The sequence below is a fragment of the Pseudomonas sp. genome (assembly GCF_050739935.1).
Classification (GTDB): Bacteria; Pseudomonadota; Gammaproteobacteria; order Pseudomonadales; family Pseudomonadaceae; genus Aquipseudomonas.
On sequence record NZ_JBOICF010000110.1, the window covers coordinates 1 to 57,671 of the forward strand.

Here is a 57,671-nt window from a genome sequence, read left to right on the forward strand (position 1 = left end):
GTATCGTCCACTGCCAATGCGCCTGACACGACGCCGTTCGCCAGCAAGCCGGCTCCTACAGTCTGGTGGCAGGCGCGATTACGTCATCGCCCATAGAAATTTCAATCCTGCGCCAGAACCCGACAAAACCAACAAGGACCCACGATTCACATGCCGACTTCGACGCCGCAACTGGACGCCACGACCCTGCGCTGGATGCCTTGGGTCATTGCCATCGCCTTTTTCATGCAGAGTCTGGACGGCACGATCCTCAACACCGCGCTACCTTCCATGGCCGGCTCGTTGTCGGAAGATCCACTGCGCATGCAGTCGGTGATCATCGCCTACATGCTGACCATCGCCTTGCTGATTCCGGCGTCGGGCTGGATTTCGGACCGCTTCGGCATCAAGCGAATCTTCTTCAGCGCCATCCTGCTGTTCAGCTTCGGCTCATTGCTCTGTGCGGCCGCCAACACCCTCGGCATGCTGGTCGCGGCCCGCGTGATTCAAGGCCTGGGCGGCGCGCTGATGATGCCGGTAGGCAGGTTGATCGTACTGCGGGCGTATCCGCGAACCGAGTTGGTGCGCATCCTGAGCTTCATTACCATGCCTGCCCTTCTCGGTCCGTTGTTGGGCCCGACGGTCGGCGGCTGGTTGGTGGAATACCTGAGCTGGCACTGGATCTTCCTGATCAACATACCGGTCGGCATTCTCGGCTGCTTCGCGGTGCGCAAGTTCATCCCCGACCTGCAAGGTGGCGGACGCACGCGCTTTGATCTGGTCGGTTTTGCGCTATTTGGCGCTTCGATGGTGCTGATCACCATCGCGCTGGAAGGCCTGGGAGAACTGCATCTGCCACACCTGCGCGTGGTAATGCTGTTGTTCGGCGGCATGGCCTGTCTGGCCGCGTACTGGTTGCGCGCCGGGCATGTGGAAGCGCCGCTGTTCTCCGCATCGCTGTTTCGCACCCGCAGTTTCGCGGTCGGGATCATGGGCAACCTGTTCGCCCGCTTGGGTAGCGGTGCCTTGCCGTTTCTGGTGCCCTTGATGCTGCAAGTGGCGCTGGGTTATTCGCCGTCCCACGCCGGCATGAGCATGATTCCGCTGGCGTTGGCGGCAATGTGCGCCAAGCCGCTGGCGACCAAGGCCATTGAACGGCTGGGTTACCGCATCGTTTTGACCGGCAATACGCTGCTACTCGGCATTCTGCTCGCCAGCATGGCGCTGGTGGACGCCGACACGCCTTACTGGCTTCTACTGACCCAGCTGGCATTCCTCGGCGGGGTTAACTCCCTGCAATTTTCGGCAATGAACGCTGTGACATTGATCGACCTGGACGATGCCAGCGCGGCCAGCGGCAACAGTTTGCTGTCGGTAGTCGCGCAGTTGTCCCTGAGCCTTGGGGTTGCCTGTGCCGCTGCGCTGCTGGGTGGTTTTACCGATGATGTAACGAGCGGCGAAGTCAGCAACGTGCTGGGTGCATTCCAGCTGACGTTTCTGTGCGTCGGCGTACTGGCGATGCTCGCGGCGTCGATCTTCCTGCAATTGTCGCCCCGCATGCCACCAGAGAACCCACCGCGCAAACCGCAGACGGAGCCAGAGATCGAGGCATGATTTAAGGGCCGGTCGGATTTTCATCCCGGATCTCAAGGCCAGACGCGACCCACTGTGGGAGCGAATTCATTCGCGAAAAATCGTATGGCCAATAGAGAGGTATCAGCTGTACCCATCCCCACAGGTAGACCATCGTTTCATCCGATATCTGTGAACGCCTCTCGCCATTTATCGCCCTCACCCCCAAGGCAGGGGCCGCGACCTGATACACTGCGCGACATTTTGTTTTGCAGGCCCGTCCCGTGACCAACACCGCTTTTAACTCACTGCCCCTTTCCGCCGCCATGCTGGCTAACCTGGAGTCCCTTGGTTATGCCGAGATGACGCCGATTCAGGCGCAGAGCCTGCCGGTGATGCTCAAGGGCATGGACCTGATCGCACAGGCCAAGACCGGCTCGGGCAAGACCGCCGCGTTCGGCGTCGGCCTGCTCAATCCGATCAACCCGCGCTACTTCGGTTGCCAGGCGCTGGTGCTGTGCCCGACGCGCGAGCTGGCTGACCAGGTGGCGAAGGAAATCCGCCGTCTGGCCCGCGCCGAAGACAACATCAAGGTGTTGACCCTGTGCGGCGGCGTTTCTTTCGGCCCGCAGATCGGCTCGCTGGAGCATGGCGCGCACATCATCGTCGGCACGCCGGGGCGCATTCAGCAACACCTGCGCAAGGGCTCGCTGGTCCTCGATGGCCTGAACACGCTGGTCCTCGACGAAGCCGACCGTATGCTCGACATGGGTTTCTACGACGCCATTGCCGACATCATCGAGCAAACTCCGCAGCGCCGTCAGACGCTGCTGTTCTCGGCCACATACCCGGTCGGCATCAAGCAGCTGGCGTCCAAGTTCATGCGCGACCCCCAGACCGTGAAGGTCGAAGCGCTGCACGCCGACAGCCAGATCGAGCAGATCTTCTATGAAATCGCCCCCGAGCAGCGCCTGGAAGCGGTGGTGAAAGTTCTCGACCATTTCCGTCCGCAGTCCTGCGTGGCGTTCTGCTTCACCAAGCAACAGGTGCAGGAAGTGGTCGATCACCTGACCGCCAAAGGCATGTCTGCCGTCGGCCTGCACGGCGATCTGGAACAGCGTGATCGCGATCAGGTACTGGCGATGTTCGCCAACCGCAGTACCTCGGTACTGGTCGCGACCGACGTTGCCGCCCGCGGCCTGGACATCGATGCGCTGGACATGGTGATCAACGTCGAACTGGCGCGGGATTCAGAAATTCACATTCACCGCGTCGGCCGTACTGGCCGCGCAGGCGAAACCGGCATCGCAGTCAGCCTCGTTGCACCCTCGGAAAGCCAGCGCGCCCGAGCCATCGAGGAACTGCAGAAAGCGCCGCTGAACTGGCAACAATACGACCAACTGACACGCAAGGAAGGCGGCAAACTGCTGCCGCCGATGACCACCCTGTGTATCGGTTCGGGGCGCAAGGACAAACTGCGTCCGGGCGACATCCTGGGCGCGCTGACCGGTGAAGCGGGCGTTCCTGGCACTCAAGTCGGCAAGATCGCGATCTTCGACTTTCAGGCTTACGTGGCCGTGGAGCGCAGCATCGCCAAGCAGGCGCTGGAGCGTCTGAACAACGGCAAAATCAAGGGCAAGTCGTTGCGGGTGCGGATCTTGTAAGCGTCCGAAACACAGCATCGCCCCTATCGCGAATAAATTCGCTCCCACAGCAGATCGCGGTCATCTGTGGGAGCGAATTCATTCGCGAGACGTATTCACAAACACCGCAAAATCTTCTGATACACCGCAGAACACCCGAGGACACCGCTTTGCCCGTTACTGACGTTGTGATCATCGGCGCCGGCGCCGCAGGTTTAATGTGTGCATTCACCGCCGCCAACCGGGGGCGCAAGGTGATGTTGATCGATCACGCGAACAAGCCGGGCAAGAAAATCCTCATGTCGGGCGGCGGGCGCTGCAACTTCACCAACATGTACACGGAGCCCGCCAACTTCCTCTCGCAGAACCCGCACTTCTGCAAGTCCGCGCTGGCCCGCTACACCCAGTGGGACTTCATTGCGCTGGTGGGCAAGCATGGCGTGCCGTACCACGAGAAGAAACTCGGGCAGTTGTTCTGCGACAACAAGTCCAGCGACATTCTCGGCCTGCTGCTCAGCGAATGCGATGACGCCGGTGTCAGTCTGCATATGGACACCTCCGTGCAGACCATCGAGAAAACCGAAAGCGGCTACGCGCTGCAAACCACACTGGGCAATATCAGCTGTCATTCGTTGGTGATCGCTACCGGCGGTCTGTCGATTCCGACGCTGGGCGCTACCGGTTTCGGCTATCAGGTCGGCAAGCAGTTCGGCCACACCTTGCTGCCTACCCGCGCGGGTCTTGTGCCGTTTACCATTACCGACCAACTCAAGGACCTGTGCACGGAGCTATCCGGGACGTCGGTGGATTGCCTGGTCAGCTGCAACGACACCAGCTTTCGCGAGAACATCTTGTTCACTCATCGCGGGCTGAGTGGCCCGGCGATCCTGCAGATTTCCTCGTTCTGGCAACCTGGCGACCCGATCGAAATCAACCTGCTGCCCGATCACGATGCGCACAGCTGGCTGACCGAGCTACAGGCCGAACGTCCCAACAGCGAACTCAAGACCCTGTTGGGCGAAATCTTCACCAAGAAGATGGCCAACCTGATCGCCGAGCAGTGGTTCGTCTCCAAACCGATGAAGCAATACACCCACGCGGAATTGGCGGACATTGCGGCAAAACTGGCGAGCTGGCAGATAATTCCCGCGGGGACTGAAGGCTATCGCACGGCAGAGGTGACGCTGGGTGGAATCGATACGCGAGAAGTGTCATCGAAGACCATGGAGTCCCTGAAGTCGCCTGGGCTGTATTTCGTGGGCGAGGTGCTGGACGTCAGCGGGCATCTGGGCGGGTTCAACTTCCAGTGGGCTTGGGCCTCGGCGTATGCGGCGGCGCAGTACGTTTGACCTGCACTTTCACTGACGATGACGACTCTGTGGGAGCGAATTCATTCGCGAAGGTCCGCACATTCGCTACACATTTTTCACCTGTGGCGACGTATCGCGAATGAATTCGCTTCCACAGGGGTCACGTCGACCATATCGGGAATAAATTTTGCCAAGCGGATGTACAGCGCGCATCCGGCGCTGTACATATCCTTCAGCAGAATTAATCGCGAACAAGGCCGTCAGCGTTCATGGCATCGAAATCGTTGCGCAACACCTTCCGCCGCCTGTGGGCGCTGGACAAGTTTTCCTACAGCATGCGGGTATTCATCGCGCTGACTGGCAGCATGGCTCTGTGCTGGTATCAAAACGAAATGTCGCAGCTGATCCCGCTGTTTCTGGGGATTATCGCCAGCGCCCTCTCCGAAACCGACGACAGCTGGCAGGGCCGCCTCAATGCGCTGGCCGTAACGCTGGTGTGTTTCAGCATTGCGGCACTGTCCGTGGAGCTGCTGTTCCCCTACCCCATTCTGTTCATCTGCGCGTTCGCCCTGGCCGCGTTTTGCCTGACGATGCTAGGGGCCTTGGGTGAGCGCTATGGCGCGATTGCCTACGCCACGCTGATTCTGTCGGTCTACACCATGATCGGTGTAGACCAGCGCGGCGGCGAGGTCATCGATTTCTGGCATGAACCGATGCTGCTGGTTGCCGGCGCGGCGTGGTATGGGTTGCTCTCGGTGCTCTGGCAGATGCTGTTTTCCAACCAGCCGGTGCAACAGGCGTTGGCGCGGCTGTTTCGCGAACTGGGTCTGTACCTGAAACTCAAATCCGAGCTGTTCGAGCCAATCCGCACGCTGGACGTCGAAACCCGGCGTCTGGAACTGGCGAAACAGAACGGCAAAGTGGTCGCCGCGCTCAACGTCACCAAGGAAATCATCCTCAACCGTGTAGGCAGCGGTCGCCCCGGTTCGAAGGTCAGCCGCTACCTCAAGCTGTACTTCCTGGCGCAGGACATTCACGAGCGCGCCAGTTCATCGCACTATCCGTACAACTCGCTGGCCGAAGCGTTTTTCCACAGCGACGTGCTGTTCCGCTGCCAGCGCCTGTTGCGCCAGCAGGGCAATGCCTGTCGCGATCTGTCGGTGTCGATCCAGCTGCGTCAGCCGTTCATTTACGACGACAGCTTCGCCCACGCGTTGGACGATCTGCGCGCCTCGCTCGAACACTTGCGCATCCAGAGCAATCCGGCCTGGCGTGGCCTGCTGCGTTCCTTGCGTGCGCTGGCCAACAACCTCGCCACCCTCGACCGTCTGCTCAGCGACGCCAGCAACCCCGACGCCCTGGCTGACGCCTCCGACAGCAGCCTGCTGGACCGTTCGCCGCGCAATCTCAAGGACGTCTGGACTCGCTTGCGTCTGCAACTGACGCCGACTTCGCTGCTGTTTCGCCATGCCCTGCGCCTGCCACTGGCGCTGGTGATTGGCTATCTCATGGTTCACCTGATCCATCCGTCGCAAGGCTACTGGATCATCCTGACCACGGTTTTCGTTTGCCAGCCAAGCTACGGCGCGACACGACGCAAGCTGGGGCAGCGGATCATCGGTACGGCGATTGGCCTGACGGCGGGCTGGATTCTGTTCGACCTGATCACCACACCGGTGCTGCAATCGATGTGCGCGGTGCTGGCCGGGGTGGTGTTCTTCGTTAACCGCACCACGCGCTACACGCTGTCCACGGCGGCGATCACAGTGATGATCCTGTTCTGCTTCAATCAGGTGGGCAATGGCTACGGGTTGTTCCTGCCGCGCCTGATGGACACCCTGTTGGGCAGCCTGATCGCAGGCCTTGCGGTGTTCCTGTTCCTGCCGGACTGGCAAGGCCGTCGCCTGAACAAGGTGCTGGCCAACACGCTGTCCTGCAACAGCATCTATCTGCGCCAGATCATGCAGCAATACGCGCAAGGCAAGAGCGACGACCTCGCTTACCGCCTGGCCCGTCGCAATGCCCACAACGCCGATGCCGCGCTGTCGACCACGCTGGCCAACATGCTCATGGAACCAGGGCACTTCCGCAAAGAGGCCGATGTGGGTTTCCGTTTCCTGGTGCTGTCACACACGCTGCTGAGCTACCTGTCAGGCCTGGGCGCGCATCGGGAAACCCCGCTGCCGAGCGAGGTCCGCGAGCATCTGATTGAAGGTGCAGGCGCCAGCCTGTCGTCGAGCATCGATGAAATCGCCCAGAGCCTGGCCAGCCGTCAGCCGGTTGCCGTGCAAAGCGATGCAGAGGAAGCGCTGGCGGCGGAGCTTGAGCAGATGCCGGAAGAAATCGATGAGGGGCAGCGTCTGGTGCAGACGCAACTGGCGCTGATCTGTCGTCAACTCGGACCATTGCGTACGCTGGCGGCGCACCTGATCAAGGAGCCGTCCACGGAAGCCGAGGTTACAGGTCGTGCAACTTGAATAGCTTGTCGTAGCTGCCATCGGCCTTCATGGCAGCGATGGCGTTGTCGAAATCAGCCACGATTTTGTCGTGGTCGGGATTTTTCAGGCTGACCAGTATGTGCAGGCCGTTTTCACTCAGCGATTTGGGCACGAACACAATATTGTCACGCACCTCGTCAGGCTCGCGGCTGAGGGCGAAACGCGCGGCGTACTCATCCTCAACCGCCAGGTCGACCCTCCCCGCCGCGAGCATACGCACAGCGGTCGAGAAGCTCGCCACCGGGACCTTTTTCAAATCCACATCGTTATCAAACGCTGGCGCATACGCATAACTGCGCACTACGGCAATTGAATAGGGGTGCAGCTGCGCAAGATTCCGGTACTCGATATCCGTCGATTTACGCTTGAGAAAGCGCAGTTTATTGAGCAGGTATTCACCGGAAAACTGGCCGATGCGCGTCCGCTCCTCGCTATACCAGGCGTTGATCAATACGTCGTAACGCCCTTCGCTTAGGCCATGAATCGCGCGTGCCCAAGGGACCTGCTCATATTCGGTGGTGTAGCCGGCGCGGCTTAATGCGGTGCGGACCAAATCGGTGGAGAGCCCGCCGTTGAGCAAGGACACATCGGAATACGGCGCCCATGCATCACCAGCGATGCGCAGCTTCTGCGCCGAAACGCCTTGCGCTACTAACAGCACTCCCAGCAAAGCCATGGCTCGAAGCAAATGCGGCATGCTCAAGATCCTTAAGCAGGTGGATAGCCTGCAATTTTTCCGCGGCAATTCAGGCGACAGTGCGACATCCCTGGTCGAGCGGTGCGGCGTTGAGTCTGGACGAGCTGGAGAACGCTCCCATCCCTTGCAGGAGCCGGCTTGCTGGCGAACGCGTTGGTTCAATGACATCAATGTGTCTGGCTAGACGCATTCGCCAGCAAGCTGCCCCCTACAGGTTCAATCGCGCATGGCTGTATCACGAAGACTCCCACCGCTACATAGGCAGCTCTGGGAGAGGCAACGTTTGACGATAGCAACTGGCCTTCATTGAAGACCGAATATAGGTTTTCCACAACTCTTAAGCGGCTGATGTTTGTGTCGCAGTTCAAGAAATCGCACGATGTCCTGATCGTCGTCACAACTGTCATCACTTACCGACTTTGGACTGACGGCAATATGCGTTTAGTATCCGGGATCGACTTTCTTCGCGAGCCGGCTTCATGTCTATCAACTGGATTTGCAAACACCATACCGCCCTGAGCAAAGAGCAGTTGTACGCCATTTTGCAACTGCGCGCGCAAGTGTTCGTGGTGGAACAGAAATGCTGGTATCAGGACGTCGATGGCCTGGATTTGCTGGGCGACACGCGCCATTTGATGGCCTGGCAAGAGAGCGAACTGGTTGCCTACCTGCGACTGCTGGACCCCATCCAGCAAGATGGCGATGTGACCATTGGACGCGTGGTCACCGCCCCATCGATGCGCAACAAGGGAATGGGCCATGAATTGATGGTGCAAGCCCTGGAGCATGCCGAACGCAACTGGCCGGATCAGCCGATCTACCTGTCAGCGCAGGCGCATTTGCAGAGCTATTACAGCCGCTACGGGTTCAATCCGGTGGGTGATATCTACGTCGAGGATGGCATTCCGCACATCGGGATGCGTCGGGATCTGGATTGACGCTGAGGGCTCTCGATGCCTGACCTTGCCGATCTGTAATACACGGCTTGCTGGCGGGTGGCGGCCTTGAGCTCTCTGCCGCGGCAAGCCGGATTGCTACATAGATTCACGACGCGACGAAGATCAGTCGAGCCAGGCGGCATATTGAACAGGTGATAATCGTCGGCGACCCAGGTTTCACGGATACCCCAACACCGCCTTGATCTGCGGCAGATGCTCGACGATCCACTGCCGGTCGATCGCTCCCCAGTCGCGGATCCGGTAACCGCCCGCGTGGTTGCGCGCGCCATCCAATTGCTCGAACTCACAGACGATATCCAGATCGGTCAGCGCCGCGATGGTGTCCTGTGCCGTTCTCCGCGGCATGCCAGTGACGTCGGTCAGCGCCGGGACGCTGCTGGCGAGTTCGCTGTCGATCAGATACGCCACGTACAGACGGCGGTAAAAACTGCTCTTGGTTTTGCTGACGTCCATCGCCAAGTCCTTGTGGGTAAATCGGAACGGTCTGAGGCCTGATGACGCTTAGCTCAGGCAGGTTTGAGCACGCGCCCTCTGTGGCAGTCTTCAGGGCCTAGCAGCTTGCCGCTGGCCGCTCGAACTTCAAGCGTCGTCACGGGCTGATCGTGCTCATTGTCCAGCAATATCGAGTGGGTTTCTCCGTCTTTAAACAAATGCTGCTCACCCCACTGACGCATCGCAACGACCACGGGGAAAACTGAACGACCTCTCTGAGTGAGGACGTATTCCTTGTAGGCGCTGCCATCCGAAGCGGACCTGATATTGAAAATCCCTAGTTCGACCAGAGCCTTCAGGCGGGACGAGAGGATGTTCTTGGCCACCCCAAGACTTTTCTGGAATTCGCTGAAACGACGGATATCGTCGAACGCGTCGCGAATGATCAGCAAAGACCAGCGGTCACCAACGGCCTCAAGGGTTCTTGCGACTGGACATTCGCTGGTTCCCAAAGATGTTTGCTTAGCCATGGGAGGTCCCCATTGGTAGACGCATCATTGCGCAGAGCATAAGGAATGAAAAAACTGGTTGCACATTAAAACCTCGCTTGTTAGAAATCAATCAACTGGTTTTAGAACGAAACCAGATTTTTTTCGTCGGTGAAAGGTGTATGACTACGAAGAACGAAGCAGCAATCGATGTCAGCCCCCCCGCCCTGATAGGCGTGACTGGAATCGAGCCGCCCCGCCCGGAAACCGTTCTTCGTTTGTCTCGTGCACTCACCCTTCTTTTTTCAGTGACCTGCGCACTTGCAGTGGCGAACGTTTACTTCGCTCAACCGTTGCTGGATTCCATTGCGCAGAGCCTCAATGTCGACCCCGGCCTGATCGGCGGCGTCGTGACCGCGACACAAATCGGTTACGCCATAGGCCTGTTTTTCATCGTGCCGCTTGGTGACCTGGTTAACCGCAAAACCCTGATCCTTACTCAAATGCTGCTATCGGCCATCGCCTTGAGCGTCGTCGGCTACGCAGAGCATTGGTCAGTCCTGCTGGGCGCGATGACACTGGTGGGTTTGATGGCTGTCGTCGTCCAAGTCGTGGTGGCGTATGCCGCCGCGCTGGCGACACCGTCACAGCGAGGTCAGGCGGTGGGGACTGTAACCAGCGGCGTAGTGTTAGGCATTTTAATGGCCCGTTTTACATCGGGAGTCATCGCGGACGTGGCCGGATGGCGTGCGGTGTACTTCGTTTCCGCAGGATTAATGCTCGTGATGGCAGCGGTGTTGTACAAAGCCATTCCCGTAACCGGCCTCCCGCGCATAAAAAGCTCCTACACGGCGCTGATACTTTCGGTTTTCAACTTGTTCAGAACTGAACGGACCTTGCTCGTCAGAGGCGTCTTTGCCCTGCTCATTTTTGCCGCATTCAGCGTGCTGTGGACATCTATGGTATTGCCGCTGAGCGCACCGCCGCTGTCGCTTTCGCATACGCAGATCGGTTTGTTCGGGCTTGCCGGAATCGCCGGTGCTTTGGCCGCATCCAGAGCCGGCCGATGGGCTGACCGGGGTCTGGAACGGCGGGTCACCGGGATCTCTCTGGCACTGCTGGCGCTGTCCTGGTTGCCCACCGCATTTGCCGAAACCTCCCTGCTTGCGCTGATCATAGGTGTCGTCATCCTCGACTTCGCCGTGCAAGCAGTCCACGTCACTAACCAAAGCCTCATATTTGCCGCAAGGCCCGACGCGCAGAGTCGGCTCGTTGGCGCCTACATGTGCTTTTACTCGATAGGCAGCGCGCTGGGCGCGGCTGCTGCCACCCTGGTCTATGCGCGATGGGGCTGGCATGCGGTGTGCCTGTTGGGCGCCTCGATCAGCGTCGCCGCGTGGTTGTTCTGGCTATGGTCTCGGACTGCAATCGCACCTCGTTCTTGAATGCTGCCGGATCGGTTGCCCGCGCGCGCTCTAATCTGATCGACTGACTACAAGAGTTCGGAACATGGCTATCGCACGTCGAAATGTCGGCAGGTAGAAATCACCGCGTGCGAGGCGGGTGGCTACAAGATGAACCGCAACTATTCAGCCCTGCATATCCCGCCACGTCAGATAGACGCGCAAGTCGAACTCTAACTGGTGATAGCCCGGCTGCATGTGCTCGCACAGCTTGTAGAAGGCCTTGTTGTGCTCGGTCTCCTTGAAATGCGCCAGCTCGTGCACAACGATCATCTTGAGAAACTCCGGCGCAGCGTCCTTGAACAGGGAAGCAACCCGAATTTCCTTCTTGGCTTTCAGTTTTCCGCCCTGCACCCGAGAAACGGAGGTGTGCAGCCCCAGCGCACGGTGCGTGAGGTCCAGACGATTGTCGAAAAGCACCTTGTCGATGTTCGGTGCGTTGCGCAGGTGCTCCTGTTTGAGCGCCAACGCGTAGGCGTACAGCGCCTTGTCGCTCTGCACGTCATGACGCCCCGGATAGCGCTGTTCCAAGTAAGCGCCCAACTTTTCCTGAGCGATCAATTGCCGTACCTGATCCTGCAACGAAGGCGGATAGGCCTGCAGGTACTTGAGCGGGCTAATGGCAGTGGAGGTCATGTCAGATCAAGTGGCTCGAAAGGCGCCAGTCTACCCTGTCAATCCTGTTCGAGCAGTGGGTCAGTGGTCGGCAGGGTGATCGGCGCGACGAAATTCAACGCCTCGTCCGGCGTCAGCGGATGTGCCAGCAGAAACCCTTGAATGACCTCGCAGCCATTGGCAGCCAGCCATTGGTACTGTTCCAGCGTTTCGACGCCTTCGGCGATCACCTCGATATTCAGCAGCCGGCACAGATCGATGATGCTGCGCGCTACGGCCAGATCCCGAGGCGAACTCATCATGCCGCCGATGAAGTGCCGATCGAGCTTGAGCGTATCCAGATCAAGATTTCGCAGGTGCGCCAAAGAGCTGTCGCCCGCACCGAAATCGTCCAGCGATACTCGAACGCCGATCTCATGCAGGCTCTGCAGTTGCTTGCGACTGTGAACGAGGTTGTGCACCAGCGAAGGCTCGGTGATTTCAACCTCTAACTGCCGGGGTTTGAGGCCGTGAATCTGGATTGCCCGCTGCAGTTCCGCGGCAAGGTTAGGCATGCTGAACTGTGCAGGACTGACGCAGACGCTGACCACCAGCTCATCCGGAAACACGCCGTCCCAACGCTGACGCTGAGCCGCGCCCTGCTCGTAGATCCAGCCCCCGAGCTTGTTGATCAGACGCGTCTCTTCTAGCAACGGAATGAACAGACTCGACGGCACATCACCGGCGTCCGGATGATTCCAGCGCAGCAACGCTTCGAAACCCCGGGTGCGCCCCGTCAACACATTGATCTGCGGCTGGTAGACGATCGAAAAATCCTTGCCCTCGACGGCCGTGCGTACGCTTTCTTCAAGCATCAGGCGAGAACGCGCGCGGCCGTTCATGTATTGATCGTAGAAACGATACTGCTGGCGGCCCGCGCGCTTGGCTTCGTACATGGCAATGTCAGCGGCGCGCAACAAACCGTCCAGGTTGGTCCCGCAGTCCGGGTAAATCGCGATGCCGATACTGACGCCCAAAGTCGCCTCGATGCCGTCGATATGACGCCGGACCGAAACCCGATCGATGAGTTTCTCCGCGACTTTGGCGGCGTGTTCGGGGAAGTCCAGCCCGTCGATAACCACGACGAACTCGTCTCCGCCCATCCGCGCCAGTACGTCATAGGGCCGCAGACAATCCTTCAACTGGTCGGCGACCCAGATCAGCACTTGATCGCCGGCGTCGTGGCCCAGCGAGTCGTTGACGTGCTTGAAGCCGTCCAGATCCAGATAAAGCACCACCAGGTATTTCCCGGCGTGTTCATTGCGCAACAGCATGCTTTCGACGGTCTGGTAAAAGCCGCGCCGATTAAGCAGCCCCGTCAGCGAGTCAGTGACAGCCTGATGCTCGAGTTGGCGATAGAGATCACGTACCACCGACATGTCGAGCACGCTCAACACCATCGCCTTCTGCTCTTCGGGCAGAGGCGCACAGGATAATGCGACAGGCACTTGCCGCCCCTCGGGGCTGCGCAGGATGGCGTCATGAACGCGATAGGTGTCGGCGCGACGATAGTGATGATAGAAGCCTGAATCGGTCCACTCACTGACTGCCGGTTCCTGCAGATAGCAACTCAGCTCAGTGCCGCGCAACTCGCCGTCGGTCATGCCCAGCAGCCGGCAGATGGCCGGGTTAGCGAAGCTGATGATGCCGTCCTCGTTGACGACCAGAATGCCCTCGGCCACATTGGCCAGCACCGACGCATTGAAGGCCCGCGCCGATTCGAGTTCACGGCTGAGTTTCTGCAAGGCGCGGCGATTGTGCTGTTGCTCCAGCAGTGCCTGCACCTTGGGCTTGAGAATATTGGGATCGAAGGGCTTGAACAGATAGTCGACCGCCCCGCTGGCATAGCCTTTATGCACAGCGTCGCGAGACTGCTCGTTGGCCGTCAGAAAGATGATCGGCGTCAGACGCGTTCGCTGACTGCCACGCATCAGGCGTGCGACTTCGAAGCCGTCCATTTCCGGCATTTGCACGTCCAGCAAAACGATATCGATATCAACGTCCAGAAGCAGACCCAACGCTTCCATACCTGAACTGGCCGTGACAATTTCCCAGTCCTGCCGTTGCAGGACCGCACGCATAGTGACGAGGTTTTCAGGATAGTCATCGACTACCAGCAGAACCGACTTGCCATTAGGTGGCTGGGGTTGCACGCATTCCATGCTGCTACTCATCACTTCACTGCCCGGTGAAAGGGCTCCGCCCATGATCCGAATGGCCCTTACTTTAGTCCTGAATGAGGAAAAAAGAAGGGGGCCATCGTTGTGCCATCTCAAAAGATCAACGAACCCGACTAACGGTCGCCACTCTGAGGGCCAACTGTACGCTGTCCTGCTGAAAAAATGCAGGCACATTGATGGCAGCCATTCGACGGATACTCGTTAACAAGCAAACGCCTGAAACGTATAAGGAGCCCCCCCTCAAACCCTTGGGCCAGACGCGTTTGCTGGCAATGAGACATATCGGACAAGAAAACAGATGATTGATTTAGGATCGTGGAATCTGAGCATTCCCGTGGGCTCGCCCCCCGCAACTATAGAAACGCAGCAACTGCTTCAGGGATACGACGGCAAGTATTTCACCTCCAGCGCCTCCAACGTCACTTTCTGGGCCCCGGTGACTGGCACCAAGACTGCGAACGCTAAATATCCTCGCACTGAGCTGCGTGAAACCTGGTCCAACGGCACGCTGCATAACTGGTCCTACCCCGACGCTGACAATTTCCTGAGCGCCAAGCTCAAGGTCATTCAGGTCCCCTCCTCCGGGCGGGTCGTCATCGGCCAGATTCACGTCTACGAAAGCACGCAACCGCTGCTCAAGGTCGAGTACCAATACAAGGACGCCACCAAGGACGGCACCATCGTTGCCAAGGTCCGTTTCCACCCCGACGACAAGGAAGCCCGCATCTTCACCGTCGCCGAGGGCATACGGCTCAACGAGACATTCAAGTACGTGATTCACCTGAACAAGGCTGGGCTACTCAGCGTTCAGGCCAACAACATGTTCTGGAACGACCGCATCAGCGCCACCTGGAGCAAACAACAGCTGTATTTCAAAGCCGGGGTCTACACCCAGGACAATACCGGCTATACCAGCGAAGGTGGCAAGGTGATGTTTTTTAATCTGGATGCCGATCACAACAAGGGTTGATGGCGCTGGGCAGATTCGACTGCAGGAGCCGGCTTGCTGGCGAAGGCGGTGTTTCAGGCGCAGCTGTGGCGCCTGTCGGACCGCATTCGCCAGCAAGCCGGCTCCTACAAAGGATGCTACGGTAAATCAGGCCATTCGCGGCGCCTGTAACTGTCCTCAGGCTGCTTTGTACGCTTTTTCAGCCGCCTCGAATCGCGCCAGCATGCCAGGGGTCGGGCCTTTGCCCTGCAAGCTGAACAGCACGATCGCAGCGCTGGCAAAAATGAACCCCGGAATGATTTCGTACAGTCCCAGCAGTTCGAAATGCTTCCACACCACCACGGTAACAGCGCCGACCAGAATACCGGCCAACGCGCCGTTACGGGTCATGCCTTTCCAGATCACGGAAATCAGCACCACTGGACCGAATGCGGCGCCAAAACCTGCCCATGCATAACTCACCAGGCCCAACACGCGGTTTTCAGGGTTAGCCGCCATGGCAATGGCAATCAATGCCACCAGCAGAACCATCGCACGACCGACCCAAACCAACTCACGCTGCGAAGCACGCTTGCGCAGGAAGGCCTTGTAGAAGTCTTCTGTCAGCGCACTGGAGCACACCAGCAACTGGCAGCTCAGGGTGCTCATGACCGCTGCGAGGATCGCTGACAGCAGCACACCGGCGATCCACGGGTTAAACAGGATCTTCGCCAGTTCGATGAACACTCGCTCATGGTTCTCGCTCACAGGGCCGGCAACTTCAGGGTGCGCCGAGAAGTAGGCGATCCCGAAGAAGCCCACCGCCACCGTGCCACCCAGGCACAGAATCATCCAGGTCATGGAAATACGGCGCGCCTTGGCGATGGACTTCACCGAATCCGCCGCCATGAAACGCGCCAGGATATGCGGCTGACCGAAGTAACCCAGCCCCCAGCCCATCAAGGAAATGATGCCGATGAAGGTGGTGTTCTTGAGCATGTCGAAATTGGCAGGATCCTTCGCTTCAATGGCCAGGAAAGTGGTATCGACGCCGCCGGTCGCCAACAGGACAATGATCGGCGTGAGAATCAGCGCGAAGATCATCAGCGTGGCTTGCACGGTATCGGTCCAGCTCACGGCCAGGAAGCCGCCGATGAAGGTATAGGCGATGGTCGCTGCTGCACCCGCCCACAACGCGGTTTCGTACGACATGCCAAAAGTACTTTCGAACAGGCGGGCGCCCGCGACGATGCCCGAGGCGCAATAGATGGTGAAGAATACGAGAATCACGATTGCGGAAATTACCCGCAGCAGACCGCTGGTGTCTTCGAATCGGCTGGAGAAATAATCGGGTAGCGTCAGGGCGTCGCCGTTGTGCTCGGTCTGGACCCGCAGGCGACCCGCCACGAACAGCCAGTTCAGATAGGCGCCAACGATCAGGCCGATGGCGATCCAACTTTCAGATAGACCGGACATGTAGATAGCACCGGGAAGCCCCATGAGCAGCCAGCCGCTCATGTCCGAGGCGCCAGCGGACAATGCAGTCACGACACTGCCCAGACTGCGACCACCCAGAATGTAATCTGACAGGTTATTGGTGGAGCGATAGGCCATGAGCCCGATCAGGACCATTGCACCGATGTAGATCACGAAAGTGATCAGAGTGGGGTTACTGACGCTCATTCTCTATCCACGCTTTTCTTATGGCGGCGCAACGGGATGCACCAAAGGGGCGCATCCTAAGGAACACGTCGGCGTAGGCGCAACCCTTACGCGTCAGAAAGTTGCACCTTTTCTTGATCCAAATGTAACCATCTGGTTTTAACGCTCTTTTTTTCTAAACATCCGTTTGACTCTTTTTATTTGGTGCAATCTCGCTCGGCATTTGAGGGTATGGAAGCGTCGAACGGCAATTTTGAAATATCCGAAAAAAACGGGTTGCACCCGGTTGCACCCAACCTTGTGCGCAGCTAATCTTGGCGACAGCTATAGCCACACTCAGCGTGGCTCTTATGAGGACAAGACATGGCGACCACCACCCTCGGTGTCAAACTCGACGACCCGACCCGCGAGCGATTGAAAGCAGCAGCGCAGTCCATTGACCGGACCCCGCACTGGCTGATCAAACAGGCAATTTTCAATTACCTGGAAAAGCTCGAGGGTGGTGCAACCCTTAATGATCTGAACGGCCTTGGCACCAAGGACGCCGACGATCAGGGCGAGCCGCCAGTGGAGACCGTTCACCAAGCGTTCCTCGAGTTCGCTGAAAGCATTCTGCCGCAGTCGGTGTTGCGCGCCGCGATCACCTCGGCGTATCGCCGCCCAGAACCTGAAGTCGTGCCGATGCTGCTGGAACAGGCTCGTTTGCCTGCGCCTATGGCCGAAGCCACACACAAACTGGCTGCCTCAATTGCTGAAAAATTGCGTAATCAGAAGAGCGCTGGCGGTCGTGCGGGCATCGTGCAGGGTTTGTTGCAGGAGTTTTCGCTGTCATCGCAGGAAGGCGTAGCGCTGATGTGTCTGGCCGAAGCCCTGCTGCGCATCCCGGACAAAGGCACTCGTGACGCATTGATCCGCGACAAGATCAGTACCGGTAACTGGCAGCCGCACCTGGGGAACAGCCCTTCACTGTTCGTCAACGCCGCGACCTGGGGATTGCTGCTGACTGGCAAACTGGTCAGCACTCACAATGAAGCAGGCCTGAACTCCTCCCTGAGCCGCATCATCAGCAAGTCCGGCGAGCCGATGATCCGCAAGGGTGTCGACATGGCGATGCGCCTGATGGGCGAGCAGTTCGTCACCGGCGAAACCATTGCCGAAGCCCTGGCTAATGCCAGCCGTTTCGAATCCAAAGGCTTCCGCTACTCGTATGACATGCTCGGTGAAGCCGCCCTGACTGAGCACGACGCGCAGAAATATCTGGCCTCGTATGAACAGGCGATTCACTCCATCGGCAAGGCGTCCCACGGGCGCGGCATTTATGAAGGCCCGGGCATTTCCATCAAGCTTTCCGCTCTGCACCCGCGCTACAGCCGAGCGCAATACGAGCGCGTGATGGAAGAACTGTATCCACGCCTGCTGTCGCTGACCCTGTTGGCCAAGCAATACGATATCGGTCTGAACATCGACGCCGAAGAGGCGGACCGTCTGGAGCTGTCGCTGGATTTGCTCGAACGCCTGTGCTTCGAACCACAGCTGACTGGCTGGAACGGCATCGGCTTCGTGATTCAGGCGTATCAGAAGCGTTGCCCTTATGTGATCGACTATGTGATCGATCTGGCCCGCCGCAGCCGTCATCGCCTGATGATCCGCCTGGTGAAAGGCGCCTATTGGGACAGCGAGATCAAGCGCGCTCAAGTCGAAGGGCTGGAAGGCTATCCGGTCTACACGCGCAAGGTGTACACCGACGTTTCCTACATCGCATGTGCCCGCAAACTGCTGTCGGTGCCAGAAGTCATCTACCCGCAATTCGCGACTCACAACGCCCATACACTGTCGGCGATTTACCACATTGCCGGTCAGAATTATTACCCCGGCCAGTATGAATTCCAGTGCCTCCATGGCATGGGTGAGCCTCTGTACGAGCAGGTCGTCGGCAAAGTCTCCGACGGCAAGCTGAACCGACCGTGCCGCGTGTACGCCCCAGTCGGCACTCACGAAACCCTGCTGGCTTATCTGGTTCGTCGCTTGCTTGAAAACGGCGCCAACACCTCCTTCGTCAACCGTATTGCCGACCAGGCGATTTCGATTCAGGAACTGGTCGCCGATCCGGTTTCAAGCATCGAGCGCATGGCCACTCAGGAAGGTGGTTTCGGATTGCCGCACCCGCGAATCCCGCTGCCGCGTGACCTTTATGGCAGCGAGCGCGCCAACTCGGCGGGTATCGACATGGCCAACGAACATCGTCTGGGCTCGCTGTCCTCGGCACTGCTGGCCACCGCGCACAACGACTGGAAAGCGGCCCCCATGCTGGGCAGCCCGGTCAGCGCAGGTCCTGCAACGCCGGTGCTGAATCCGTCCGACCTGCGTGATGTGGTTGGCCACGTTCACGAAGCCAGCCTGGAAGATGTCGACAACGCGCTGCTCAGCGCCCTTAGCGCAGGCCCGATCTGGCAGGCGACTCCCCCCGCCGAACGGGCCGCGATTCTTGAGCGCGCCGCCGACCTGATGGAAGCCGAAATCCAGCCACTGATGGGGCTGCTGGCTCGCGAAGCTGGCAAGACCTATGCCAACGCCATTGCCGAAGTGCGTGAAGCGGTGGACTTCCTGCGCTATTACGCCGTGCAGGCGCGCAACGATTTCAGCAACGACGCCCATCGCCCGCTCGGTCCTGTGGTGTGTATCAGCCCGTGGAACTTCCCGTTGGCGATTTTTAGTGGTCAGGTCGCCGCCGCGTTGGCTGCGGGGAACCCTGTGCTGGCCAAACCTGCCGAACAAACCCCGCTGGTCGCTGCTCAGGCCGTGCGCATCCTGCTGGAAGCCGGCATTCCTGAAGGCGTGGTGCAACTGCTGCCGGGCCGCGGTGAAACCGTGGGTGCGCGTCTGGTCGGCGACGATCGTGTCAAAGGCGTGATGTTCACAGGATCTACCGAAGTCGCCCGTCTGCTGCAGCGCAATATTGCCGGCCGCCTTGACGCTCAGGGCCGCCCGATCCCGCTCATTGCCGAAACCGGCGGGCAGAACGCGATGATCGTCGACTCCTCCGCACTGACCGAACAAGTGGTCATCGACGTGGTGTCCTCGGCGTTCGACAGTGCTGGTCAACGTTGCTCGGCGCTGCGCGTGTTGTGCCTGCAGGAAGATTCCGCCGACCGTGTCATCGAAATGCTCAAGGGTGCCATGGCGGAGAATCGTCTGGGCAACCCGGAGCGTCTGTCGGTTGATATCGGCCCGGTGATCGACGCCGAAGCCAAGGCTGGTATTGAGAAACATATCCAGGCCATGCGCGACAAAGGCCGCAACGTCTATCAGGTAGCCATCGCCGACAGCGAAGAAATCAAGCGCGGCACCTATGTGATGCCAACCCTGATCGAGCTGGAAAGCTTCGACGAGCTGCAACGCGAAATCTTCGGTCCGGTCCTGCACGTGGTGCGCTACAAGCGCAAGGAACTGGATCAACTGATCGGCCAGATCAACGCATCGGGCTATGGCCTGACCTTGGGCGTGCATACACGCATCGACGAAACCATCGCCAAGGTGATCGACTCGGTCAACGCTGGCAACATGTACGTCAACCGCAACATCGTGGGTGCCGTGGTCGGGGTTCAGCCGTTCGGTGGTGAAGGCTTGTCGGGGACCGGTCCGAAAGCCGGTGGCCCGCTGTATTTGTATCGCCTGCTGTCGACTCGTCCGGCCGACGCGGTACAGAAGTCTTTCGCCCAGCGTGATGGCGGCACTGCGCCGGATACTCGCCTGCGCGACAACCTGATCAAGCCGCTGACGGCTCTGAAAGCCTGGGCTTCGAGCCAGCAACAAACTGAACTCGAAGCAGTGTGCGCGCAGTTCGCCGAGCAATCGCAAAGCGGGATCACTCGCCTGTTGGCCGGCCCGACCGGTGAGCGCAACAGCTACAGCATCCTGCCCCGTGAGCATGTGCTGTGTCTGGCCGAGGACGAAGCCGATTTGCTGACGCAACTAGCTGCTGTGCTGGCTGTTGGCAGCACAGCGATCGTGCCGGAAAACGAGCTGAGCAAGGCGCTCTACAAACGTCTGCCGAAAGAGGTCCAGGCGCGGATCAAGCTGGTTGCTGACTGGAGCAAAGACGACATCGGGATCGACGCCGTCCTGCACCACGGCGACTCCGACCAGTTGCGCGCAATCTGTGAGCAGGTCGCACAACGCAGCGGCGCCATTGTCGGCGTTCATGGTCTCTCCAAAGGCGAAACCAACATCGCGCTAGAACGTTTGGTGATTGAGCGCGCATTGAGCGTGAACACCGCTGCGGCAGGTGGTAACGCGAGCTTGATGACGATCGGGTAGTTTACTGCCAAGTCGCCGCTCCCCTGTGGGAGTGAGCTCGCTCACGAAGACTGACTTTACACACGCCAGAGTCGCTGTGGATGTACAGATCTCTTCATGAGCAAGCTCACTCCCACAACTTTTTCATCTGCCGAAAATTCTCGTTCGGCTCATCATGCCTCGCCTAAAAACCGCCATTTCCTGCAACAAAATGCCCCATTTGTAGCCTCTTTCTTACAGCCCTCTCTCTTTCTTGCGAAGGACATTTCCTAGAAACTCTTACCCGCTTGTGCCTTGGCAATTCGATCATTAGGCTGCGTCGGTCGCTGAATATCAGCGTCCGGGTTTAGCAGCCTGAAATCGTCATTACTGGCCAGCAGAACCCTTTATGGCGGCTTTGCGCGGGGCACGTCCGCGTGCGCTGGTTTTTGGCCTTTAGGACCAGTCTGCTAACCCGTGTCAAAGCTGCCACCCTCGTTCGTTTAGCAGCGAAGCTTCGGTGGCCTCACTAACCTAAAGGTCTACGAAATGCTGAAAATCACCCCCGATCCACCCGACAAGTCCCTCGGAGAATCCCTGGCCCATGCATCGGGCCTACTGCGATGCGCCATGGCGACAGCCTGTGAAAGCGCCGAAAACCTCACTGGCGTGAAACGCGATCTGGCTTTCTCCGTCTTCCATCTGATTGACATGGCCAAAGCCGCGGTCGATCGATCGCTGGATCAGGTCGAAATTCGCTGAGCTGCCGGGCCGCCCCAAACACTGTAGGAGCGCGCCTGCCCGCGATGCGTCGTATCTGCGACAAGAGATTCGTCTGACCTGACGTCATCGCGGGCAAGCGCGCCCCCATAATTTGCAGCGCCGTATCCATCCCCTGTTCTACCCCCATCACCCACATCAATCTTCCTGTTCGCCCCCTCCCCGCTCGCCTAGACTCGACGGCAATCCAATAAAAGGTAATGCCGCCATGTCCGAGATGCTGCTCAGTTCGCGCAATCTGGCTTTCGAATTGTATGAAGTGCTGGACGCCGAAGCGTTGACGCGGCGTGAGCGTTTCGCCGAGCACAATCGGGAGACGTTCGATGCGGCGATCACCACGGCGCGGACCATTGCCGAGAAATTCTTCGCCCCGCACAACCGCAAGAACGACGAAAACGAACCGCGCTACGAGAACGGCGAGGCGGTGCTGATCCCAGAAGTTAAACCGGCTGTGGACGCGTTTCTGGAGGCGGGCTTTCTGAATGCGGCGCGCAACTTCGAAGCAGGCGGCATGCAACTGCCGACGCTGCTGTCGCAGGCCTGTTTTGCGCACTTTCAGTCGGCCAATGCGGCGTCGACGTCGTACCCGTTCCTGACTATGGGTGCGGCAAATCTGATCGAGAATTTCGGCAGCGAAGAACAGAAGCAGCGCTTTCTGCAGCCCATGATCGAGGGGCGCTTTTTCGGCACCATGGCATTGACCGAACCTCACGCGGGCTCGTCCCTGTCGGATATCCGGACGCGCGCAGAACCTGCGCCAGATGGCAGCTATCGCCTGCGCGGCAACAAGATTTTCATCTCTGGCGGCGACCATTCGCTGTCGGAAAACATCATCCATCTGGTGCTGGCAAAACTGCCTGAAGCGCCGCCCGGCGTGAAAGGTATTTCGCTGTTCATCGTGCCCAAGTTTCTGGTCAATGAGGACGGCAGTCTGGGCCCGCGCAACGATGTGCTGCTTGCGGGGCTGTTTCACAAGATGGGCTGGCGCGGCACCACGTCCACCGCGCTGAATTTCGGCGATAAAGATAACTGCGTCGGTTACCTGATCGGCAAGCCGCATCAGGGCCTGAGCTATATGTTTCAGATGATGAACGAGGCGCGGATCGGCGTCGGCATGGGCGCGGTGATGCTGGGTTACGCCGGTTACTTGTACTCGCTGGATTATGCCTGCGAGCGCCCGCAGGGCCGCCTGCCCGACAGCAAGAATCCCGAAAGCGCCCCGGTTTCGATCATTCAACACGCTGACGTCAAACGCATGCTGCTGACCCAGAAGGCCTACGTCGAAGGCTCGTTCGATCTGGGGCTGTACGCTGCCCGGCTGTTTGACGACACGCAAACCGGGGAAACCGAAGAGCAACGCAAGCTGGCCCATGAACTGCTGGATCTGTTGACGCCCATCGTCAAATCGTGGCCTTCGGAGTTTTGCCTGAAGGCCAACGAGCTGGCGATCCAGGTTCTCGGTGGTCACGGGTATACCCGCGAATACCCGGTCGAGCAGTATTACCGCGACAACCGCCTGAATCCGATTCACGAAGGCACACACGGTATTCAGTCGCTGGATTTGCTGGGACGCAAGCTGGCGCAAAATGGTGGCGCAGGCCTCAAACATTTGGTGCGGTTGATTGCCGATACCTGCCAGCGCGCCCAGGAGCACGCGTCATTGAGCACACTCCGTCAGCCACTCGAACATCTTGTGGCGGGCGTACAGGCCGTCACCCTGGAACTGCTGACGGATCTGGCCCAAGGCAAGGTTACTGCCACGCTTGCCAACTCGGCGCTGTATCTCAAGGCGTTCGGGCACACGGTCATTGGCTGGCGTTGGCTGGAACAGGCCATTCGCGCTGAAGAGGGATTGCACAGGGGCAATAGCGCCGATGTCGATTTCTACAAGGGCAAATTACAGGCGGCGCGGTACTTCCTGACGTGGGAAGTACCCGCCTGTCATCACGAACTGGCGATTCTGCAAGCGCGCGATGATGTCTGTTTATCAATGCAGGAGAGTTGGTTCTGAGGGTGCGGATCAGCAAATGCTTCACCGCATGTAAGAACCGGCGCCAGAGGATGCCAACGTTACTCAACGCTGCCAGATCATCGAGGCGGCGCGATCCAGGAATTCTCCCGACCTGCGAGGATTTTCAGCCGGTCGGCAAATGGCGCATAGAAGTCATGGGCATCTTTAAGCTGCTGAGCATAATGCAGAGAACTGATGCCCGACCTCGGTTTGATCTGCCCGTCCAGCAGATCCGCATAGTCAGGACGAGTACTGCGGATCGTGTCCATGAAAAGCCGAGGTCCGGTAACGTGGGATATGGTCGTCATATATGGATTGATGCCGTTCTCCTCCCCTGACTTGTTGCTCGACAGAATGTCGAGCGTCTCGCGTTCGCGTATGAAGCGTGAATAGAGTTCCTGCTGCATCTCCCTCAAAACCGGGTTGCCGGGCAGGCTCGCGAAATGACTGTTGCCTGGGCCGTAATAGGACATTCTGGAGGTGGTTGCTGGCTCTCCCACCAATAGATCGCCCGGCCCGGACAGCAGCTCCTTTCCCGCGAACGAGCAATGAAGAACGTCATCGCAGTCCATGTAAATCCCGCCATATTCTCGAATCAATCGATACCTCAGTACATCAGACGCGGCCGCGAAATTGTCGCCCCTGCCACTTCTGAAGTACTCGTACGGCTCGGCTGTTTCGGGCTCGTTGAGAAACCCGTCGTAGAACGGCTCATCGTGAAGATTTGAAATTGTCATGTTCGGGTAGTCAGTGAATTTGCGCTGCAACTGCTCTACGAGCGTTAAATCGCTGAGGACGTCGTTGTCCTGAATATCAACGTGGAGCGTGAACTTGAGGTCCGGACTGGTGTTCATGTTTTCTTTGATGGTGTCGATCAGCGTCTCACGGGGAAGCCTGCTGCCCAGCCATATCTGGTGAACGGTTCGGTCCACGGCCGATGTATGCAAGGGGAGGCCGGGTATGCGCGGAAACTTGTAGACCTCGGTGGTGATCCAGCCCTCATACCTGTCCCTGAGCTTGAGGTATCTGGCCTCGGTACCGGAAACCCAGCGGCCCCTTTTATTCCGCCAAAGCACCTTTTGCGCATTCTTGCGCCAAACCGCGATGTCCGCGTCGAAGGTGACACGCCTGCCGTTGGCGTAAAACTCTTGTACCGTTTCGCCCGCACTGTTGATCACGACCCTCTTTTCGATCCCGTCCATCGGTATCTCGACCTGTACGGAAGGTTGCGCGCGGGGGAACTTGATAGCGGCCAGCGGCACCTCCGGCATCGGATCTGGCATCACGTCCATGTAGCTATCGCCGCCACGAAGCCCAGGCTTCAGGTCAATATCGGAGTAATAACCTTTGGTCCGCTTTAGGTAAGGCCCTTTCAGAGCTCGATTTTCAGACGAGAAGATTCGATATTGCTTTGCTCCTTCAACGCGCTCGACCCGGTAGATTTTCGAATGCACCCGCGCGAAATGTCGGATTTGGCCGGTGTCAGCGTCAAAGACCCGGTAGACAGCACCGAAATTGTCCGTAACCCACGCACCAGACGGATCTAGCGGCAGGTCGTACTCGAATCCAGCCAGAGTCTTGCGCAGTTCAGGTGTCAGCGAGCGAAGCCCCTCCGGCTCCACGCCAAACCCTTTCACGCTGTCGAACGTCGCTTCATGGTGGGTTTTCAGAGCCTGCCGGTCTTGCTCCTCCTGACCCAGTCGAGTCTGTCGCTCAGTCGGCGATTCACTCGCGCGCTGCCGGCCTTCTTCAGCGGCTTGCGCTTGCGTTCGCTGCTCCTCTGCACGGTTAGCCGCTCGCTCCTCCTGGCTTTGGTCCGCGATCATTTGCCCGACCTCGTCCGCGGCGCCAGGAACGACTTCCTCTCCCGCGCGTGCCGCAATGCCTGCAAATCGGACTGCCGCGGCAGCGCCTTCATTCAGTACAGGCGCGGCATTAAGCACGCCAAAAGCGATGCGTCCGACGCCCTCTTGTTTCTCTTCGAGCGTCCTGCCCTGTAGCACCTCGTCCACACCCAAACCGATCAGCGCCACGGACATTGCAGCCAGGGGAATCCAGAGAGCCGGCACCACCATGGCGATCGCGCCCGTCGCGACAATCGCGTTAGTGAGCGCCAGCGCCGCTATCGCCTTGTCGGCATCGGCCCGGTTCCGAATCAGCTGCTGCCCATCAGACGCCAGACGGCTCTGCAGACTCCGCCTGAAGTGGGTAAAAGGCCATGGCGACAGCGCCGGGCCTAGATTGATGACGTCGTCCGGATACCAGTGGCCAGTCGCGTCGTTGAGACGATGGGGGTGCGCTGCCAGCCCCGCGAGGGTCGTCTGCAATCCGCTGAGCCAGAGCCCATCGGGTTCATCTTCGACCTTGAAGTGAATCTCCAACGCCTTTCTGCGGCGTGAATCCTTGCACTGCAAAACAACCCAGGCACGCAATGCCTGAATATCCTTGAATCCATGAAGCGGTGAGGAGTTACCGGGGATGTACATCACCAGCCTGTCCGTGGATTCCTCCCGGATGACGATGATGTCACTGGCGACATAGCGGTACAGAACCAGCTCGCGAAACGTGATACGAGGTGACATCGACGCGTCACGGAAAGCTTCGAATTCCAGGGTTTCCCACAGTTGGTCTGAGCGTAGGCCAACGGACCACAGGACAAGCGATCTGTCTTGCTCGCTCAGAGACCCTTCAGCATGTTGCACGAAGGCCGCCTTGATCAGCGCCGCCTTGATCAGCAAGTTGTAGTCGGCGGCGTGGATGTCCCAGAAACGGGTCAATGATTCCTGATAGTGGGCTTGCAGATCAGCCTTCCAGACGAAGCGTTTAAAGTCTTTCGGATCTGTCGGTATATGGGTCGACCGGTCAAAGCGTTGGGGACTGGTCTTGCGGTAGATCCCTTCATAGGCGAAGCAATCGGCGAGCTGTAACGGTTCCGCAGATATCTGCACTGGATAACCACCATCCCGGTACTCACGCGGATGACCCAGGTGATCAAAAAACTCGCCATTGCCGGCTTGCTGCCAGTTGCGCAACAGCGCGTCGGTCAATGTCATGGCGTAAGCCACATTCGCTCGACTTGGCTCTGCGTCCAGCTGGTTGATGTAGAGGGTGGCAAGCAAAAGCTCATCGGGGTCGATGTCTTCTCCCAGATGCTGGACAACGAATTGCCGGGCCTTGGTCCGCCCGTACTCGTGGGGAGGGTCGTAACGCACCTGCCTGGCCGCGACGAACTCCTCCAGGAGCAACGGCTTCGAGGACGTGACGGTTTCTCCGTACTCGTTGACGTAAACAACGCCCTCAGGCCCCAGACCGATCATGGTGCCGTCTGGGTAACGATTGATTAAAGCGCCGCTCTCCGTGCATTCCGCGTCCTGCGCCAGGCCAACGCGTGGCGTCTGACCTAGCGCGGCCGTTTCATCGTATCCGCTGTTCCATTCCTCATTCATCGTCGACATCCTGTCAGTGATCGGGGACTCAAGGATGAACGCCCACGAGCCCCTGCATGCGATAAATATGTATTTTTTCGCGGTTAGCAGGTGCCCGACGCTGACTTCGCTGTGGCGGACGGCTTATCGCACAATTCAGACAACTGCCGAGCATTAGGCTTTGACAGTTAACCAATTCAACGGGTTAAATCCGTTGGCACGCGGGCTGCATGGTCAGCTTGCAGATGTTTGATCTTTCTTTGTCTGGAGTACCGCCCTTGGATGCCACGACCATCAACAGCCTGTTCCTGATCGGCGCGTTGCTGGTGGGCGCAAGTATTCTGGTCAGCTCGCTGTCGTCCCGTCTCGGTATCCCAATTCTGGTGATCATCCTGGCAGTCGGCATGGCAGCCGGTGTCGACGGCGGCGGCATCATCTTCGATAACTACCCAACGGCCTACCTGGTCGGCAACCTGGCACTGGCGGTTATCCTGCTCGACGGCGGTCTGCGAACGCGGGTGGCAAGTTTCCGCGTGGCGCTCTGGCCCGCGTTGTCGCTGGCAACGGTTGGCGTCCTGATCACCACCGGTCTGACGGGCATGGTCGCTGCCTGGCTGTTCGACCTGAACATCATTCAGGGTTTGCTGATCGGCGCCATCGTCGGCTCCACGGACGCTGCAGCGGTGTTCTCGTTGCTGGGCGGCAAGGGCCTGAACGAGCGGGTGACGGCCAGCCTGGAAATCGAATCCGGCAGTAACGATCCGATGGCGGTGTTTCTCACCGTGACTTTGATCGACATGCTCTCCAGCGGCCAGACCGGCCTGCACTGGAGCCTGCTGGGGCATCTGATTCAGGAGTTTGGCATCGGCGCCATCGTCGGTCTCGGCGGCGGCTGGCTGATGCTGCAACTGGTCAACCGTATCAATCTGGCCAACGGCCTTTATCCGATTCTAGTGATCGCGGGCGGTCTGGCGGTGTTTGCCCTGACCAACGCCATTCACGGCAGCGGCTTCCTCGCGGTCTACCTGTGTGGCCTGGTGCTGGGCAACAAGCCGATTCGCAGCCGCCACGGCATTCTGCACATGCTCGACGGCATGGCCTGGCTGGCACAGATCGGCATGTTCCTGGTGCTGGGCCTTCTGGTTACACCCCATGACCTGCTGCCGATCGCGCTGCCTGCACTGGGTCTGGCGCTGTGGATGATTCTGGTGGCGCGCCCGCTTTCGGTTCTGGCTGGTCTGTTGCCTTTCCGGGTGTTTCACGGTCGCGAAAAAGCCTTTATCGCCTGGGTCGGCCTGCGCGGCGCGGTTCCGATCATTCTGGCGGTGTTCCCGCTGATGGCTGGCCTGCCTCAAGCTCAACTGTTCTTCAATCTCGCATTCTTCATCGTGCTGGTCTCGCTGCTGGTTCAAGGCACGAGCCTGCCATGGATGGCCAAATGGCTGAAGGTGACGGTTCCGCCTGATCCCGCGCCGATCTCCCGTGCGGCACTGGAAGTTCACGTGACCAGCGAGTGGGAGTTGTTTGTTTATCGGCTTGGCGCGGAGAAATGGTGCATCGGTGCCGCCCTGCGTGAGCTGAAAATGCCTGAAGGCACGCGTATTGCCGCCTTGTTTCGCGGTCAGCAACTGCTCCATCCGTCGGGTAGTACGGTTCTGGAGACCGGCGATCTGCTCTGCGTGATCGGTCATGAGCACGACCTTCCAGCCCTCGGCAAGCTGTTCAGCCAGGCGCCGCAGCGCGGTCTGGATTTGCGCTTCTTCGGCGACTTCGTCCTGGAGGGAGACGCTCAACTCGGGGCTGTCGCGGCGTTGTACGGTTTGAAGCTCGACGGCCTGGATTCGAATATGCCGCTGAGTCAGTTCATTATTCAGAAAAATCGCGGCGCGCCAATCGTCGGCGACCAGATCGAATGGAACGGAACTATTTGGACAGTTGCAGTTATGGAAGGGAACAAGATCCTCAAAGTGGGCGTCAGATTCCCCGAAGGAAGCCGCCCGGGACCCGGGTTGTTTCTCTAAACTGCTGACCTTTTCAGATTGTTCGACCGGTGTCTATGTTCACGCTGCGTACCTTTTTTGCCTCAGCCTTGCTGGGGCTTTGCCTTTCCAACGTCCCGGTTTTCGCCGCCGATACGCCCCCACCTTCCAGCGAAGCCGTCCAGCAGAGCCTGGACAGGATCGCCGACCGCAAACTGCCGGCCGATGAACAGAAAGCCCTGCAGCAGGTACTGGAGCAGACCCTCGGGTTTCTGGCCAGCCAAAAGGACAACCAGCAGAAGTTGGAGGACCTGAAAAAGCAATTGGCGGATGCACCAAGACTGACCAGCGAGAGTCAGCGCGAACTGGCCAGGCTCAAAGCCAGCAAAGTGATTCCTGTCGCCCAGCGCTACGCCAATATGGACGTGCCGCAACTCGAACAGATGCTCAGCCAGCGCAGCGCTCAGCAGGCGGACCTGCAAAAGGCGCTAAATGATGCCAACAGCCTGACAATCACAGCGCAAACTCGCCCGGAACGCGCTCAGGCCGAAATCAGCAATAGTCAGACGCGCATCCAGACCATCAATGGCATCCTCAAGTCCGGCAAGGACGGGGGCAAGGCTATCAATGGCGACCAGCGTGCTCAGTTCAACGCCGAGCTGGCTTCGATCAACGCGCTGATCGCCCTGCGTCGCCAGGAACTGGCCGGCAACAGCCAACTGCAGGACCTGGGTGGCAGTCAGCATGACCTGTTGACCGAGAAGGTCGCCCGTCAGGATCAGGAAATCCAGGACCTGCAGACGCTAATCAACGACAAGCGTCGCGCACAGTCCCAGCAAACCGTGACGCAGCTGTCGATCGAAGCGCAAAAGGCTGGTGGCAGCAGCCTGCTGGGGACCGAAAGCGCAGCGAATCTCAAGCTCTCCGACTACCTGCTGCGCGGCACTGACCGCCTCAACGAACTTACCCAGCAGAATCTCAAGACCAAGACCCAACTCGACGCGATCACTCAGACCGATCAGGCGCTGGACGAGCAGATCAATGTGCTGAGCGGCAGCCTGTTACTGTCCAAGATTCTCTATAAGCAAAAGCAGTCGCTGCCCAAACTGAAACTCGACAGCGGCCTGGCGGACGAGATTGCCGACATCCGCCTGTATCAATTCGAGGTTAACCAACAGCGCGAACAGATGAGCAATCCGGCCAATTATGTCGATACCCTGCTCGCTACCCAGAAGCCCGAAGACGTCACCCCGGCGCTACGCAAGACTTTGCTCGATCTGGCCACCACCCGCACCGACCTGCTGGAACGGCTGAACAGAGAGTTGAGCGCGTTGCTCAATGAATCCATCACCCTGCAACTCAATCAGAAGCAACTGGTGAGCACGGCCATCAACCTGCGTCAGACCCTGGACGAGCAGATGTTCTGGATCCCCAGCAACAAACCGCTGGATCTGGAATGGTTCGAGCGCGTCAAACCGCGCCTGACGAAGCAGCTCACTACCCTGCCCTGGACGTCCACCGTCAGCGAGCTGAGTGACGGACTGACCCAGCGCCCGCTGATCTTCCTGCCGCTGTTGCTGGTGATCGGCGCGCTGATGTGGAAGCGCAAGGCGCTGTACGACAAACTCAATCGGCTGCACGCCGATATTGGCCATTTCAAGCGCGACCGTCAGTGGCAAACGCCGCTGGCGATCTTCATCAATATCTTGCTGGCGATGCCACTTTCCCTGGCGCTGGCGCTGTGCGCACTGGCGTTGCAGATCGACGCCCGTGAACAGAACGTCAATCTCGGCGCGGCGCTGATGCAGATCTCGCTGGCTTGGCTGGTGTTTTACACCGCATATCGCATCCTTGCGCCGGGCGGCGTGGCTCAATTGCATTTCCGCTGGGAGAAGCCGCAGGTGGAGTTCCTGCGCGGCTGGATCCGTCGTCTGGGGTTGGTGGTGCTGGCGCTGGTCACCGTGGTGGCCGTCGCTGAACACGAACCGTCTGCGCTGGCCGACGACGTGATCGGCATCGCGGTGGTCCTGACCTGTTACGCGATGATGACCTGGCTGCTCGGGCGTCTGTTGCTGACCAGCCCGACGCACCAGAACGCCTCGTTGTTCCGTCGTGCGGTGGGTCTGGCGTTTACTGCCCTGCCGGTCGCGCTGTTCCTCGCTGTGTGTTTCGGCTACTACTACACCGCGCTCAAGCTCAGCGACCGGTTGATCGACACTCTTTACCTGCTGATGGTGTGGCTGGTGATCGAAGCGGCCTTCGTGCGCGGGCTGAGCGTCGCGGCGCGGCGCCTGGCCTATCAACGCGCGCTGAGTAAACGTCAGGCGGCCAAGGAAGCGGGCGAAGGCGAGACACTGATCGAAGAGCCGACGCTGGATATCGAGCAGGTCAACCAACAGTCGCTGCGACTGATTCGCCTGGCGCTGATCGCCGGCTTCATTGGCGCGCTGTATTTGGTCTGGGCCGATCTGATCAGCGTGTTCTCGTACCTGGACAATATCACCCTGTACGAGTACACCACTGGCACTGGCGCGACCATGAGCATGGTGCCGATCAGCCTCGGCGACCTCATTGGCGCGTTGGTGATCATCTGCATTACCTTCGTGTTGGCGGGCAACCTGCCCGGCCTGCTGGAAGTGCTGGTGCTCTCGAAGCTGAACCTCAAACAGGGAAGTTCCTACGCCACCACGACACTACTGTCCTATATCATTGCCGGCGTCGGTTTCGTCTCCACGCTGTCGGCATTGGGCGTGAGCTGGGACAAGCTGCAATGGCTGGTGGCGGCGCTGTCGGTCGGCCTGGGGTTCGGCATGCAGGAGATTTTCGCCAACTTCATCTCAGGCATCATGATCCTGTTCGAGCGGCCGGTGAGGATCGGCGACACCATCACCATTGGTAACCTGTCTGGCACGGTCAGCAAGATCCGCATTCGAGCGACCACCATCACCGACTTCGACCGCAAGGACATCATCGTCCCGAACAAGACCTTCATCACCGGGCAACTGATCAACTGGTCACTGACCGACACCATCACCCGCGTCACCCTCAAGCTGGGTGTGGATTATGGCTCCGATCTGGATCTGGTTCGCACGCTGCTGCTCAAGGCAGCCGACGACAATCCGCGCGTGCTCAAGGAGCCCACGCCAATCGTATACTTCCTGAATTTCGGCGAAAGCACGCTGGATCACGAACTGCGCATGCACGTTCGCGACCTGGGCGACCGCAACCCGGTGCTCGATGAAATCAACCGTTTCATCAACAAGGAATTCAAGAAGCAGCACATAAACATCTCGTTCCGGCAAATGGAGGTTTACCTCAAGAACATGCAGGGGCAGGAGTACAAGATGGTGCCGATCGAGCAGGAGCAAAAGACCAATGCGGCCCCTACTTCTGTGCCCGCCGCGCCTAAAGATGCGTCCGAGCCGCCGGACGTCAAGCTCGACTGACCCAAGAAAACCTAGCAGAATGCTCGGACATTCTGCTGGAGGCATCCCTTGAAAGCCCTCGACGAGCTGACCTTCGATAACCGCTTCGCCCGCTTGGGTGACGCGTTTTCCACCTCCGTATTGCCCGAGCCTATTGCTGAACCTCGTCTGGTGGTGGCAAGCGCGGCGGCGCTGGCATTGCTGGATCTGGACCCCGCGCAGGCCGAAGAGCCGGTGTTCTCCGAGCTGTTCAGCGGCCACAAGCTGTGGGCTGAAGCGGATCCGCGGGCGATGGTTTACTCCGGTCATCAGTTCGGCGCCTACAACCCGCGTCTGGGCGATGGTCGCGGCCTGCTGCTGGGCGAGGTCTACAACGACGCCGGCGAGCACTGGGATCTACATCTCAAGGGCGCAGGGCAGACGCCTTACTCACGCATGGGTGATGGTCGAGCAGTGTTGCGCTCGTCCATTCGCGAGTTTCTCGCCTCCGAGGCGCTGCATGCGTTGGGCATCCCGACAAGCCGTGCGGGCTGCGTGATCGGCTCGACCACGCCGGTCTGGCGCGAGACGCAAGAACGTGCGGCGATGGTGCTGCGTCTGGCGCAAAGCCATGTGCGCTTCGGCAGCCTCGAATACTTCTTCTACACCAAGCAGGCCGATGAGCTGAAACAGCTCGTCGATCATGTGCTGTCGTTGCACTACCCCGAATGCCTTGAGCAGCCCGAGCCGTATCTGGCGATGTTTCGTGTAATCGTCGAGCGCCAGGCTGAACTGATCGCCAAATGGCAGGCCTATGGCTTCTGTCATGGCGTGATGAACACGGACAATATGTCGATTTTGGGCATCACCTTCGACTTCGGCCCGTTCGCTTTCCTCGATGATTTCGACCAACACTTCATCTGTAACCACTCCGACCACGAAGGCCGCTACTCCTTCAGCAATCAGGTGCCGATCGGTCAGTGGAACCTCAGCGCGCTCGCTCAGGCACTCACCCCGTTCATCAGCGTCGAGGCACTGCGTGAGGCGTTGGGCATGTTCCTGCCGCTGTATCAGGCCCACTACCTGGACCTCATGCGACGTCGACTGGGACTGACCACTGCCGAAGACGACGACGCCGACCTCATCGCCCGCCTGCTGCAACTGATGCAGAACAGCGGCGTTGATTACAGCCTGTTTTTCCGCCGTCTGGGCGAGGATTCAGCCGAAGTCGCCGTCCGCCATCTGCGCGATGACTTCGTGGACATGCTCGGCTTCGACGCCTGGGCAGAAACCTACAAAACCCGCCTTTCTCGCGATCCCGACACTAGCCAGGACGACCGCCGCACCCGCATGCATGCGGTCAACCCGCTGTACATTCTGCGCAACTACCTGGCCCAACGCGCCATCGAAGCCGCCGAACAAGGCGACTACAGCGAAGTCCGCCGTCTGCATCAGGTGCTGTGCAAACCGTTCGAGGAACAGGCCGGGATGGAGAGTTATGCGCAGCGTCCGCCGGATTGGGGCAAGCATTTGGAGATTAGTTGTTCTTCGTAAGGGACAACTGATGACTGACCGTGCCCATCGGTGAATTGCCGATTCCGACACAGTCCGGACCATGCTCCGATCTCTTTTTTAGACGCCAGTTGCGGGCAAGTAAATCGAAAAGAGTAAAGGGCTCATCCAGCTCTTTTGCTTTTTTCGGCTTCTCGTTGATCTGCGCCTCTAACCTAGACTCATAGTCGTCGGCATATTCCGCTCGCTCTATCGCTGGCAAAGTACGGTAATGCGCGAGAACCTCCGTGCAAAACCGAGGTCTATTGGAAGCACCCGCTGCCCCCTCGATATCGTAAATACGCATGACCTGCCGATTCCATTGTGACTCCATATCTAATACGCCGTAATAAGCTGCACGACGCTCGTTAACTGTATACGAGCCAGACTCGTCATAAACTATCAGATCAAGCTGATCCCTGGACAGACCGAGAAATGGGTTTTTGACATTGCGATCGAGCTGGTCGGATTTAGCGATATATTCAGTAGCACGCAGCGCCCGCTCCAGCAACTGAGGATCCTGACTCTTCGGTCTTTCTTTATTATGCAATTGCTTTTTAGCCTCATAATCATCACCGGCAATTTGCGCTATCAACCTGCGGCCTTCAACTTTCAACTCTGCCCTGGTGAGCGACTTATCTCGTGCGTCGGCACGAACGGAGCTCTCGCCGAGGTGGCGAGACAGCATCGAGAGAGTTGGTGACACCGTTGACGGAGTTGATCGAAGCGATGATTTCGATTGTGCCGCCGTCATTGCAATACTCTTGATCTGGACGCATGAGCGCCCTGTCAGCATGCGGTTAGCGGAAATATTTTCCATTGTAATTCCTCCAGGTTTGAAGAATGCCTGATCAACTATGGAGAGTTGATCAGGCATGACACGGCTGTTAGCGCATGGTGAACTCCACGGCCCAATCGTGTGTCCTCATATCAGTAGAAAGGACTCGCACATCACAACGAGCACCACCGCCCGATTCAGAGCTTTTATTCCATTTAGGTGCTGTACCGCCCCGACCGGGCACTTTCAATAGCTCGTCTTGAACTTGCAGGTTTTCATACCTGTCCGGTATTGAAATATTGCTGTCGTGACATCAGCAGACAGCCGACCTCTAACAACAAATTGATCAGACGCACCGGGGTGAATGGTTTTTGAAGGTTTTGGAGTAGCTTCGGCATAACTATAGGCACTACTTCCCACAAAGTCGTAAATCGCATCGGATCCTTGGGGTAATCCACCGCCTTCTCGATCGTCGGCAGCGATTTCAAGTAGTTCAGCGCTTCCCGGTAGAACTTCGTCGCTTTGCCCGTGCGTGCCTGTTCGATGACGCCCTCAGATATCGCAACCTTGCGCCAGGCGTCGTCCATCTTTTGCACACCCTGCCATGCCGTCCGCCGCTCATTCAGCGTGAAGGAGCCGCTGTCGTCGTAGGCGATCAGATTCAGCTGTTCGCGAGACAGATTCTCGAAAGGGCTTTTTGCGTTCTTGTCCCCCGCCAACGTCCGCGTGACAAAAGCAGTAGCCTCGCGCGCACGGTCCAGCAACTCGGGGTCGTTGGTCTTCGGCACTTCCATCGCTCGCGTGGCGCTATTGACCTTCGGTGTCTCGACCAGAAACTCGTTGATCCGGCTCAGCCCATACTTCCCCAACTCCGCATGGGTCATCCCCGCATCCCGCTTGGCCGCCCGAGCCGCACTGTCGTTCAATTGACTGGCGAGCGTGGAGAAACTGGCCTTGTCGGCGGTCGCCTTCTCGGTTTTGTCCACAGCCGGTTGCTCGTCTTTTGTCGCGGTGGTGATGGGTGCCGGCGTTTTATTTGAAATGATCGCGGACACTGCGGCTTGAATCTGACTGATCATTGGCAATTCCCTGGCAATGAATGGGCAAGGGCCAATGGGTTGGATCGGATAGCACAGCCCCCTGACGGGAAAAGCTAATGCGCAGTACAGCCAGGCGCCTAGTCAGGCAATAGGGTCGTTCTTTCGGATAAAAGAGCTGGCTTGGAGATGCTAAAGGCAACGAATACGGGGTTCTGGGAGGGTATTTCGGGGAATATGTGGCGTCTTCAGAACTGGATCAATCGGCGATTAAATAGCGTTTAGTTAGGAGAAGCGTGAGGATGCGCACATCTCTCGTCCAATCCGAAGAGGCATCGCGCTCTATGGGAAACCGCCCACTAATCTCAAACCCGCACTGAACTTGATAAACAGACCTTCAGGCTCCACTTATCCGCCACCAGCCTTTTTTCAGGTATCCGTCATGTCCGAGCCTCTTCTTATTCCCTGCCCACACTGCAATGGTCTGAACCGCATCCCCGCCGATCGGCTGGGCGATCAACCCAAGTGTGGGCGCTGCAAGCAGGAGGTGTTGCTGAGCACGCCGTTCAATCTGACCCAAGGCGATTACACCAGTCAGATCAAGGGCGATCTGCCGCTGTTGGTGGACGTCTGGGCGCAGTGGTGTGGACCGTGCAAATCCTTTGCCCCGACCTTCGAACAGGCGGCGGCTCAGTTGAGCGGGCGTGTGCGGCTGGCGAAGCTGGACAGCGAGGCCAATCAGCAGCTGTCGGCGCAGTTGGGTATTCGTTCGATTCCGAGCCTGATCCTGTTCAAAAATGGTCGCGAAATGGCGCGTCAGAGTGGGGCGCTGCCGTTACAGCAATTGATTGCCTGGCTGGCAAGCCAGGGGATCTGACAGCGCATTCTTCAGCGGTTGAAGCGCTTGCCTGCTTTGGCGGTAGGACACGTCTGAATGCACTGTTCGGCCCCCCGAGTGTCGTTTTCAACGCCTAGGCTTCAGCCGTGCTTACGAGTTAATCAGAGGCGGCGAACGATGACATCAGTAATCAGGGAAGGCGACTCGACCACCACCGCAGGCGTGGTTCTGCAAACGTCGGGAACGCAGACATGGGAAGAGCGAAGACTTGCGCGCATGGGCGATCCGGTGTGGTGTGCGGCCTGTGAACAGGTCGGGTATATCGCTCAAGGCAATCCAACCTACGTCGATCAGGTCCTGGCTGTCGCAACAGATGGCCAGATCGTGAGATGTGACTGCCCGATCGGGGAGCACCGCCTGATCGCCAGTCAAAATGAGTTGAAGGCCGATATGGACGCCGCAATCGACATCCCCAAGGACCAAGCTGAAACAGCACGCAAACGCGCGAAACGCCTAAGCAGAGCCATGCGTGAAGAGGGTCCGGCGTAACAGCACGGCTTGCCGGCGGAACACCTCCGAGTCATCACCGACGGACAGCCGAACAACTGCGATCACTGCCCCCCGTTGTTTTCCAGTAAATGGTGCAACTCGACGAACTGCTGGCTCAGCTTGTGACGCGGATCCAGGTGAATCAGCGGCATGTTGGCCTGATGCGATTCACGCATTTTCACCGAGCTATTGAGGTAGATCGGCAGCACCGGCAGGCCCTCGGCGATCAGCTCATCGAGAATCTGCTGTGGCAGACTGGCGCGCGACTGGAACTGGTTGACGATGATGCCTTCCACCTCCAGATCTTCGTTGTGATCCTCCTTCAGTTCCTCGACTTCTTTGAGCAGGCCATACAGCGCCTGCCGCGAAAAGCTGTCGCAGTCGAAGGGAATCAACACTCTGTCCGCCGCGATCAACGCCGATACCGCATAGAAATTCAACGCAGGCGGCGTATCCAGATAAATACGCTCGTAGTCCTCGTCCAGCTCGTCGAGCAACTTACGCAGTTTGTTGATCTTGTGTTTGGCCTCAAGCTTGGGCTGCAGGTCGGCCAGTTCGGCGGTCGCGGTGACGACGTGAAGGTTGTCGAACGGTGTTTCGTAGATATCGACCTGATTCTTCTTGGAGAACGGTCCGGAAGAAAGGATCTGCTTGAAGAAATCAGCAATGCCCATCGGGATGTCCTCGCCGGTCAGCCCCGTGAGGTATTGCGTCGAATTGGCTTGGGTGTCGAGGTCGATCAAGAGCGTCCGGTAACCCTCATGGGCACTGACGGCTGCCAGATTGCAAGCGATGCTCGATTTGCCGACCCCGCCCTTCTGATTGAACACCACACGCCGCATTGGAAACTCCCCCGTCGCTGTCTTGCATTGAGATCGTCACACGATCCGATGAATGGACCGAGTCTAGGCAATCCACATGACAAGGGCGAGCGTTCGGAAAAAATCTGACGGTTGAGATGAAAGTTAACTGCCTGGAAGTTCGCACCAAGCATTCAATGACCTGCTGGAAAATCCGCAGGGCGCGACGCCGCCCAAATCGGACCGAGGATTTGCCAGTACCCGGTTACACCTCGATAATGTCCGCCATCGCTCGATAGCGTGTCGGTTCTGCGAACCGCCGCCACATTTGAGGCACTTTTCCCATGTATAGGTAACCTGATGATTCGAGCTTTGCTATTGGCCTGTGTCTTGCTGCTCAGTGCGTGTGCCAGCCAGGAACAGGTTCCGGCACAGATTCCTCATCTGAAATTCCCGATCAAGGTGCATGCGCAGCGTGAACAGGCTGGCCACCATGACGCTTGGCTGGTTGAGGCCAAGAAGCGGGATCGCGGAGTGCGCTGGACCCTGACGAATACTTCCGGGGATGTGCTGGCTGTACAGGATCTCACCAATGACGGCTGGAAACACCGGGCCGTTTCCGATGCTGACTATGATGCGCGAGAGTTATTCGGCGCAGTACTGTTCGCGCTGACTTCCGAAAAAGAAGTGCGCTTCGACTACCCTGGCGTGCAACTTCAGGCCCACGGACGGAGCCTGGAGGACCGTTGGCAAGTCAGCTACGCCTCAGAGGGTTTCATCCGCATAACCCTGCCAGATGGTCTGAGCTACCTCATCAGCCCGATCAAGGGCAAAGCGAGTCACTGACTTTCCAAATGGGGCATAGGCAGCATGCGCTGTCACCCCGCCTTGCGCGTCACCAGATCGACGAACGCCTTGGCCATGGGTGATTTCTGATCCTTGCGCTGTACCAGCCACACCGCCGAGGTCGCGTCCGGGTCCAGCACCGTGCGGTAGGCCACTCCGTCGATGCGCATGCGTTGGTAGGATGCGGGCAGCACCGTTACTCCTAACCCCGCCGCCACCAGGCCGATGATCGTCATCGCCTCACCTGCCTCCTGAGTGAACAACGGGCTGAATCCTGCATCCCGCGCCAGGCTCACCAACTGCGCGTACAGGCCACTGCCGTAGCTTCGAGGGAAAAACACGAAAGGCTCGCCGGCCAGCTCCTTGAGGTAAATCCCCCGCTCGTTACCTTCAGCCAACGGATGATCAGAGCGCAGAATCGCCACCAGCGGCTCGCGCAGCAGCTCAACCGCGACCAACGAATCCGGCAAGGGCAGCGGACGCATGATGCCGACCTGCATCGACTCCTCCTCCAGCCGCTCGGCGACTTCCTTGCTGCTCATTTCCTGCAGCGCAAGATGCACATCCGGATGACGCTGGCGAAAGGCGAAGATGGCTTGCGGGATGCTGGAAGTGAATGGCGCAGACGCGGTGAAGCCGATCTTCAGTTCCCCCAGTTCCCCGAGCTGGGCGCGGCGAGCGACATCGGAGGCCTTTTCAACCTGCGCCAGCACCAGCCGTGCCTCGTCGAGAAAAAGCCGTCCCGCCTCGCTCAATTCCACTCGTCGGTTGGTGCGCTCGAACAAGCGCGCGCCCAGCTCGTTTTCCAAGGCCTGAATCTGCTGACTCAACGGGGGCTGCGAGATGCCGAGAGATTCCGCCGCACGGCCAAAATGCAGCTCTTCGGCCACTGCAATGAAGTAGCGCAGATGACGTAATTCCATTGATCCCTCATTAGGTCGTGAAACCTATCAAACAGGTCGAACAATATATTGGAGGAAATCGTTCGCTGGCTATATCCTTTTTAATCCGCTTCTCCCTCTTGAGGTTACCCGTGAATCCTGCTGCGTCCCCCGCCACGTCTGCGACTGAGATCAATGCCGCCATTCCGCTGGGTGATACCTATATCGAGAAGGACACCCCCGCGTTCATTCGTACCGTGCTTGCGCTGTTTTGCGGCGGCTTCTCCACCTTTTCTCTGCTTTATTGCGTACAGCCGATGCTGCCAGTGCTGTCTCGCGAGTTCTCGATCAACGCGGCCGAGAGCAGCCTGATTCTTTCCGTTGCCACTGCCATGCTTGCCATCGGGCTACTGATCACCGGGCCGATATCCGATCGCCTGGGGCGCAAATCAGTGATGGTGTTTTCGCTGTTTTCGGCCGGGCTGTTCACCGTCGCCAGCGCACTCATGCCGAGTTGGGAGGGCGTGCTGCTGGCGCGGGCGTTCGTTGGCCTATCCCTGAGCGGCCTGGCAGCGGTTGCCATGACCTACCTGAGCGAAGAGATTCATCCGCAGCACATTGGCTTGGCGATGGGCCTATACATCGGGGGTAACGCTATCGGCGGGATGAGTGGTCGTCTGATTACGGGCGTGCTCAGTGACTACGTCAGCTGGCACATTGCCCTATCGATCATGGGCCTCATTTCCCTGACCGGCGCCTGTGTGTTCTGGAAAATATTGCCGCCCTCACGCAACTTCCGCGCTCGCCCACTCAATGCGAAAAACTTGCTGGACGGTTTCGTTCTGCAGTTTCGCGACGCCGGTCTGCCCTGGCTGTTTCTGGAAGGCTTCCTGCTGATGGGCGCCTTCGTGACTTTGTTCAACTACATCGGCTACCGCCTGCTGGCCGAGCCTTACAACCTGAGCCAGGCAGTCGTCGGCCTGTTTTCGGTGGTCTACCTGTCTGGCATCTACAGCTCGGCGAAGGTCGGCGCATTGGCGGACAAACTGGGTCGCCGCAACGTGCTATGGGCGGTGATCGTGCTGATGATCGCGGGTTTGGCGCTGACCATGTTCAACCCATTGGCTATCGTGGTCATTGGCGTCGTCATGTTCACGTTCGGCTTCTTCGGCGCGCACTCGGTGTCCAGCAGTTGGATCGGCCGCCGAGCGATCAAAGCCAAGGGTCAGGCTTCGTCGCTGTATCTGTTCAGCTACTACGTCGGCTCCAGCATCGCGGGCACGGGCGGTGGGGTGTTTTGGCATTACGCAGGCTGGAACGGCATCGGCGTATTCGTTGGCCTCTTGCTGCTAATGGCACTGGGCGCGGCGTTGAAGCTGGCGAAAGTGAAGCCGTTGGCGGTGAATGTGCAGGTTTGATGATTTTGCAAAGACTAGCCCGGTGGGAGCGAATTCATTCGCGAGGGGCCTGGGTATCCGATATATCTGCGTCGAATGTACGCCCCAATCGCGAATGAATTCGCTCCCACGGAACACTTCGACCTAACCACTCAAAAAACGCTCGGCACTGGCCGGGCGTTTTCGTCTCCGAGGATCAGCGCTTACTGGTGATACTGCGCCGACAGCTCGTGCACAGCGTTGATGAATGCGCCAGCGTTGGCCGGGTCGACTTCGGGGGTGATGCCATGACCGAGGTTGAAGACGTGGCCGGTTCCGCTGCCGTAGCTTTTGAGGATGTTGGCAACCTCCTGGCGGATGGCCTGGGGGTTTGCATAAAGCACGGTAGGGTCCATGTTGCCTTGCAGGGCCACTTTGTCGCCCACGCGGCGACGGGCTTCGCCGATGTCGCAGGTCCAGTCCAGCCCCAGGGCGTCGGCACCCGCGTCGGCGATGCTTTCCAGCCACAGGCCGCCGCCTTTGGTGAACAGGATCACCGGCACTTTACGGCCATCGTGCTCGCGAATCAGGCCGCCGACGATCTTGCGCATGTAGGCCAGGGAAAACTCCTGATATGCCGCCGCCGAGAGGCTGCCGCCCCAGCTGTCGAAGATCTGCACGGCTTGTGCGCCTGCCAGGATCTGGCCATTGAGGTATGCCGTGACCGACTGCGCCAGCTTGTCCAGCAGCAGGTGCATGGCTTGCGGGGTGTCGTACAGCATGGCCTTGGACTTGCGGAAATCCTTGGATGAGCCGCCTTCGACCATATAGGTCGCCAGGGTCCACGGGCTGCCGGAGAAGCCGATCAACGGCACACGGCCGTTCAGCTCGCGACGAATCGTGCTGACAGCGTCCATCACGTAGCCCAGATCCTTCTGCGGATCGGGAATTGGTAGGGCTTCGATGTCGGCCAGGGTGCTGACGGTTTTCTTGAAACGCGGGCCTTCGCCGGTTTCGAAATACAGGCCAAGGCCCATCGCATCGGGCACGGTCAGGATGTCGGAGAACAGAATAGCGGCGTCAAGCGGGTAACGCTCAAGCGGCTGTAGAGTGACTTCACAGGCGAACGCGGGGTTCATGCACAGGCTCATGAAATCCCCGGCCTTGGCGCGGCTGGCGCGGTATTCCGGGAGGTAGCGACCGGCCTGACGCATCATCCATACCGGCGTGACGTCTACAGGCTGCTTGAGCAGGGCGCGAAGGAAACGGTCGTTCTTCAGGGCAGTCATGTCGGCATCCGGAAAAAAAGTGCGGGCATTTTCTCAGACACCAACGCAAAAGGCACGGTCGGTGCCGTGCCTTTTATTTATCGGGTCGATTTGTCGCAGTGACTGCCGACCTGTGGGAGCCGGCTTGCTGGCGAAGACCACGACGCGGTTTTGTCTGAAATACCGCGTTTGGTTCGCCAGCCAGCCGGCTCCTACACAGTCCCGAGCTTTAATCAGACGCCCAGGTAATCCAGAATCCCCTCAGCCGCATTGCGGCCTTCGAAGATCGCTGTCACTACCAGATCAGAACCACGGACCATGTCGCCACCGGCGAAGATCTTCGGGTTGCTGGTCTGGTGCTTGAACTTGCCCTGCTCCGGCGCAACCACACGCCCCTGGCTGTCGGTCTCGATGCTGTGCTGCTCGAACCATGGCGCGGGGCTTGGGCGGAAACCGAAGGCGATGACCACGGCGTCGGCCGGGATGATTTCTTCGGAACCCGGAATCGGCTCAGGACTGCGACGGCCACGGGCATCAGGCTCGCCGAGACGGGTCTCGACCACCTTCACGCCTTCTACCTTGTCTTCGCCGACGATCGCGATTGGCTGACGGTTGTAGAGGAACTTCACCCCTTCTTCCTTGGCGTTCTTCACTTCCTTACGCGAGCCCGGCATGTTTTCTTCGTCGCGACGATAGGCACAGGTTACCGCTTTGGCGCCCTGACGAATCGACGTGCGGTTGCAGTCCATCGCCGTGTCGCCGCCACCGAGCACCACGACCTTCTTGCCTTTCATGTCGACGAAATCTTCCGGCGACTTTTCGAAACCCAGGTTGCGATTGACATTGGCAATCAGGAAATCCAGTGCGTCATGCACACCCGGCAGGTCTTCACCGGGGAAGCCCCCCTTCATGTAGGTGTAGGTGCCCATGCCCATGAACACGGCATCGTATTCCTGCAACAACTGCTCGACGGTGATGTCTTTGCCGATTTCGGTATTGAGGCGGAACTCGATACCCATGCCGGTGAAGACTTCGCGACGGTGGCTGAGCACACTTTTTTCGAGCTTGAACTCAGGGATACCGAAGGTCAGCAGGCCGCCTATTTCAGGGTTCTTGTCGAACACCACCGGCGTCACTCCACCGCGCACCAGCACGTCGGCGCAACCCAGGCCCGCCGGGCCTGCACCGATGATCGCCACGCGCTTACCAGTCGGCACCACGCGGGACATGTCCGGACGCCAGCCCATGGCGAAGGCGGTGTCGGTGATGTACTTCTCCACGGAACCGATAGTGACCGCACCGAAACCGTCGTTGAGGGTGCAGGCACCTTCGCACAGACGATCCTGCGGGCACACCCGGCCACAGACTTCCGGCAAGGTATTGGTCTGGTGCGACAGTTCGGCTGCGGCGAGAATATTGCCCTCGGACACCAACTTGAGCCAGTTGGGAATGAAGTTATGCACAGGGCATTTCCATTCACAGTACGGGTTGCCGCAACCCAGGCAGCGGTGAGCCTGATCGGCAGACTGCTGGGGTTTGAAAGGCTCGTAGATTTCCACGAACTCTTTCTTGCGTTGACGCAACAGTTTTTTCTTCGGATCTTTGCGCCCGACATCGATGAACTGGAAGTCGTTACTGAGACGCTCGGCCATTCTCTAGAACCTCTACACGACAGCCCCAGGCTATACCTGAAGCTGTAAGAATCATGTTCGCAGGCAAATCACGCACTGCCGTTAACTTGCGGCTTGAAGCTTGCCGCTCGCAGCTGCTTTTACTGCGGGTTCGCGCGGGTGCTGGACAACAGCGACTTCAAGCTTGCGGCTTTAGGCTTCACCAGCCAGAAGCGGCGCAGGTAGTCGTCCAGGTTTTCCCAGAGATTACGGCCCCACTCGCTATCGGTTTCTGCAACGTATTCGGCGAGCACGCGCTCCAGATGGCTGCGATAGGCTTCCATCGCTTCACCGCTGATGCGCTGGATTTCAACCAGTTCGTGGTTGACCCGGTCAACGAAGGTGTTGTCCTGGTCGAGCACATAGGCGAAACCACCGGTCATGCCAGAACCGAAGTTGTATCCGGTCTTGCCGAGTACGCACACAAAACCACCGGTCATGTATTCGCAGCAGTGATCACCGGTACCTTCCACAACAGTGTGGGCACCCGAGTTACGCACCGCGAAACGCTCGCCTGCGGTACCTGCGGCAAAAAGCTTGCCTCCGGTTGCGCCGTACAAGCAGGTGTTACCGATGATGGCGCTGTCCTGCGTCTTGAACGGGCTGCCTTTGGGCGGCACGATCACCAGCTTGCCAGCGGTCATGCCTTTACCGACGTAGTCGTTGGCGTCGCCTTCCAGATACATATTCAAGCCACCGGCGTTCCATACACCGAAGCTCTGACCGGCAGTGCCCTTGAAGCGGAAGGTCACCGGCGCTTCGTTCATGCCTTGGTTGCCGTGCAGCTTGGCGATTTCACCGGAAATACGCGCACCGATGGAGCGATCGCAGTTGCAGATTTGCAGTTCGTATTCGCCGCCAGCCTTGGACTCGATCGCCGACTTGGCCATCTCGACCATCTTCTCGGCCAGCAGGCCCTTGTCGAATGGCGGGTTGCGGTCGACCAGGCTGAATTGAGGCTTGTCAGCCGGGATGTGATCGCTGCCCAGCAGAGGCGTCAGGTCCAAATGCTGCTGCTTGGCGGTTTCGCCCGGCAGGATGTCCAGCAGGTCGGTACGGCCGATCAGCTCTTCCAGCGAACGCACGCCCAGCTTGGCCAACCACTCGCGGGTTTCCTCAGCCACATAGGTGAAGAAGTTGATCACCATGTCGACGGTGCCGATGTAATGGTCCTTGCGCAGCTTGTCGTTCTGGGTCGCGACGCCGGTGGCGCAATTGTTCAGGTGGCAGATACGCAGGTATTTGCAGCCCAGCGCGATCATCGGCGCAGTACCAAAACCGAAGCTCTCGGCACCAAGGATTGCGGCCTTGATCACGTCCAGACCGGTTTTCAGACCACCGTCGGTCTGCACCCGGACCTTGCCGCGCAGGTCGTTGCCGCGCAGGGTCTGGTGAGTTTCGGCCAGACCGATTTCCCACGGAGCACCCGCGTATTTGATCGACGACAGCGGCGACGCACCGGTACCACCGTCGTAGCCGGAGATGGTGATCAGGTCGGCGTAGGCCTTGGCCACACCGGCGGCGATGGTACCAACGCCCGCTTCTGCCACCAGCTTGACCGAAACCAGCGCCGCCGGGTTGACCTGCTTAAGGTCGAAAATCAGCTGCGACAAGTCTTCGATCGAGTAGATGTCGTGGTGCGGCGGAGGCGAAATCAGGGTTACGCCCGGCACTGCATAACGCAGCTTGGCGATCAGACCGTTGACCTTGCCGCCTGGCAGTTGACCGCCCTCGCCCGGTTTGGCGCCCTGGGCAACCTTGATCTGCAGCACGTCGGCGTTGACCAGGTACTCAGGGGTCACACCGAAACGGCCGGTGGCGATCTGCTTGATCTTGGAGCTGCGGATGGTGCCGTAGCGCGCCGGATCTTCGCCACCTTCGCCGGAGTTGGAACGCGCGCCCAGACGGTTCATCGCCTCGGCCAGCGCTTCGTGCGCTTCCGGCGACAGCGCGCCCAGCGAGATACCCGCCGAGTCGAAACGCTTGAGGATCGCTTCCAGCGGTTCGATGTCGTCAATCGACAGCGGCGTATCAAGTTCCCTGACCTTGAACAGGTCGCGGATCATCGACACCGGACGGTTGTCCACCAGCGCGGTGTATTCCTTGAATTTGCTGTAGTCGCCCTGCTGCACGGCGGCTTGCAACGTCGCCACCACATCAGGGTTGTAAGCGTGATATTCGCCGCCGTAGACGAACTTAAGCAGGCCGCCTTGCTGGATCGGCTTGCGCGGGCTCCAGGCTTCACCGGCCAGCGCTTTTTGTTCGTCTTCAATGTCAACGAAGCGCGCGCCCTTGATGCGGCTCGGCACACCGCGGAAGCTCAGCTCGCAGACTTCCTCGGACAGGCCAATGGCCTCGAACAACTGCGCACCGCGATACGAGGCGATGGTCGAGATACCCATCTTCGACAGGATCTTGAGCAGGCCCTTGGTGATGCCTTTACGGTAGTTTTTGAAGACTTCGTACAGGTCGCCCAGCACTTCGCCGGTGCGGATCAGGTCGCCCAGCACTTCGTAAGCCAGGAACGGATAGACCGCCGACGCACCGAAGCCAATCAGCACGGCAAAGTGGTGCGGGTCACGAGCCGTCGCGGTCTCGACCAGAATGTTGCTGTCGCAGCGCAGGCCTTTTTCGGTCAGGCGGTGGTGGACCGCGCCGGTGGCCAGCGAAGCGTGGATCGGCAGTTTGCCCGGCGCGATATGACGATCGCTGAGCACGATCTGCGTGCAACCGGAACGCACGGCTTCTTCGGCCTGGTCGGCGACGTTGCGCACCGCGGCTTCAAGCCCAGTGCTCTCGTCGTAGTTCAGGTCGATGATGGCGCGGTCGAAACCCGGACGCTCCAGGTTCATCAGCGAGCGCCACTTGGCCGGGGAAATGACCGGCGAGCTGAGGATCACGCGCGAGGCATGCTCTGGCGATTCCTGGAAGATGTTGCGCTCGGCGCCGAGACAGACTTCCAGCGACATGACGATGGCTTCGCGCAGCGGGTCGATAGGCGGGTTGGTGACCTGTGCGAACTGCTGACGGAAATAGTCGTAAGGCGTGCGTACACGACGCGACAGCACGGCCATTGGCGTGTCGTCGCCCATCGAACCCACGGCTTCCTGACCCTGCTCGCCCAGCGGGCGCAGGACCTGATCACGCTCTTCGAACGTGACCTGGAACATTTTCATGAATTGCTTGAGCTGATCCGGGTTGTAGAACGCCGAACCGTGATCGTGATCTTCCAGGGTCGCCTGAATGCGCAGTGCGTTCTTGCGCAACCACTGCTTGTACGGATGGCGCGACTTCAGGCGGCTGTCGATGGCGTCGGTGTCGAGGATCTGGCCGGTTTCGGTGTCCACGGCGAAAATCTGACCCGGTCCGACCCGCCCCTTGGCGATGACGTCTTGCGGGGTGTAATTCCACACGCCGATTTCCGACGCCAGGGTGATGTAGCCGTTCTTGGTGGTGACCCAGCGCGCCGGACGCAGACCGTTACGGTCGAGCAGGCAGACCGCGTGGCGGCCTTCGGTCATCACGATGCCAGCCGGGCCGTCCCACGGCTCCATGTGCATGGAGTTGAATTCATAGAACGCGCGCAGATCCGGGTCCATGGTTTCAACGTTCTGCCATGCAGGCGGCACGAGCATGCGCACGCCCCGGAACAGGTCGATGCCGCCGGTGACCATCAGCTCCAGCATGTTGTCCATGCTCGAAGAGTCGGAGCCCACGCGGTTGACCAGCGGGCCGAGTTCTTCCAGATCCATCAGGTCGTTGGTGAACTTGGTGCGACGGGCCTGTGCCCAGTTGCGGTTACCGGTGATGGTGTTGATCTCGCCGTTGTGGGCGAGGAAGCGGAACGGCTGAGCCAGCGGCCATTTCGGCAGGGTGTTGGTCGAGAAGCGCTGGTGGAACACGCAGATTGCGGTCTGCAGGCGCTCATCGTTGAGGTCTGGATAGAATGCCGTGAGGTCACGCGGCATCATCAGCCCTTTATAGATGATGGTCTTGTGCGAAAAGCTGCAGATGTAGTGGTCGGTATCAGCGGCGTTAGCCACCGATGAGCGGCGACGGGCACTGAACAGCTTGATCGCAAATTCCTGATCGCTCAGGCCTTCACCGCCGATGAACACCTGCTCGATCTTCGGCAGACGTTCCAGCGCCAAGCGGCCGAGGACGCTGGTGTCGACAGGCACCTCACGCCAGCCGACGAGGGTCAGGCCAGCAGCAAGAATTTCACGATTCATGTTTTCGCGGGCGGCTTCCGCCTTGGTGTCGTCCTGGTTGAGGAACACCATGCCCACGCAATACTGACGCGGCAATTCGACACCAAAGTGCTCTTGGGCCACGGCACGCAGGAACATGTCGGGTTTTTGAATCAACAGCCCGCAACCGTCACCGGTCTTGCCGTCGGCGTTGATCCCACCACGGTGGGTCATGCAGGTCAGGGCTTCGATAGCCGTCTGCAACAGGTGATGACTGGGCTCGCCTTGCATATGGGCGATCAGGCCGAAACCACAGTTATCCTTGAATTCTTCTGGATGGTACAGACCTGCTTTCATAGACACATTCTCACCAGGCTGCCCCTTATCGAGGCAAATTTCTTTTCAATTCAACCGCTTACCACCCACGCCGAACGTACGCCAGCTTTGCGGGAGCAAAAGGGAGGTCATTGTACACACCGACACAAAGGCTCACAAATTTAGCGACGAAACGCCGCAAATTTATGTCGCATTCATGAAAGGCTTTAAAACGTATCTCGTGCTAGCCAGAGCTTGGTTGCGAGTCTGACCAATGAGAGCCCGAAGTTCAATGAGTGCCTGAGACGCAGACACCGCAAGGCGCGCTGCTCATTGGCAGCACGCTCATGCGTGATTTTCGGGGGAGCTAACTGCGCGACCTGGATAAGGTCGCGGCGTCATCAGCGAGCTGCGGCAAGTTCCTGTTGGATACTGCCGACAGTACGAGGCCAAGGTTTACCAGCCTGAACCTTCGCTGGCAAGACTTTGATAGCGGCGAGGGCCGCGTTGCGGTCGGCAAAACTGCCGTAAGTCACCACATACAGAGGCTTGCCCTGCAGGGTTTTCTTGAAGTAGCGATATTCGGCGCCCTGCTCTTTCACGTAGTTCTGAGCCGTGGTTTCGGAGCTGGTGCCGAGAATCTGCACCACGTAGTGTGTCGGAGCTTGACCGGCATACCAGGTGCCGCCAGCCGAGGCAGCGGCAGCAGGAGCAGGTTTTTCAGCTGGCTTGGGCGCGGGCTTGGCGGTCGCGACCTGAGTCGGCGCCGGCGCTGGCTTGGCGGCAGGGGCCGGAGCAGGAACCGGTTTGGCCGCCGGGGCTGGCGCGGGACGTGGCGTCGGCACTTGCGTCTGCGCCATTCCCGGAGCAGGACCGGCAGCGGCACCGACAGGTGGTGCAGTGGTGGTCACGGTCGGCGGCTGCAGTGGCTGGTTGGCCGCTGGGCCGCCATCCTCACCATCGCCTTCGCCAGAACCTGCAGCCTCGGCCAGCGGACCGCGCATCACCGGTTGCGAGTTACCGACCAACGGTAGCGGCATTGGCTGCGAATTACCCGCGAACTCAATGGCCGGGCCGCCGTTGTTCGATTGCTGAGCAGGCGCCTGGCCTTGGCCCAGCGGCAATTGTGCCTGTGAGTTGGCCGGAGCCGTCGGCGCGCTGTTGCGCCCTGGAATCAACCATGCAGCGAGCACCGCTGCCACAACAACCCCACCCAAAGCCAACACGTGTTTCTTAGGCATTTTGAACCCCATACTTGGACGCTTTACCGCAGAGCGGCTGGCGATCATGGCTTCGATCATCGAGTCGCGCGCGACCTGGTTGATTGCGCCCGGCCATCCATTGGACTGTTCGTGAATATCGGTGATCTGCTCGGCGCTGAAGACTTCAATGCCTTGACCGGCGCCTTCCAGGCGCTGAGCCAGATACTCACGGGTTTCTTCTTCGGAATACGGTGCAAGCTCGATAACGTGGAAGCGTTCTTCTTCTGAACCGCTCTCGGCACACAGCTGATCCAGACGATCGATGATCGAAGCCTCGCCGAACAGGAAGACATGCGGGCGACCTTCCGGAGTGCCCGCCGCCAATCCCAACAACGCTTCGAGTGCGGATTCGCCAAGTTGTTCGGCATCGTCTACCAGGACATAGACTTCCTGGCCGGTCAGGGCCAGTTGCACGACCTGCGAAAGGATCGCGCGCATCTCCGGCTGAGCGACGTTCAACGCTTGCGCTACCTGACGCAGCACACCGGAGGCATCGCTTGCGCCGCGGGCGGAAACCACCACGCTTTGCACCGACTGCTTGTTGGTGCTGGCGACCAGCGCCTGGCGCAGCAGGGTCTTGCCGCTGCCGTGAGGACCGGTGACCAGCAGGAGCAACTGACTGTAGCGGGCCAGATGGTGCAGCTGTCCCAGCACCGGTTTGCGCTGGGCAGGGAAAAACTTAAAGCCCGGGACCCGCGTGGCAAAGGGGTCATGACTCAATTGATAGTGACCGAGGAAGGCCTCATCGGCGTGCAAACTAGTCATGGATTTCTCATTAACCTCTAAGCTGATCCACCAAGGCGCGGTAGTCCGCGACCAGTGTGGCCTGTAGTACTTCTCTTGGATATTCGTCGGTTACTACTGCTTCGCCCATGCGGCTCAGCAGCACCAGACGCAGACGACCATCGATCACCTTCTTGTCCACCGCCATGTGCTCGAGGAAATGCTCAGGCGTCATCTCTTCAGGCGGAACCACCGGCAACCCGGCGCGCTGAAACAGACGGATGCCACGATTGCGTTCCTGCTCGCTGATCCAGCCCAGGCGCGCCGACATCTCCAGCGCCATGACCGTACCTGCGGCGACGGCTTCACCATGCAGCCAGACCCCATAACCCATGTGGGTTTCGATGGCGTGACCGAAGGTGTGACCCAGATTCAACGTTGCCCGCACACCGGACTCCCGCTCATCGGCGCCAACCACGGCAGCCTTGGCCGCGCAGGAGCGCTCGATGGCGGTGGTCAACGTGGCCTGATCCAGACCGCGCAGCTTGTCCATGTTCTCTTCGAGCCATGTGAGGAACGGCTCGTCACATATCAGACCGTATTTGATGACCTCGGCAAGCCCGGCAGACAGCTCGCGTTCAGGCAGACTGTTCAGCGAAGTGGTGTCAATCAGCACGGCGTTGGGCTGATAGAACGCGCCAACCATGTTCTTGCCCAGCGGGTGGTTGATTCCTGTCTTGCCGCCGACGGACGAATCGACCTGAGACAGCAGTGTGGTGGGTACTTGAATGAAATCCACCCCGCGCTGATAACAGGCGGCCGCGAAACCGGCCATATCGCCGATCACACCGCCACCCAGCGCAATCACGGTCGTGCGACGATCGTGGCGCGCCGTCAGCAGGGCGTCGAAGATGAGCTGCAGGGTTTCCCAGTTCTTGAAGGCTTCGCCATCGGGAAGCACGATCGGCAGGACGTTGTAACCGGTCAGCGACTTGGTCAGGCGCTCGATGTAGAGCGGCGCGACAGTGCTGTTGGAAACGATCGCGACCTGTTTGCCGGCGATGTACGGCGTGAGCAACTCAGGCCGATCCAACAGGCCTTCGCCAATGTGAATCGGGTAGCTCCGCTCGCCAAGCTCGACCTTAAGTGTCTGCATGTGCCCCCACACTCTTATAACAATTGGATGCCTGTTCGACGCCAACGCGTTGATACGGACCACGGCGCAAGGCCATTTGGCGACCCTGCTTTTTATGGTCGCCGAGGATAGCGCATTTCCGTCTGCGCTTTAACGGGGAGGAAGCTCGGCCAACAGGGCGAGGATGTCAAGAACCACCATCCGGGGTGGCCGCTCATCGGTTTCTATGATGACATCGGCGATTTCCCGATAGAGCGGATCACGGATAGCCAGCAGCTCACGAAGCACACGAGCCGGATCTGCGGTACGCAAGAGAGGCCGGTTGCGATCGCGGGAGGTGCGCCCGACCTGCTGTTCCACGGAAGCATGCAGATATACCACACGTCCGCCCGCATGCAGGGCCCGCCGGTTCTCCTCACGCATGACCGCGCCACCACCGGTCGCGAGCACGACGCCATCAAGGGCGCAGAGCTCGGCGATCATGGCTTGCTCCCGATCACGAAAGCCCGCTTCGCCTTCCTTATCGAAGATCCAAGGGATATTGGCGCCCGTTCGCAGTTCGATTTCCTTGTCGGAATCCTTGAACGGCAGTCGAAGCTCTTTGGCCAGCAGACGACCGATGGTGCTTTTGCCAGCCCCCATCGGCCCCACAAGTATTAAATTTCGCACAGAATCAACGACTCACAGCAATCGCCTGGTTGTTCATGATACGCGGGGTGAGGAACACCAGCAGCTCGGATTTTGACTCACTGATCACATCCCGCCTGAAAAGGCGGCCAACATACGGCACATCGCCCAGAAATGGCACCTTGTCGACGACTTTATTCTGCGTATTGGAGAACACGCCGCCAATCACGATGGTTTCTCCGTCGGAAACCAATACCTTGGCGTTGACTTCGTTTTTCTTGATGGGGGGTACACCCAGCACCGTGTTGACGTAGTCAGGCTCATCCTTGGTGACCTTGACCTCCATGATGATGCGGTTGTCCGGGGTGATCTGCGGGGTCACTTCCAGGGACAGCGATGCCTCCTTGAACGACACGGAAGTCGCGCCGCTGGAACTGGCTTCCTGATACGGCACTTCCGTACCTTTCAGGATTTTCGCGGTTTCCTTGTCCGAGGTGACGACCTTGGGCTGAGAGACCACTTCGCCATTGCCGGTTTTTTCCATGGCCGTCAGTTCAAGATCGAGAATCGTGTTGTTGGTCAGGAAACCCAGCCCGATCGAGGACGTCGGGTTGGCCACGCCCATGTCCACGTATGGACCATTGGTGTTGCCGGCGCCGGTCACAGTGCCGTTGCCACCGGTGGTGAAGTTACCGCGGTTTGTAGAACCGCCCCAACGCACGCCCAGCGCCTTGTCATAGTCGACGTTGGCCTCCACGATACGCGCCTCGATCATCACCTGACGCACCGGAATATCCAGCTGCGAGACGATGCGACGCAGTTCGTCCAGGCGATCCTGGGTCTGGTAGGCAATGATGTTGTTGGTGCGCTCATCTACCGTGATCGAACCACGCTCATCAGCTTTCGAATCGGCGTTGGTCACGGACTGGAACAGCTTGGCTATGTCCGCGGCCTTGGCGTAGTTCACCTGCAGCAATTCGCGGCGCAACGGGGCAAGCTCGGAAATCTGCTTGAGCGATTCCAGTTCCTGCCGCTCGCGAGCCGCAATCTCGTCGGCCGGCGCGACCAGCAGTACGTTGCCAACCTTGCGCTTGTCCAGGCCCTTGGTCTTGAGCACCAGATCCAGCGCCTGATCCCACGGCACGTTCTGCAGACGCAGGGTAATGCCGCCCTGAACGGTATCACTGGCGACCAGGTTGAGGTTGGTGAAGTCGGCGATCAGCTGCAGCACCGAACGCACGTCGATATCCTGAAAGTTCAGCGACAGCTTCTCGCCGGTGTACACCAGTTTGTCCGCATTGCGACGCGCCACGTCTTCGTTGGTCAACGGCCTCACGCTGATGGTCAGCTTGTTGTCGGTCTGATAAGCCGAGTAATCGAATGCGCCGGACGGCTCGATGGAAATGCTCGCCTTGTCACCGCTGACGCTGGAATTGACGAACTGCACCGGGGTCGCGAAATCCTTCACATCGAGGCGTACGCGCAGTGGGTCAGGCAGTTGGGTCTTGGCAAAATCGACACGAATCTTGCCGCCCTGCTCCTGAATGTCCGGGGCGATACCGGCATCGCTCAACTCGATGACAACGTTGCCTTCACCCAGCTCGCCACGCTGGAAATCAACGTTCTTGACCGCTCTCGGACCTGGCGCATAAGACCGGGCAGCAGGCTTGGCCGCGGCGGAGCTGACCGATGCTGGCGGCACGCTCACGCGCGGCGCACCCTGGGCAGTGCTCGGTTGCGAGCCTTGCGCGGCTGTCGCCCCCTGCCCAACGACCACGAACAGGTTGTTGCCATCGACGCGGGAGCTATAAGGCGCCAACGTCGTCAGGTTGATGATCACGCGGGTGCGATCCTTGGCTTCGACCACCACCACACTGTGAGCGTTACCCGAACCCAGGTCGCGACTCTTGATCGCCAACTGGCTGGTGACGCCGGGCAGGTCCAGCGCAATGCGCGCCGGCTGCTCGGTGGTATAGCCGCGCGGGGCCGCCACCGGACCGTCGAAGGACAGTTTCAACTCGACCCGATCCCCCGGCAATGCGGCGACATCCAGCGTCTTGAGGTTGGCCGCCTGGAGAATCGGTGAAAGCATCGCCATCCATAGCGACACGCCGATAATCGAAAGAATCCTAGTCATGTTCACATTCCACCACTGTGCAGATCCGAAGGTGTATCGCTTGCTTGTCGTCTTCATGAGCGTTCTTTAAGGGAAATGCTGCGCGGCCGCTCCAGCCACGCCCCCTCTCCATCAGGAACGAGTTCGATCACCTGCACCTCGGATTCGGTGATGGAGACGATCCGGCCGTCGTTGCGGCCCAGATAATCGCCCACCTTGACCCGATGAACCCCACCGGCGCCGCGCAGCAAGGCGAACATACCGGTTTCGTTGCTCAGCGTACCGACCATTTCAAAGCCATCGATGTTGAAGCCTTCCAGGAACTGCTTGACCCTGGTCGGATCCGGCTGGACCAGATGCGAGCCTTTCTGGCGGGCAACCAAATCGACCTTGATCGGTGGCTGGAAAGGGCTACGCAAGCTCGCCGCTGCGTAAGTGAAGGCCTCGTAGGGACGAAATTTCGGCATCGGCTCGATATTGCCTACCGGTCGCGCGCGCACCCCGGCCATGAACTGCTTCAAGTCGTCGAACTCGTTGGAACTGTCGCAACCTGCCAACCCCATCAGCGCGGCGCCGATGCACAACCAATGCACCGCCCTCATTTCGCCCGTCCTTTGTTGTCAGTGTTCTGAAGCCCCTTATCGTTGTAGCGATAGGTCTTGGCGAGGATGCTCATGCGCAGTTTTCCAGGGGACTTGTCCACCGGTCTGATTTCGAAGTCGTGCAAGGTAACGATGCGCGGCAGGCTGGCCACGCCGCTGACGAAGGTCGCCAGGTCGTGATAAGCGCCGGTGACGGTGATCTGGATCGGCAATTCGATATAGAACTGCTGAGCGGCTTCAGGCAGAAGCTTGATTTCTTCGAACTCAAGCCCGCTGCCCAGGCCGGTACGGGTGATGTCTTCGAGCAGGCCAGGCACTTCGGTATCACTGGGCAACTGTCGCAGCAATGCGCCGAAGGTGTTTTCCATTTCCACCATCTGGGTCTTGTAGGCTGGCAGGTTGGCAGCCTGGAATGCCTTGTTGGAGAACTGCTCTCTCAACGTGGCTTCATCGTTGCGTGCCTGATCCAGCTGGGTCTGCATGTCCTGAATGTAGAAAAAGTATCCGCCTGCCAGCACCAGTACCAGCAGCAAGGCGCCGGCGATGGTCTTGACCGCGGCAGGCCAGGAACCCAGGTTATTGACGTCCAGATCGTTGATATCGATCTTGCGCAGGCTGTCCAGCCATTCACTCACATTCATGGCTTGGCTCCTTCAACCGCAGGTTGAGTCTGACGCACCGTCAGCTGGAAGGAATTGGACTGGTCAGCCGAACCGGCGGCGCTGTTGGCCTTCACTTCGGTAAGGCTCGGCGCCTCCATCCAGTCGGACGCTTCAAGATTACGCAGCAGATCCGACACCCGATTGTTCGACTCGGCGGCGCCGGAAATGCTGATCAGGTTGCCGGTCATCTTCACTTCGTTGAAATACACCCCGTCCGGCAGCGTGCGAGCCATCTGATCGAAGATGCGAGCAATGATCGGCCGGTTGCCTTGCAGGTCCTGAATGATCTTCATCCGCTCCAGCAGCTGTTTGCGCCGAGACTTGAGTTCGCTGATCTCCTTGATCCGCGCATCGAGCTGGACGATTTCAGTCTTGATGTATTGATTGCGAGCGTTCTGGTGACTGATCGCGCTGCTCAAATATTGATCGGCCAGAAGGATGGCGCCGATACCCGCGACCAATACGCCGGCCAGAGAAAGCAGGAAGCGCTTCTTGCGCTCTTCGCGTTGTTGTTCACGCCAGGGAAGTAAGTTGATCCGCGCCATCAGTCGAAGCTCCTCAACGCCAGACCGCACGCGATCATCAATGCAGGGGCATCACTGGCCAGCGCACCAGCGTTGACCTTGGCGCTCAAGGCCATGTCGGCAAACGGGTTGGCGACCATGGTCGGAGTGCCCAGGCGCTCCTGGATTAAGCGATCTAACCCGGCAATGGATGCCGTCCCGCCCGCCAGCATGATGTAGTCGACACGGTTGTACTGACCGGCGGCGAAGAAGAACTGCAAGGAACGAGAAACCTGCTGGACAACGGCGTCCTTGAACGGTTGCAGCACTTCCGTGGTGTAGTCGTCCGGCAAGCCGCCCTGCTTTTTCGCAAGGCCGGCCTCGCCCAGTGACAGGCCATAGCGGCGCTGGATTTCCTCGGTAAGCTGACGTCCGCCGAACAGTTGCTCGCGGGTATAGATGATGCGGCCGTTGTGCAGCACGCTGAGGGTGGTCATGGTGGCGCCGATGTCGATGACCGCCACGGTCAGTTGCTCGTGGTCCTGCCCCAACTGCGCCGACAACAGGCCGAAAGAGCGCTCCAGCGCGTAGGCCTCGACGTCAACCACCCGAGCCGTGAGGTTGGCGAGCGCCAACGCAGCTTCGCGGACTTCGACGTTCTCTTTGCGACAGGCGGCCAGCAGCACTTCGACGCGCTCGGGATTACGCGGCGAATAGCCCTGCACTTCGAAGTCGATGGCGACTTCTTCCAGCGGATAGGGAATGTACTGGTCGGCTTCGATCTTGAGCTGGTTTTCCATTTCGTCGTCGGAAAGGCCGGCATCCATCTCGATGGTCTTGGTAATGACCGCCGAACCGGCGACAGCAACCGCCGCGATTTTGACGTTTGTCTTGGCTTTGACCAGCACGCGCGTCAGCGCATTGCCGACTCCTTCCAGCTCGGCGATGTTCTTTTCGACCACCGCGTTGGCGGGCAGTGGCTCGACCGCGTAGGACTCGACTTTGTAGCGGGTGCCGGAACGACTTAGTTCAAGGAGCTTTACCGAGGTGGAGCTAATATCGATCCCTAGAAGGGTATTGGCCTTCTTACTGAAGAGTTCGAACACAACCGATTCCCTATGCGTTTCCGTCACTTACGGATATTTTTTTGTCCAACGCCACTGTCGGCAGCCTTGACAGTAGCGCAAATAACGCTTGGCGACGAAAAATGCTTATAATGCCCAGCGTTTTTTTCGTGTAGCAAAGCTTCAAGGCGTGTTCATTTGTAAATGCCTGCGCTTAACCCATTCTTTTTTCTGGAAATCCAAAAGCCTTGATACGCCTGCTGAAGTTTTTCTGGTGGTCCATTGTCGCTATCATCTGCGGGCTGCTGCTCGGTTTGAGCGGTGCCTTTCTCTACCTGTCGCCGAATCTGCCCTCGGTCGACGCTCTGCGCAATATCCAACTGCAAATTCCGCTGAGAGTCTTCAGCAGCGACGGCAAACTCATCGCAGAATTCGGCGAAATGCGCCGCTCTCCGATCCGTTTCGCCGACATTCCCCCCAATTTCATTCACGCCCTGCTATCTGCCGAAGACGATAACTTCGCCAATCACTATGGGGTG

General features: G+C 59.0%; 40 protein-coding genes (1 of these 40 running past the window's edge). 18 read left to right on the forward strand and 22 right to left on the reverse strand.

The annotated features are described in order from the left end of the window. The first annotated feature begins 150 nt into the window (after positions 1-150). From mdtD to yccS, 4 genes are all read left to right on the forward strand, one after another. Positions 151-1,593, forward strand: coding sequence for a multidrug transporter subunit MdtD (mdtD, locus tag ACRER8_RS21645; protein ID WP_431748232.1), 1,443 nt, complete (start codon positions 151-153; stop codon positions 1,591-1,593). 242 nt (positions 1,594-1,835) lie between these two features. After that, entirely contained in the window at positions 1,836-3,215 is a 1,380-nt protein-coding gene (gene dbpA, locus ACRER8_RS21650) for an ATP-dependent RNA helicase DbpA (protein WP_431748233.1), read from the forward strand. A 149-nt stretch (positions 3,216-3,364) separates the two neighbouring features. Then, a complete protein-coding gene (locus tag ACRER8_RS21655; protein WP_431748234.1) occupies positions 3,365-4,543 on the forward strand; it encodes an NAD(P)/FAD-dependent oxidoreductase in 1,179 nt (392 codons plus the stop codon). Positions 4,544-4,773: 230 nt separating this feature from the next. Then, positions 4,774-6,981, forward strand: coding sequence for a YccS family putative transporter (yccS, locus tag ACRER8_RS21660; protein WP_431748235.1), 2,208 nt, complete (start codon positions 4,774-4,776; stop codon positions 6,979-6,981). On the opposite strand, the gene ACRER8_RS21665 is transcribed toward yccS, so the two are convergent. After that, on the reverse strand, positions 6,962-7,699 hold the full coding sequence (locus ACRER8_RS21665; protein ID WP_431748236.1) for a substrate-binding periplasmic protein: 738 nt from the start codon (positions 7,697-7,699) through the stop codon (positions 6,962-6,964). The genes yccS and ACRER8_RS21665 overlap by 20 nt on opposite strands. Before the next feature lie 479 nt (positions 7,700-8,178). Here ACRER8_RS21665 and ACRER8_RS21670 point away from each other — a divergent pair, with 479 nt between their 5' ends. Next, positions 8,179-8,637 (forward strand): GNAT family N-acetyltransferase, encoded by a 459-nt coding sequence (locus ACRER8_RS21670; protein ID WP_431748237.1) that lies wholly within the window; start codon positions 8,179-8,181, stop codon positions 8,635-8,637. A gap of 177 nt (positions 8,638-8,814) precedes the next feature. Here the strand turns inward: ACRER8_RS21670 and ACRER8_RS21675 are convergent, their stop codons facing one another. Together ACRER8_RS21675 and ACRER8_RS21680 are read right to left on the reverse strand one after the other, a co-directional pair. After that, positions 8,815-9,111, reverse strand: coding sequence for a winged helix-turn-helix domain-containing protein (locus ACRER8_RS21675; RefSeq protein ID WP_431748238.1), 297 nt, complete (start codon positions 9,109-9,111; stop codon positions 8,815-8,817). 53 nt (positions 9,112-9,164) lie between these two features. Beyond that, entirely contained in the window at positions 9,165-9,620 is a 456-nt protein-coding gene (locus ACRER8_RS21680) for a winged helix-turn-helix transcriptional regulator (protein WP_431748239.1), read from the reverse strand. A 140-nt stretch (positions 9,621-9,760) separates the two neighbouring features. Between ACRER8_RS21680 and ACRER8_RS21685 the strand changes: the two genes are divergently transcribed. Continuing rightward, positions 9,761-11,023: an MFS transporter gene (locus tag ACRER8_RS21685; protein ID WP_431748240.1), complete on the forward strand. Its 1,263-nt coding sequence runs from the start codon at positions 9,761-9,763 to the stop codon at positions 11,021-11,023. Positions 11,024-11,167: 144 nt separating this feature from the next. On the opposite strand, the gene ACRER8_RS21690 is transcribed toward ACRER8_RS21685, so the two are convergent. Next, complete coding sequence (locus ACRER8_RS21690; RefSeq protein WP_431748273.1) at positions 11,168-11,662, reverse strand: YgjP-like metallopeptidase domain-containing protein; 495 nt, start codon at positions 11,660-11,662, stop codon at positions 11,168-11,170. A 53-nt stretch (positions 11,663-11,715) separates the two neighbouring features. Next, complete coding sequence (locus ACRER8_RS21695) at positions 11,716-13,857, reverse strand: putative bifunctional diguanylate cyclase/phosphodiesterase (RefSeq protein ID WP_431748274.1); 2,142 nt, start codon at positions 13,855-13,857, stop codon at positions 11,716-11,718. A 316-nt stretch (positions 13,858-14,173) separates the two neighbouring features. Between ACRER8_RS21695 and ACRER8_RS21700 the strand changes: the two genes are divergently transcribed. Next, on the forward strand, positions 14,174-14,845 hold the full coding sequence (locus ACRER8_RS21700) for a polysaccharide lyase family 7 protein (RefSeq protein ID WP_431748241.1): 672 nt from the start codon (positions 14,174-14,176) through the stop codon (positions 14,843-14,845). A gap of 156 nt (positions 14,846-15,001) precedes the next feature. Here the strand turns inward: ACRER8_RS21700 and putP are convergent, their stop codons facing one another. Then, on the reverse strand, positions 15,002-16,486 hold the full coding sequence (putP, locus tag ACRER8_RS21705) for a sodium/proline symporter PutP (RefSeq protein ID WP_431748242.1): 1,485 nt from the start codon (positions 16,484-16,486) through the stop codon (positions 15,002-15,004). A gap of 342 nt (positions 16,487-16,828) precedes the next feature. Here putP and putA point away from each other — a divergent pair, with 342 nt between their 5' ends. The 3 genes from putA (at position 16,829) to ACRER8_RS21720 (ending at position 23,531) form a co-directional block, all read left to right on the forward strand. After that, positions 16,829-20,782 (forward strand): trifunctional transcriptional regulator/proline dehydrogenase/L-glutamate gamma-semialdehyde dehydrogenase, encoded by a 3,954-nt coding sequence (gene putA / locus ACRER8_RS21710; RefSeq protein WP_431748243.1) that lies wholly within the window; start codon positions 16,829-16,831, stop codon positions 20,780-20,782. A 507-nt stretch (positions 20,783-21,289) separates the two neighbouring features. Beyond that, complete coding sequence (locus tag ACRER8_RS21715) at positions 21,290-21,502, forward strand: DUF6124 family protein (protein ID WP_431748244.1); 213 nt, start codon at positions 21,290-21,292, stop codon at positions 21,500-21,502. A gap of 226 nt (positions 21,503-21,728) precedes the next feature. Next, positions 21,729-23,531, forward strand: a complete 1,803-nt coding sequence (locus tag ACRER8_RS21720) for an acyl-CoA dehydrogenase (protein ID WP_431748245.1) — start codon at positions 21,729-21,731, stop codon at positions 23,529-23,531. 77 nt (positions 23,532-23,608) lie between these two features. On the opposite strand, the gene ACRER8_RS21725 is transcribed toward ACRER8_RS21720, so the two are convergent. Then, positions 23,609-26,977 (reverse strand): dermonecrotic toxin domain-containing protein, encoded by a 3,369-nt coding sequence (locus ACRER8_RS21725; protein WP_431748246.1) that lies wholly within the window; start codon positions 26,975-26,977, stop codon positions 23,609-23,611. 257 nt (positions 26,978-27,234) lie between these two features. On the opposite strand from ACRER8_RS21725, the gene ACRER8_RS21730 reads away from it, so the two are divergent. Genes ACRER8_RS21730 through selO form a run of 3 tightly spaced genes read left to right on the forward strand, consistent with a single transcriptional unit; the run spans position 27,235 to position 33,893 of the window. Beyond that, positions 27,235-28,977, forward strand: coding sequence for a potassium/proton antiporter (locus ACRER8_RS21730; protein WP_431748247.1), 1,743 nt, complete (start codon positions 27,235-27,237; stop codon positions 28,975-28,977). 35 nt (positions 28,978-29,012) lie between these two features. Beyond that, positions 29,013-32,381 carry a mechanosensitive channel MscK gene (gene mscK / locus ACRER8_RS21735; protein WP_431748248.1) on the forward strand — a complete coding sequence of 1,123 codons (3,369 nt, stop codon included), beginning with the start codon at positions 29,013-29,015 and terminating at the stop codon, positions 32,379-32,381. A 48-nt stretch (positions 32,382-32,429) separates the two neighbouring features. Beyond that, positions 32,430-33,893, forward strand: a complete 1,464-nt coding sequence (selO, locus tag ACRER8_RS21740; RefSeq protein ID WP_431748249.1) for a protein adenylyltransferase SelO — start codon at positions 32,430-32,432, stop codon at positions 33,891-33,893. Here selO and ACRER8_RS21745 read toward each other — a convergent pair. Both ACRER8_RS21745 and ACRER8_RS21750 read right to left on the reverse strand, forming a co-directional pair. Beyond that, complete coding sequence (locus ACRER8_RS21745) at positions 33,877-34,710, reverse strand: hypothetical protein (RefSeq protein WP_431748250.1); 834 nt, start codon at positions 34,708-34,710, stop codon at positions 33,877-33,879. The genes selO and ACRER8_RS21745 overlap by 17 nt on opposite strands. A 233-nt stretch (positions 34,711-34,943) precedes the next feature. Then, complete coding sequence (locus ACRER8_RS21750; RefSeq protein ID WP_431748251.1) at positions 34,944-35,747, reverse strand: hypothetical protein; 804 nt, start codon at positions 35,745-35,747, stop codon at positions 34,944-34,946. Positions 35,748-36,147: 400 nt separating this feature from the next. On the opposite strand from ACRER8_RS21750, the gene trxC reads away from it, so the two are divergent. Together trxC and ACRER8_RS21760 are read left to right on the forward strand one after the other, a co-directional pair. Beyond that, on the forward strand, positions 36,148-36,582 hold the full coding sequence (gene trxC, locus ACRER8_RS21755; RefSeq protein WP_431748252.1) for a thioredoxin TrxC: 435 nt from the start codon (positions 36,148-36,150) through the stop codon (positions 36,580-36,582). A 138-nt stretch (positions 36,583-36,720) separates the two neighbouring features. After that, positions 36,721-37,092 carry a PAAR domain-containing protein gene (locus tag ACRER8_RS21760; protein ID WP_431748253.1) on the forward strand — a complete coding sequence of 124 codons (372 nt, stop codon included), beginning with the start codon at positions 36,721-36,723 and terminating at the stop codon, positions 37,090-37,092. Between the two features lie 62 nt (positions 37,093-37,154). Here the strand turns inward: ACRER8_RS21760 and ACRER8_RS21765 are convergent, their stop codons facing one another. Beyond that, positions 37,155-37,934, reverse strand: a complete 780-nt coding sequence (locus ACRER8_RS21765; RefSeq protein WP_431748254.1) for a ParA family protein — start codon at positions 37,932-37,934, stop codon at positions 37,155-37,157. Positions 37,935-38,252: 318 nt separating this feature from the next. Between ACRER8_RS21765 and ACRER8_RS21770 the strand changes: the two genes are divergently transcribed. Then, positions 38,253-38,738, forward strand: a complete 486-nt coding sequence (locus ACRER8_RS21770) for a hypothetical protein (RefSeq protein ID WP_431748255.1) — start codon at positions 38,253-38,255, stop codon at positions 38,736-38,738. 32 nt (positions 38,739-38,770) lie between these two features. On the opposite strand, the gene ACRER8_RS21775 is transcribed toward ACRER8_RS21770, so the two are convergent. After that, positions 38,771-39,661 carry a LysR substrate-binding domain-containing protein gene (locus ACRER8_RS21775; RefSeq protein ID WP_431748256.1) on the reverse strand — a complete coding sequence of 297 codons (891 nt, stop codon included), beginning with the start codon at positions 39,659-39,661 and terminating at the stop codon, positions 38,771-38,773. 110 nt (positions 39,662-39,771) lie between these two features. On the opposite strand from ACRER8_RS21775, the gene ACRER8_RS21780 reads away from it, so the two are divergent. Next, positions 39,772-41,037, forward strand: a complete 1,266-nt coding sequence (locus tag ACRER8_RS21780; protein ID WP_431748257.1) for an MFS transporter — start codon at positions 39,772-39,774, stop codon at positions 41,035-41,037. A 182-nt stretch (positions 41,038-41,219) separates the two neighbouring features. Here the strand turns inward: ACRER8_RS21780 and hemE are convergent, their stop codons facing one another. The 11 genes from hemE to ACRER8_RS21835 all read right to left on the reverse strand — a co-directional run bounded on the left by hemE (position 41,220) and on the right by ACRER8_RS21835 (position 57,174). Beyond that, positions 41,220-42,284, reverse strand: coding sequence for a uroporphyrinogen decarboxylase (gene hemE / locus ACRER8_RS21785; RefSeq protein WP_431748258.1), 1,065 nt, complete (start codon positions 42,282-42,284; stop codon positions 41,220-41,222). A gap of 212 nt (positions 42,285-42,496) precedes the next feature. After that, positions 42,497-43,915 (reverse strand): FAD-dependent oxidoreductase, encoded by a 1,419-nt coding sequence (locus ACRER8_RS21790; protein WP_341960471.1) that lies wholly within the window; start codon positions 43,913-43,915, stop codon positions 42,497-42,499. A gap of 119 nt (positions 43,916-44,034) precedes the next feature. Next, positions 44,035-48,480 (reverse strand): glutamate synthase large subunit, encoded by a 4,446-nt coding sequence (gene gltB, locus ACRER8_RS21795; RefSeq protein WP_431748259.1) that lies wholly within the window; start codon positions 48,478-48,480, stop codon positions 44,035-44,037. Between the two features lie 359 nt (positions 48,481-48,839). Beyond that, the gene (locus ACRER8_RS21800; RefSeq protein ID WP_431748260.1) at positions 48,840-50,465 is read right to left on the reverse strand and encodes an AAA family ATPase; all 1,626 of its coding nucleotides are present in this window, start codon (positions 50,463-50,465) and stop codon (positions 48,840-48,842) included. Positions 50,466-50,475: 10 nt separating this feature from the next. Then, positions 50,476-51,579: a 3-dehydroquinate synthase gene (gene aroB / locus ACRER8_RS21805; RefSeq protein WP_431748261.1), complete on the reverse strand. Its 1,104-nt coding sequence runs from the start codon at positions 51,577-51,579 to the stop codon at positions 50,476-50,478. A gap of 129 nt (positions 51,580-51,708) precedes the next feature. Continuing rightward, the gene (gene aroK, locus ACRER8_RS21810) at positions 51,709-52,227 is read right to left on the reverse strand and encodes a shikimate kinase AroK (RefSeq protein WP_062379218.1); all 519 of its coding nucleotides are present in this window, start codon (positions 52,225-52,227) and stop codon (positions 51,709-51,711) included. A gap of 4 nt (positions 52,228-52,231) precedes the next feature. Next, entirely contained in the window at positions 52,232-54,322 is a 2,091-nt protein-coding gene (gene pilQ, locus ACRER8_RS21815; protein ID WP_431748262.1) for a type IV pilus secretin PilQ, read from the reverse strand. A 53-nt stretch (positions 54,323-54,375) separates the two neighbouring features. Next, positions 54,376-54,903, reverse strand: coding sequence for a type 4a pilus biogenesis lipoprotein PilP (gene pilP / locus ACRER8_RS21820; RefSeq protein ID WP_431748263.1), 528 nt, complete (start codon positions 54,901-54,903; stop codon positions 54,376-54,378). Next, positions 54,900-55,544 (reverse strand): type 4a pilus biogenesis protein PilO, encoded by a 645-nt coding sequence (pilO, locus tag ACRER8_RS21825; RefSeq protein WP_431748264.1) that lies wholly within the window; start codon positions 55,542-55,544, stop codon positions 54,900-54,902. The genes pilP and pilO overlap by 4 nt, the downstream gene beginning before the upstream one ends. Then, positions 55,541-56,110 carry a PilN domain-containing protein gene (locus ACRER8_RS21830; protein ID WP_431748265.1) on the reverse strand — a complete coding sequence of 190 codons (570 nt, stop codon included), beginning with the start codon at positions 56,108-56,110 and terminating at the stop codon, positions 55,541-55,543. Before ACRER8_RS21830 ends, pilO begins: the two co-directional genes overlap by 4 nt. Beyond that, the gene (locus tag ACRER8_RS21835; RefSeq protein WP_431748266.1) at positions 56,110-57,174 is read right to left on the reverse strand and encodes a pilus assembly protein PilM; all 1,065 of its coding nucleotides are present in this window, start codon (positions 57,172-57,174) and stop codon (positions 56,110-56,112) included. The genes ACRER8_RS21830 and ACRER8_RS21835 overlap by 1 nt, the downstream gene beginning before the upstream one ends. 209 nt (positions 57,175-57,383) lie before the next feature. On the opposite strand from ACRER8_RS21835, the gene ACRER8_RS21840 reads away from it, so the two are divergent. Continuing rightward, on the forward strand, positions 57,384-57,671 hold the 5' end (the start) of the coding sequence (locus ACRER8_RS21840; RefSeq protein ID WP_431748275.1) for a penicillin-binding protein 1A. 2,187 nt of this gene lie beyond the right edge of the window; the window shows 288 of its 2,475 coding nt (coding positions 1-288); it begins with the start codon at positions 57,384-57,386; its stop codon lies off the right edge, out of view.

Bases quoted from the DNA above. Each gene is read 5' to 3' on its own strand.
- pilP (WP_431748263.1), bottom strand. From the start codon at position 54,903: ATGAGGGCGGTGCATTGGTTGTGCATCGGCGCCGCGCTGATGGGGTTG.
- hemE (WP_431748258.1), bottom strand. From the start codon at position 42,284: ATGACTGCCCTGAAGAACGACCGTTTCCTTCGCGCCCTGCTCAAGCAG.
- mscK (WP_431748248.1), top strand. From the start codon at position 29,013: ATGTTCACGCTGCGTACCTTTTTTGCCTCAGCCTTGCTGGGGCTTTGC.
- ACRER8_RS21760 (WP_431748253.1), top strand. From the start codon at position 36,721: ATGACATCAGTAATCAGGGAAGGCGACTCGACCACCACCGCAGGCGTG.
- ACRER8_RS21700 (WP_431748241.1), top strand. From the start codon at position 14,174: ATGATTGATTTAGGATCGTGGAATCTGAGCATTCCCGTGGGCTCGCCC.
- trxC (WP_431748252.1), top strand. From the start codon at position 36,148: ATGTCCGAGCCTCTTCTTATTCCCTGCCCACACTGCAATGGTCTGAAC.
- ACRER8_RS21790 (WP_341960471.1), bottom strand. From the start codon at position 43,915: ATGGCCGAGCGTCTCAGTAACGACTTCCAGTTCATCGATGTCGGGCGC.
- yccS (WP_431748235.1), top strand. From the start codon at position 4,774: ATGGCATCGAAATCGTTGCGCAACACCTTCCGCCGCCTGTGGGCGCTG.
- ACRER8_RS21680 (WP_431748239.1), bottom strand. From the start codon at position 9,620: ATGGCTAAGCAAACATCTTTGGGAACCAGCGAATGTCCAGTCGCAAGA.
- aroB (WP_431748261.1), bottom strand. From the start codon at position 51,579: ATGCAGACACTTAAGGTCGAGCTTGGCGAGCGGAGCTACCCGATTCAC.
- putA (WP_431748243.1), top strand. From the start codon at position 16,829: ATGGCGACCACCACCCTCGGTGTCAAACTCGACGACCCGACCCGCGAG.
- ACRER8_RS21725 (WP_431748246.1), bottom strand. From the start codon at position 26,977: ATGAATGAGGAATGGAACAGCGGATACGATGAAACGGCCGCGCTAGGT.
- ACRER8_RS21715 (WP_431748244.1), top strand. From the start codon at position 21,290: ATGCTGAAAATCACCCCCGATCCACCCGACAAGTCCCTCGGAGAATCC.
- ACRER8_RS21685 (WP_431748240.1), top strand. From the start codon at position 9,761: ATGACTACGAAGAACGAAGCAGCAATCGATGTCAGCCCCCCCGCCCTG.
- ACRER8_RS21720 (WP_431748245.1), top strand. From the start codon at position 21,729: ATGTCCGAGATGCTGCTCAGTTCGCGCAATCTGGCTTTCGAATTGTAT.
- ACRER8_RS21775 (WP_431748256.1), bottom strand. From the start codon at position 39,661: ATGGAATTACGTCATCTGCGCTACTTCATTGCAGTGGCCGAAGAGCTG.
- ACRER8_RS21770 (WP_431748255.1), top strand. From the start codon at position 38,253: ATGATTCGAGCTTTGCTATTGGCCTGTGTCTTGCTGCTCAGTGCGTGT.
- mdtD (WP_431748232.1), top strand. From the start codon at position 151: ATGCCGACTTCGACGCCGCAACTGGACGCCACGACCCTGCGCTGGATG.
- ACRER8_RS21670 (WP_431748237.1), top strand. From the start codon at position 8,179: ATGTCTATCAACTGGATTTGCAAACACCATACCGCCCTGAGCAAAGAG.
- gltB (WP_431748259.1), bottom strand. From the start codon at position 48,480: ATGAAAGCAGGTCTGTACCATCCAGAAGAATTCAAGGATAACTGTGGT.
- ACRER8_RS21765 (WP_431748254.1), bottom strand. From the start codon at position 37,934: ATGCGGCGTGTGGTGTTCAATCAGAAGGGCGGGGTCGGCAAATCGAGC.
- pilO (WP_431748264.1), bottom strand. From the start codon at position 55,544: ATGAATGTGAGTGAATGGCTGGACAGCCTGCGCAAGATCGATATCAAC.
- ACRER8_RS21665 (WP_431748236.1), bottom strand. From the start codon at position 7,699: ATGCCGCATTTGCTTCGAGCCATGGCTTTGCTGGGAGTGCTGTTAGTA.
- ACRER8_RS21745 (WP_431748250.1), bottom strand. From the start codon at position 34,710: ATGGAAAATATTTCCGCTAACCGCATGCTGACAGGGCGCTCATGCGTC.
- ACRER8_RS21750 (WP_431748251.1), bottom strand. From the start codon at position 35,747: ATGATCAGTCAGATTCAAGCCGCAGTGTCCGCGATCATTTCAAATAAA.
- ACRER8_RS21800 (WP_431748260.1), bottom strand. From the start codon at position 50,465: ATGACTAGTTTGCACGCCGATGAGGCCTTCCTCGGTCACTATCAATTG.
- ACRER8_RS21675 (WP_431748238.1), bottom strand. From the start codon at position 9,111: ATGGACGTCAGCAAAACCAAGAGCAGTTTTTACCGCCGTCTGTACGTG.
- ACRER8_RS21695 (WP_431748274.1), bottom strand. From the start codon at position 13,857: ATGGAATGCGTGCAACCCCAGCCACCTAATGGCAAGTCGGTTCTGCTG.
- ACRER8_RS21830 (WP_431748265.1), bottom strand. From the start codon at position 56,110: ATGGCGCGGATCAACTTACTTCCCTGGCGTGAACAACAACGCGAAGAG.
- putP (WP_431748242.1), bottom strand. From the start codon at position 16,486: ATGAGCGTCAGTAACCCCACTCTGATCACTTTCGTGATCTACATCGGT.
- pilQ (WP_431748262.1), bottom strand. From the start codon at position 54,322: ATGACTAGGATTCTTTCGATTATCGGCGTGTCGCTATGGATGGCGATG.